Annotated in this window: 49 protein-coding genes (2 of these 49 running past the window's edge); 34 read left to right on the top strand and 15 right to left on the bottom strand. The window is 67.2% G+C overall.

From position 1 onward, the window contains the following. Nucleotides 1-88, top strand: the final stretch of a protein-coding gene (gene mutS / locus V5F78_RS21010) for a DNA mismatch repair protein MutS (RefSeq protein ID WP_394070826.1). 2,702 nt of this gene lie to the left of the window's left edge; 88 of the gene's 2,790 nt are visible here — the last part of the coding sequence; the start codon falls outside the window, past its left edge; it ends in the stop codon at nt 86-88. Between the two features lie 12 nt (nt 89-100). On the opposite strand, the gene V5F78_RS21015 is transcribed toward mutS, so the two are convergent. The 3 genes from V5F78_RS21015 to ppc all read right to left on the bottom strand — a co-directional run bounded on the left by V5F78_RS21015 (nt 101) and on the right by ppc (nt 5,802). Further along, the gene (locus tag V5F78_RS21015) at nt 101-1,492 is read right to left on the bottom strand and encodes a hypothetical protein (protein WP_394070828.1); all 1,392 of its coding nucleotides are present in this window, start codon (nt 1,490-1,492) and stop codon (nt 101-103) included. A 37-nt stretch (nt 1,493-1,529) separates the two neighbouring features. Continuing rightward, nucleotides 1,530-2,822 carry an adenylosuccinate synthase gene (locus tag V5F78_RS21020; protein ID WP_394070830.1) on the bottom strand — a complete coding sequence of 431 codons (1,293 nt, stop codon included), beginning with the start codon at nt 2,820-2,822 and terminating at the stop codon, nt 1,530-1,532. A 187-nt stretch (nt 2,823-3,009) separates the two neighbouring features. Continuing rightward, nucleotides 3,010-5,802, bottom strand: a complete 2,793-nt coding sequence (gene ppc / locus V5F78_RS21025) for a phosphoenolpyruvate carboxylase (RefSeq protein WP_394070831.1) — start codon at nt 5,800-5,802, stop codon at nt 3,010-3,012. A 275-nt stretch (nt 5,803-6,077) separates the two neighbouring features. Between ppc and V5F78_RS21030 the strand changes: the two genes are divergently transcribed. The 6 genes from V5F78_RS21030 (at nt 6,078) to V5F78_RS21055 (ending at nt 13,596) form a co-directional block, all read left to right on the top strand. Further along, nucleotides 6,078-7,847, top strand: coding sequence for a type I secretion system permease/ATPase (locus tag V5F78_RS21030; protein ID WP_394070833.1), 1,770 nt, complete (start codon nt 6,078-6,080; stop codon nt 7,845-7,847). A gap of 11 nt (nt 7,848-7,858) precedes the next feature. Continuing rightward, complete coding sequence (locus tag V5F78_RS21035; protein ID WP_394070835.1) at nt 7,859-9,391, top strand: HlyD family type I secretion periplasmic adaptor subunit; 1,533 nt, start codon at nt 7,859-7,861, stop codon at nt 9,389-9,391. A gap of 175 nt (nt 9,392-9,566) precedes the next feature. Continuing rightward, nucleotides 9,567-10,316, top strand: a complete 750-nt coding sequence (locus V5F78_RS21040; RefSeq protein ID WP_348845798.1) for an electron transfer flavoprotein subunit beta/FixA family protein — start codon at nt 9,567-9,569, stop codon at nt 10,314-10,316. After that, nucleotides 10,316-11,260 carry an electron transfer flavoprotein subunit alpha/FixB family protein gene (locus V5F78_RS21045; RefSeq protein ID WP_394070837.1) on the top strand — a complete coding sequence of 315 codons (945 nt, stop codon included), beginning with the start codon at nt 10,316-10,318 and terminating at the stop codon, nt 11,258-11,260. The genes V5F78_RS21040 and V5F78_RS21045 overlap by 1 nt, the downstream gene beginning before the upstream one ends. A gap of 114 nt (nt 11,261-11,374) precedes the next feature. After that, nucleotides 11,375-12,256, top strand: a complete 882-nt coding sequence (locus tag V5F78_RS21050; protein ID WP_394015468.1) for a 3-hydroxybutyryl-CoA dehydrogenase — start codon at nt 11,375-11,377, stop codon at nt 12,254-12,256. Nucleotides 12,257-12,387: 131 nt separating this feature from the next. Then, nucleotides 12,388-13,596 (top strand): serine hydrolase, encoded by a 1,209-nt coding sequence (locus V5F78_RS21055; RefSeq protein ID WP_394070839.1) that lies wholly within the window; start codon nt 12,388-12,390, stop codon nt 13,594-13,596. Between the two features lie 196 nt (nt 13,597-13,792). On the opposite strand, the gene tlpA is transcribed toward V5F78_RS21055, so the two are convergent. Then, nucleotides 13,793-14,566, bottom strand: a complete 774-nt coding sequence (gene tlpA / locus V5F78_RS21060; RefSeq protein WP_394070841.1) for a thiol:disulfide interchange protein TlpA — start codon at nt 14,564-14,566, stop codon at nt 13,793-13,795. 15 nt (nt 14,567-14,581) lie between these two features. Between tlpA and argH the strand changes: the two genes are divergently transcribed. From argH to V5F78_RS21085, 5 genes are all read left to right on the top strand, one after another. Then, nucleotides 14,582-15,979, top strand: coding sequence for an argininosuccinate lyase (gene argH / locus V5F78_RS21065; protein WP_394070843.1), 1,398 nt, complete (start codon nt 14,582-14,584; stop codon nt 15,977-15,979). An 81-nt stretch (nt 15,980-16,060) separates the two neighbouring features. Continuing rightward, nucleotides 16,061-16,732 carry a 5,6-dimethylbenzimidazole synthase gene (gene bluB, locus V5F78_RS21070; protein WP_394070845.1) on the top strand — a complete coding sequence of 224 codons (672 nt, stop codon included), beginning with the start codon at nt 16,061-16,063 and terminating at the stop codon, nt 16,730-16,732. Nucleotides 16,733-17,033: 301 nt separating this feature from the next. Then, nucleotides 17,034-17,423 carry an LPS translocon maturation chaperone LptM gene (lptM, locus tag V5F78_RS21075; RefSeq protein ID WP_394070847.1) on the top strand — a complete coding sequence of 130 codons (390 nt, stop codon included), beginning with the start codon at nt 17,034-17,036 and terminating at the stop codon, nt 17,421-17,423. 16 nt (nt 17,424-17,439) lie between these two features. Beyond that, a complete protein-coding gene (gene lysA / locus V5F78_RS21080) occupies nt 17,440-18,708 on the top strand; it encodes a diaminopimelate decarboxylase (RefSeq protein WP_394070849.1) in 1,269 nt (422 codons plus the stop codon). A gap of 65 nt (nt 18,709-18,773) precedes the next feature. Then, complete coding sequence (locus tag V5F78_RS21085) at nt 18,774-19,214, top strand: hypothetical protein (protein ID WP_394070851.1); 441 nt, start codon at nt 18,774-18,776, stop codon at nt 19,212-19,214. A gap of 48 nt (nt 19,215-19,262) precedes the next feature. On the opposite strand, the gene V5F78_RS21090 is transcribed toward V5F78_RS21085, so the two are convergent. The 4 genes from V5F78_RS21090 to V5F78_RS21105 all read right to left on the bottom strand — a co-directional run bounded on the left by V5F78_RS21090 (nt 19,263) and on the right by V5F78_RS21105 (nt 24,798). Next, nucleotides 19,263-21,932 carry a bifunctional acetate--CoA ligase family protein/GNAT family N-acetyltransferase gene (locus V5F78_RS21090; RefSeq protein ID WP_394070852.1) on the bottom strand — a complete coding sequence of 890 codons (2,670 nt, stop codon included), beginning with the start codon at nt 21,930-21,932 and terminating at the stop codon, nt 19,263-19,265. A 151-nt stretch (nt 21,933-22,083) separates the two neighbouring features. After that, nucleotides 22,084-22,491, bottom strand: coding sequence for a response regulator transcription factor (locus tag V5F78_RS21095; RefSeq protein WP_394070854.1), 408 nt, complete (start codon nt 22,489-22,491; stop codon nt 22,084-22,086). Between the two features lie 119 nt (nt 22,492-22,610). Beyond that, a complete protein-coding gene (gene fixJ, locus V5F78_RS21100) occupies nt 22,611-23,264 on the bottom strand; it encodes a response regulator FixJ (protein WP_394070856.1) in 654 nt (217 codons plus the stop codon). Next, complete coding sequence (locus V5F78_RS21105; RefSeq protein ID WP_394070858.1) at nt 23,257-24,798, bottom strand: PAS domain S-box protein; 1,542 nt, start codon at nt 24,796-24,798, stop codon at nt 23,257-23,259. Before V5F78_RS21105 ends, fixJ begins: the two co-directional genes overlap by 8 nt. Before the next feature lie 196 nt (nt 24,799-24,994). Between V5F78_RS21105 and V5F78_RS21110 the strand changes: the two genes are divergently transcribed. Continuing rightward, the gene (locus tag V5F78_RS21110; RefSeq protein ID WP_394070859.1) at nt 24,995-25,696 is read left to right on the top strand and encodes a helix-turn-helix domain-containing protein; all 702 of its coding nucleotides are present in this window, start codon (nt 24,995-24,997) and stop codon (nt 25,694-25,696) included. Nucleotides 25,697-26,233: 537 nt separating this feature from the next. Here the strand turns inward: V5F78_RS21110 and hemN are convergent. From hemN to htpX, 5 genes are all read right to left on the bottom strand, one after another. Then, nucleotides 26,234-27,625, bottom strand: a complete 1,392-nt coding sequence (hemN, locus tag V5F78_RS21115; protein WP_394070861.1) for an oxygen-independent coproporphyrinogen III oxidase — start codon at nt 27,623-27,625, stop codon at nt 26,234-26,236. 167 nt (nt 27,626-27,792) lie between these two features. Then, entirely contained in the window at nt 27,793-29,382 is a 1,590-nt protein-coding gene (purH, locus tag V5F78_RS21120; protein ID WP_394070863.1) for a bifunctional phosphoribosylaminoimidazolecarboxamide formyltransferase/IMP cyclohydrolase, read from the bottom strand. A 54-nt stretch (nt 29,383-29,436) separates the two neighbouring features. Further along, a complete protein-coding gene (locus tag V5F78_RS21125; protein WP_394070865.1) occupies nt 29,437-31,188 on the bottom strand; it encodes a heparinase II/III family protein in 1,752 nt (583 codons plus the stop codon). A gap of 9 nt (nt 31,189-31,197) precedes the next feature. After that, nucleotides 31,198-32,577, bottom strand: coding sequence for a 16S rRNA (cytosine(967)-C(5))-methyltransferase RsmB (rsmB, locus tag V5F78_RS21130; RefSeq protein WP_394070867.1), 1,380 nt, complete (start codon nt 32,575-32,577; stop codon nt 31,198-31,200). A 105-nt stretch (nt 32,578-32,682) separates the two neighbouring features. Then, the gene (gene htpX, locus V5F78_RS21135; RefSeq protein ID WP_394070869.1) at nt 32,683-33,642 is read right to left on the bottom strand and encodes a zinc metalloprotease HtpX; all 960 of its coding nucleotides are present in this window, start codon (nt 33,640-33,642) and stop codon (nt 32,683-32,685) included. A gap of 281 nt (nt 33,643-33,923) precedes the next feature. Here htpX and V5F78_RS21140 point away from each other — a divergent pair, with 281 nt between their 5' ends. From V5F78_RS21140 to V5F78_RS21210, 15 genes are all read left to right on the top strand, one after another. After that, a complete protein-coding gene (locus V5F78_RS21140; RefSeq protein WP_394070871.1) occupies nt 33,924-34,484 on the top strand; it encodes a NifU family protein in 561 nt (186 codons plus the stop codon). 109 nt (nt 34,485-34,593) lie between these two features. Further along, nucleotides 34,594-35,277 carry a tRNA (adenosine(37)-N6)-threonylcarbamoyltransferase complex dimerization subunit type 1 TsaB gene (gene tsaB / locus V5F78_RS21145; protein WP_394070873.1) on the top strand — a complete coding sequence of 228 codons (684 nt, stop codon included), beginning with the start codon at nt 34,594-34,596 and terminating at the stop codon, nt 35,275-35,277. Then, nucleotides 35,274-35,750 carry a GNAT family N-acetyltransferase gene (locus V5F78_RS21150; protein WP_394070874.1) on the top strand — a complete coding sequence of 159 codons (477 nt, stop codon included), beginning with the start codon at nt 35,274-35,276 and terminating at the stop codon, nt 35,748-35,750. The genes tsaB and V5F78_RS21150 overlap by 4 nt, the downstream gene beginning before the upstream one ends. Before the next feature lie 127 nt (nt 35,751-35,877). Next, nucleotides 35,878-36,258 carry a Fur family transcriptional regulator gene (locus tag V5F78_RS21155; protein ID WP_394070899.1) on the top strand — a complete coding sequence of 127 codons (381 nt, stop codon included), beginning with the start codon at nt 35,878-35,880 and terminating at the stop codon, nt 36,256-36,258. Then, a complete protein-coding gene (olsA, locus tag V5F78_RS21160) occupies nt 36,255-37,223 on the top strand; it encodes a lyso-ornithine lipid O-acyltransferase (protein WP_394070876.1) in 969 nt (322 codons plus the stop codon). The genes V5F78_RS21155 and olsA overlap by 4 nt, the downstream gene beginning before the upstream one ends. Nucleotides 37,224-37,346: 123 nt before the next feature. Then, nucleotides 37,347-38,732, top strand: coding sequence for a tRNA (N6-isopentenyl adenosine(37)-C2)-methylthiotransferase MiaB (gene miaB / locus V5F78_RS21165; RefSeq protein WP_394070878.1), 1,386 nt, complete (start codon nt 37,347-37,349; stop codon nt 38,730-38,732). Between the two features lie 68 nt (nt 38,733-38,800). Continuing rightward, nucleotides 38,801-39,817, top strand: coding sequence for a PhoH family protein (locus V5F78_RS21170; RefSeq protein ID WP_394070900.1), 1,017 nt, complete (start codon nt 38,801-38,803; stop codon nt 39,815-39,817). Nucleotide 39,818: 1 nt separating this feature from the next. Then, nucleotides 39,819-40,337: an rRNA maturation RNase YbeY gene (gene ybeY, locus V5F78_RS21175; protein WP_394070879.1), complete on the top strand. Its 519-nt coding sequence runs from the start codon at nt 39,819-39,821 to the stop codon at nt 40,335-40,337. A gap of 21 nt (nt 40,338-40,358) precedes the next feature. Beyond that, nucleotides 40,359-41,348: a hemolysin family protein gene (locus V5F78_RS21180; RefSeq protein ID WP_394070880.1), complete on the top strand. Its 990-nt coding sequence runs from the start codon at nt 40,359-40,361 to the stop codon at nt 41,346-41,348. Further along, nucleotides 41,345-43,021 (top strand): apolipoprotein N-acyltransferase, encoded by a 1,677-nt coding sequence (gene lnt, locus V5F78_RS21185; RefSeq protein WP_394070881.1) that lies wholly within the window; start codon nt 41,345-41,347, stop codon nt 43,019-43,021. The genes V5F78_RS21180 and lnt overlap by 4 nt, the downstream gene beginning before the upstream one ends. A 93-nt stretch (nt 43,022-43,114) precedes the next feature. Continuing rightward, the gene (locus V5F78_RS21190; protein ID WP_394070882.1) at nt 43,115-43,537 is read left to right on the top strand and encodes a helix-turn-helix domain-containing protein; all 423 of its coding nucleotides are present in this window, start codon (nt 43,115-43,117) and stop codon (nt 43,535-43,537) included. Nucleotides 43,538-43,624: 87 nt separating this feature from the next. Further along, nucleotides 43,625-44,815, top strand: a complete 1,191-nt coding sequence (metK, locus tag V5F78_RS21195) for a methionine adenosyltransferase (RefSeq protein WP_394070883.1) — start codon at nt 43,625-43,627, stop codon at nt 44,813-44,815. A 195-nt stretch (nt 44,816-45,010) separates the two neighbouring features. Next, entirely contained in the window at nt 45,011-45,706 is a 696-nt protein-coding gene (trmB, locus tag V5F78_RS21200) for a tRNA (guanine(46)-N(7))-methyltransferase TrmB (protein WP_394070884.1), read from the top strand. 319 nt (nt 45,707-46,025) lie between these two features. Continuing rightward, nucleotides 46,026-46,205, top strand: a complete 180-nt coding sequence (locus V5F78_RS21205; protein WP_394070885.1) for a hypothetical protein — start codon at nt 46,026-46,028, stop codon at nt 46,203-46,205. A gap of 243 nt (nt 46,206-46,448) precedes the next feature. Then, nucleotides 46,449-46,784: a hypothetical protein gene (locus V5F78_RS21210; RefSeq protein WP_394070886.1), complete on the top strand. Its 336-nt coding sequence runs from the start codon at nt 46,449-46,451 to the stop codon at nt 46,782-46,784. Nucleotides 46,785-46,938: 154 nt separating this feature from the next. Here V5F78_RS21210 and V5F78_RS21215 read toward each other — a convergent pair whose 3' ends face one another. Both V5F78_RS21215 and V5F78_RS21220 read right to left on the bottom strand, forming a co-directional pair. Continuing rightward, nucleotides 46,939-48,012, bottom strand: a complete 1,074-nt coding sequence (locus tag V5F78_RS21215) for a hypothetical protein (protein ID WP_394070887.1) — start codon at nt 48,010-48,012, stop codon at nt 46,939-46,941. Between the two features lie 27 nt (nt 48,013-48,039). Then, complete coding sequence (locus V5F78_RS21220) at nt 48,040-48,624, bottom strand: hypothetical protein (protein WP_394070888.1); 585 nt, start codon at nt 48,622-48,624, stop codon at nt 48,040-48,042. 485 nt (nt 48,625-49,109) lie between these two features. On the opposite strand from V5F78_RS21220, the gene rimP reads away from it, so the two are divergent. From rimP to truB, 6 genes are all read left to right on the top strand, one after another. Then, nucleotides 49,110-49,898: a ribosome maturation factor RimP gene (gene rimP, locus V5F78_RS21225; RefSeq protein WP_394070889.1), complete on the top strand. Its 789-nt coding sequence runs from the start codon at nt 49,110-49,112 to the stop codon at nt 49,896-49,898. Next, nucleotides 49,898-51,511, top strand: coding sequence for a transcription termination factor NusA (gene nusA / locus V5F78_RS21230; RefSeq protein WP_394015499.1), 1,614 nt, complete (start codon nt 49,898-49,900; stop codon nt 51,509-51,511). Before rimP ends, nusA begins: the two co-directional genes overlap by 1 nt. Nucleotides 51,512-51,586: 75 nt before the next feature. Beyond that, entirely contained in the window at nt 51,587-52,252 is a 666-nt protein-coding gene (locus V5F78_RS21235; protein ID WP_509276822.1) for an RNA-binding protein, read from the top strand. Then, nucleotides 52,249-55,533, top strand: a complete 3,285-nt coding sequence (gene infB, locus V5F78_RS21240) for a translation initiation factor IF-2 (protein WP_509276351.1) — start codon at nt 52,249-52,251, stop codon at nt 55,531-55,533. The genes V5F78_RS21235 and infB overlap by 4 nt, the downstream gene beginning before the upstream one ends. Before the next feature lie 287 nt (nt 55,534-55,820). Next, entirely contained in the window at nt 55,821-56,264 is a 444-nt protein-coding gene (gene rbfA, locus V5F78_RS21245) for a 30S ribosome-binding factor RbfA (protein WP_509276352.1), read from the top strand. A 38-nt stretch (nt 56,265-56,302) separates the two neighbouring features. Beyond that, nucleotides 56,303-57,311 carry the 5' portion of a tRNA pseudouridine(55) synthase TruB gene (truB, locus tag V5F78_RS21250; RefSeq protein ID WP_509276823.1) on the top strand. 104 nt of this gene lie beyond the right edge of the window, so only the first 1,009 of its 1,113 coding nucleotides appear in the window; it begins with the start codon at nt 56,303-56,305; its stop codon lies beyond the right edge, outside the window.

Here is a 57,311-nt window from a genome sequence, read left to right on the forward strand (position 1 = left end):
CGGGGTGGATCCGGACAGCCTCACGCCGCGCGAGGCGCTGGAGATGCTCTACAGGCTGAAGAGCCTGCGCAAGCCGAAGGCAGGCTGAGGGCGCGCGCGATCAGCCCCCGCCCGGCGCGGGCGCTGTCATGGGGGCGGTGCCGGCATCGAGGGGCGGCGGCGGGGCGGGCGCCTGCGGCTGCCATTCCCCCCAGGCGGTGAAGGCATCCTGGAAGGCCTGTTCCCCCGGCGCGCCCTTTTCGAACGCGATAATCGCCCGCTTGTTGTTGGTATAGACCACCGGAATGTCGATCCACGGCCGGCTCTGCAGCAATTGGATATTGCGCTGGCGATCGGCCGGCACGGCAGAGAGGCCCACCAGGAAATAGGTCGGGTTGACCCGCACCGAAAGCCCCACCAGAGGCGCGCCCTGGGCGGCTTCGGTCTGCTTCATGCGGATGCCGGGCACATTGGTGATGCCGCCATAGGGGAAGTCTTGCGGCAGGGTAAAGCCGATCTCGATGGTGTGCGAGGCGGGCAAGGTCTGGTCGGTATTGCGCCTCAGCACGAACGAAAGCGCCATGCGCCGTTCGGGAATCTGCAATTCGGCCCGGATGCCGGTGTCGGGCGGAAGGCCGGGACCGGCATTGAAGGTCTCGGTCTTCCAGGTCACCGTGCCTTCATAACTCTGCAGGCCCTGCGGGCCCGAGGCGCTTTCCTCGAACAGGACGGCGCGCTGGGTGCCGCTGGTCGGACGCTGCGGCATGGGCGGGGGGCGGCGGGCGGCGTCGCCGGAAGCCTGGGCGACGCGGTCCGCGCTCTTGGCCGGCTCGCTCGCGGGCCGTGCGGCGTCGGCGCCCTGCTGGGTCGGAGCCGGCGGAGGGGCCGACCGCGAAAAGACGATCTGCTCCAGCGTATCGTGATTGACCACGGCGAGCGCGATGCCGCCGACGGCCACGATGGCCAAGCCGAAATAGATGAGCGTGCGCCGGCCACGACCGCTGGCCTTGTCTTCGTCGGAAACCGGCATGCGCGGGCGGGCGGTGCGGCTCGCGACCTTGGGCTTGCCGAGGGTCGGCCGCTGGTCCGTGGCCGCGTCGTCCGAGACCGCCTGCGGGGGCGTTTCTTCCGGCGGCGGGGGAAAGGCCGAGCGCGCGGCAGTCTCGCCGAGGCGACGGCGCGGCGGTTCGCTGCCCGACGGCGCGGGCGGCGGCGCGATGGCGGCCGGCTCCGGCGGCGGGGCGGCGGGCTTTTCGGGCGGCGGTGGCTCCACCGGGGCGGGCGGCTCGGCGACCGGGGCGCGCGCCTTCTGTTCCGCCTCGATTCGGCGGATGGCCTCTTCCAGGGACTGGCGCTCGCGGGTGATCTCCCCTTCCGGCAAAGGCGGCTCGACGCCGCGCAATTGCTTCAGAAGGGTGTTCCGCGCGCGGTCGAACATCATCTTCCGCGTCTCGGCCGTATTGGACGGGAGACCGGCGATCGCACGAACCAGGAGCGGGTAATAATCAGCCATCAGCGCTTAAATCTGGAGGAAAGCAGGAAAGCTTTGGTTAAGCTTGAAACGGATTTTGCACCAAAATTGTGTCATCGCGTTCCGGGCTTGTCGAAAGCACGGCCACCGGGCAGCCGATCAGCTCCTCGACCCAGCGCACATATTTCACCGCCTCAGCCGGAAGATCGGCCCAGGAACGTGCGCCGGCGGTGGATTCCTTCCAGCCGGGAATGGTCTCGTAGATGGGGATGGCGCGCGCCTGCTGGCCGCTTTCGGCCGGGAGATAATCAATCTCCTTGCCGTCGAGCATGTAGCCGACGCAGACCTTCAGCTCCTCGAATCCGTCCAGCACGTCGAGCTTGGTCAGCGCGATGCCGTGGATGCCGCAGGTCTTCACGGTCTGGCGCACCAGCACCGCGTCGAACCAGCCGCAGCGGCGCGGGCGGCCGGTGACGACGCCGAACTCGCGGCCTTTGGTGCCGAGCGTCTTGCCCACTTCGTCCGTCAGCTCCGAGGGGAACGGACCTTCGCCGACGCGGGTGGTGTAGGCCTTGGTGATGCCGAGCACATAGTCCAGTGCGCCCGGTCCCACGCCCGATCCGCTCGCCGCGCCGGAGGCGACGGTGTTGGAAGAGGTGACATAGGGATAGGTGCCGTGGTCGATGTCCAGCAGGGCGCCCTGGGCGCCTTCGAACAGGATCTTCTTGCCGTCGCGGCGGGCCTTGTCGAGCAATTCCCACACCCGGTCCATGAAGGGGAGGACCTTGGGGGCGATGGCTTCCAGCTCGGCGATCAGCGCCGCCGCATCCACCTCGTCCAGGCCGAGGCCGCGCCGCAGCGGATTGTGGTGGCTGAGCAGGCGTTCCACTTTGGCCGGCAGGCTCGAGAGGTCGGCGAGGTCCACGAGGCGGATCGCGCGGCGGCCAACCTTGTCCTCGTACGCCGGGCCGATGCCGCGCTTGGTGGTGCCGATGCGGGTGCCGGGATTGGCGCCTTCGCGCAGGGCGTCCAGCTCGCGATGCAGCGGCAGGATCAGCGGGGTGGTCTCGGCGATGCGCAGGCGCTCGGGGCCGACGACGACGCCCTGGGCGGCGAGGCGTGCGAGTTCATCCACCAGCGCCTGGGGATCGAGCACGACGCCATTGCCGATGACCGAGAGCTTGCCGGGCCGTACCACGCCCGAAGGCAGCAGCGAGAGCTTATAGGTGACGCCGTTCACCACCAGGGTATGGCCGGCATTGTGGCCTCCCTGGAAGCGAACCACCACGTCGGCCTGCTCGGAGAGCCAGTCGACGATCTTGCCTTTTCCTTCGTCGCCCCATTGCGAGCCGACAACGACCACGTTGGCCAAGGTGAGCGGTCCTCCGCCGGGGCGCGGCCGAATGCGGCGCGCGCGAACAAAGCAAAGCCCCGGTTGGACCGGGGCCAGATGGGTGCGTCTTACGGGATCGAGGCTTGCGAGGCAAGGCGTTACGCGGCGGCGGGCGGTCCCGCCGCCCGCCCGCGGGCGCACGGGACGGCCCGGACCCAAGCCGTTTTCACCCCGAATTGCGCAATCCGGCGGAGATGCCGTTGATGGTGAGCTGGATGCCGTGCAGCACCTTGTCCCCCACATCCTCCCCGGCCTGGGCGCGGCGATGCAGCTTCAGCATGTGCACCTGAACGTGATTGAGCGGGTCGAGATAGGGGAAGCGGTTGCGGATCGAGCGGTCGAGCAGCGGGTTGCCCTCCAGCAGGCGCTTCTGGCCCATGATGGCCAAAAGCAGCTCGATGGAGGTCTCGTATTCGGCCCGGATGCGCTCGAAGATGCGGGCGCGCAGCAGTTCGTCCGGCACCAGCTCGGCATAGCGCGAGGCCACCGCCAGCGAGCTTTTCGAGAGCACCATGTCCATGTTGGACAGGAGGGTGCGGAAGAACGGCCATTCCTTGTACATGGCCCGGAGGTGCGCCATGCCCTCGTCCGGATGGGCGGCCAGGAAGCCCTTCACCGCCGTGCCGAAGCCGTACCAGGCCGGCAGCATGAGACGGCATTGGGCCCAGGAGAACACCCAGGGAATGGCCCGCAGCGCCTCGATGGAGCGCGTCTTGTTGCGCGAGGCGGGGCGCGAGCCGATGTTCAGCGTGGCGATCTCGCTGATCACGGTCGAGGACCAGAAATAATCCTCGAAGCCGGGGGTTTCGTAGACGAGGCCGCGATAGGCGGCAAAAGCGCGGTCCGACAAATCCTCCATGAAGGCGGAGAATTCCGGCCGCGGATCGGCCTGTTCCGGCTGGAGCAGCGTGGCATCGAGCGTGGCGGAGACCAGGATCTCCAGATTGCGCCGGCCGACGTCGGGATTGGAATATTTGGAGGCGATGATCTCGCCCTGTTCGGTCACGCGGATCTGCCCGTCCACCGCGCCCGCGGGCTGGGCGAGGATCGCGTCATAGCTCGGGCCGCCGCCGCGCCCCACGGAGCCGCCGCGCCCGTGGAACAGGCGCAGCCGCACATTGTGGCGGGCGAACACTTCGATCAACGAAGTCTCGGCCTTGTACAATTCCCAGCCGGAGGTGACGAAGCCGCCGTCCTTGTTGCTGTCGGAATAGCCGAGCATCACTTCCTGCTCGCCGCCGCGGCTGTCCACCAGGCTGCGGTATTGCGGGATCGCCAGCATGCGGTCCATCACCTTGGCGCAGGCCTGCAGATCGCCGATCGTCTCGAACAGCGGAATGATGTTGAGCGCGCTCGTGCCGCTCGCCTGCACCAGCCCCACTTCCTTCAGCAGCAGCGCCACTTCCAGCAGGTCCGAGACGCCCTCGGCCTTGGAGATGATGCAATTGGGAATGACGGCCCCACCCAGCATGCGGTGCGCGTGGGCGGCTTCGCGCAGGATCGCGAGTTCCGACTGGGTCTCTTCCGAATAGGTGAGGAAGGGCGAGGCGAGCGGGCGGGCATTGGTGAGCTCACGCGTGAGCAAAGCGATGCGCGCTTCTTCGTCCATGCCGGCATAATCGGTGCCGGGTGAGACTGCTTCCAGCAATTCGCCGACGGTGCGGGCATGGACGTCGGAATTCTGCCGCAGGTCGAGGCTGGCGAGGTGGAAGCCGAAGCAATCGGCCGCGCGCCGCAGGTTACGCAGCCGGCCCCGCGCCAGCACACGCGAGCCGTTTGCGCACAGCGAGCGGTGGATGACATCGAGATCGGCCTTGAAGGCGGCGGCGCTCTCATAGGGCGGATAGGCCGCGTCTGCGGGGCCGGTGGCGCCCTTCAGCGCCGCCTCGCTCGCGGCGAGGCGGGCAGCGACGGTGGCCAGCGCCCGGCGATAGGGCTCGTCCCGGTGGCGTGCGGAGGTGTCCGGGGAGCGCGCGACCAGTTCGGCCAGCTCCGCCGAGACCGGCACCAGCCGGCTCGCGAGCGAAAGTTCGGCGGCGAGCGCCTCCACTTCCTCGCGGTAGAATTGCATGGCGCGGTCGCGGTGCAGTTCCACGGTGATGCGCAGCACGTCGGCGGTGACGAAGGGATTGCCGTCCCGGTCGCCGCCGATCCAGCTGCCCACCCGCAGGAACGAGGGCACGTCGACCGGCCCGGCCTCGGGGTCGAGTTGCTCGAGATGGTCCTCGACGGCGCAGAACAGGCGCGGCACTTCGTGCAGGAAGGTGTAGTCGTAATAGGAGAGGCCGTTCACCACCTCGTCGAGCACGGTCAGCTTGATGCGGCGCAGGATGGCGGTCTGCCACAAGGTGAGCACGGCGCGGCGCAGGGTCTCGATATCGCGCGCGGCCTCCTCGGGGGTGGCTTCCAGCCGCTGGCGCCGGTCCAGCAGCGCGCCGATCTCCATCTCTCGATTGAGCGTGCTCTTGCGGCGCACCTCGGTGGGATGGGCGGTGAGCACCGGGCTGACCAAAGCGGTGTCGAAGAAGGCCTTGAGCGCGTCCGGGCTTTTGCCTCCGGCGGCGGCGCGGGCGAAGGCATTGGCGAGCGTGCCGACACGCGGCGCGGATCCTGCGATGGCGTGGGCGCGGTTGCGGCGGGTGTGGTGCACATCCTCGGCGATGTTGGCGAGGTGCGAGAAATAGCTGAAAGCGCGGATGATCCGCACGGCGGTGTCCGACTTCAGGCTCTCCAGCAGGCCTTCCAGCTCCTGGCGCGCGCCCTCCTCGGAATCGCGGTGGAAGCGCAGCGAGGTCTGGCGGATGCGCTCCACGAGCGCGAAGATATCGTCGCCTTCCTGCTCGCGCACCGTGTCGCCGAGGATGCGGCCGAGCAGGCGGATATCCTCTCGCAGCGGGCGATCCTTATCGCTGGTTTCATCCGCCGGCTCGTTCAACCCCGCCCAGACCGCACTCGACATGTGTCCGACCCCCGTCGCCGCTTGGCATATTGCTCTTTAGTCTAACGAGCTTTTTTGCATGAGCGAAGCAAATGCTGCACGCCAATGCGGGCGATCCCTCGAAAACGGCCGCGCGTGCGAAACCGCGTGCCGGTCGGCCGCTCCGGCGCTAAAGTGAAGTTGGCACAACACTTTCGCCTCTTGCCAAGGCACAGTTGGATAGCGACAAGAGAAGGCCGGCCGGCGCGCCGGAGAAAGCGTGCGCTCCCGTGTGGGGCGCCGGGTCCGGGGGGTCCATGGTTCAGTCGCTCGCAGCCGCGCGTCCATCGCTTCCACCCGCGCCCACCGCGCTCGACCATGCGTTGCACGCGGCCCGGCCGGCGTTGTGGACCGTGGTGGTGTTCAGCTTCTTCATCAATATTCTCGGGCTGACCGGCTCGCTCTACATGATGCAGGTCTATGACCGCGTCCTGGCGAGCCGCAATCTGCAAACCCTGGTGCTGCTCACCATCATCGTCGCCATCCTCTACATGGTCTCGGCCGCCCTCGAGGCGCTGCGCACCCAATTGCTGGTGCGCGCCGGGGCGAAGTTCGACGAGAGCATCAAGGAAGAGGCGTTCGATGCGGTGCAGCGCGCCTCGCTGCGGCGGCCCTCGCCCGGCCATGTGCAGGCGCTGCGGGACGTGGATACGGTGCGCGAATTCTTCGCCGGCCCGGGCCTGATCTCCTGCTGCGACGTGCCCTGGGTGCCGATCTACATCATCTTCGCCACCTTGCTGCATCCCTGGTACGGCATCCTGGCGGTGGTGAGCTGCCTGATCTCCGGCGTGCTCGCCTTCGCCAACGACAAGGTGACGCGGCCGATCCTCGACCGGGCAACGAAAGCCAATATCAGCGCCAATAACGAGGCCACCACCACGTTCCGCAATGCCGAGGTGCTCCAGGCCATGGGGATGGTGCGGCAATTGCGTGAGCGCTGGATCATCCATCGCGGCGCCGCGCTCGGCTGGCAGGCGCTGGCCTCGGACCGGGCGGCGTTCCTGATGGCCGCCACCAAGTTCAACCGCATGTTCATGCAGAGCCTGATCCTCGGGCTCGGCGCCTATCTCGCCATCAACCGGGAAATCTCGCCGGGCATGATGATCGCCGCCTCGATCATCGTCGGGCGCTGCATCCAGCCCATCGAGATGGCGATCGGCAATTGGAAGGGCATCGTCGCCACCCGCTCCGCGTACCGCCGGGTGCAGGAGCTGCTGCGCATGTCGCCGCCCCCCGCCGCCCGCATGCGCCTGCCCGATCCCACCGGCACGCTTCAGGTGGAAAACCTGGTCGCCCATGCGCCGGGCCGCGAGGTGCCGGTGCTGCGGGGGGTCTCGTTCGCGGTGCCGGCGGGGGCGGTGCTCGGCGTCATCGGCCCGAGCGCGGCGGGAAAATCGAGCCTCGCCCGCGTGCTGGTGGGCGTGTGGCCGGCCAGCGCCGGCGCGGTGCGGCTCGACGGGTCCGACCTTGGCCATTGGGACCCCGAGCAACTCGGCCGCTGCCTCGGCTATCTGCCGCAGGATGTGGAATTGTTCGCCGGCTCGATCGCCGACAATATCGCCCGCTTCACGGCCCGCGACGAGGCGCAGGTGGTGCAGGCCGCGCAGATGGCCGGCGTGCACGAGATGATCCAGCGCCTGCCGCGCGGCTATAATACCGAGATCGGCGAAAGCGGCGCCTCGCTCTCCGGTGGCCAGCGCCAGCGCATCGCGCTCGCCCGCGCCATCTACGGAAGCCCCGCCCTGGTGGTGCTGGACGAGCCCAACGCCAGCCTGGACGCCGCCGGCGAGCAGGCGCTGATGGTGGCGGTGCAGGCGCTGCGCAAGGCCGGGCGCACCGTGGTTCTGGTCACGCACAAGACCAACAGCCTCGGCCTGTGCGACTATATCCTGCTGCTGAACGAAGGCGTGGCGCACGGGTTCGGCCCGCGCGACGAGGTGCTCGCCAAGGTGCTCGGCCCGCGCCTGGTTCAGCCGGCGGAGGCTCCGGCGCCCGCACATATCGGCGGCCAGGCCGCCGGTGCTTGAGGGGGAAGCAGATGTCCATTCGTCCTGACAGCCCCATCCGCTCCGCCAAAGAGGCCGCCCGCGAGCGGCTCGGCGCGGCGCTGCGGGGGATCGGCCAAACGCCCCTCGTCCAAAGCCCGCTCGGCCAAACCGCGCTGGCGCGCCTCGCTGCCGCCAGGGATGCCAGTGTGCGGTTCGTGCGCGATGTGATCGTGCCGCCTCCGGCACCGGAAATCGCCGATGCCGACAACGGCATGAAGGCGCCCGTGGCCTCCAGCGATTTCCGCCGGGTGGCGACCATGGGCTATGGCGTGATCTTCCTCACCTTCGGCGTGTTCGGCGGCTGGGCGGCATTCGCCAATATCGACAGCGCGGTGATCGCCTCCGGCGTGGTGTCGGTGGAGAGCAAGCGCCAGGTGGTGCAGCACCTGGAAGGCGGCATCGTCGCCGAGATCCACGTGAAGGACGGGCAGAGCGTGGAGCGCGGCGCGCTGCTGTTCCGCCTCGATCCCACCAGTTCGCAATCCAATTACGATGCCCTGCGCGGCCAGCTCGACACGCTGCTGGCCACCGATGCCCGGCTCACGGCCGAGCGCGAGCACGCGGGCGCCGTCACCTTCCCGCCCGAGCTCATGGCCCGCGCGCAGGACCCGGCGGTCAAATCCATCCTCACCGACCAAATGATCCAGTTCCGCGACCGCAAGGCCTCGCTGGAGGGGCAGACGGCAATCCTCAACAGCCGCATCGCCCAGGGCCAGACGGAGATCGACGGGCTTGCCCGCGAGCGCGCCTCCGCCGACCAGCAATTGTTCTATATCGACGACGAGCTGGCCGGCGTGCAGCAGCTCAACGACAAGGGCCTGGTCTCCAAGCCCCGCGTCGCCCAGCTCCAGCGCGAGAAGGCGCGGCTTCAGGGCACCGTGGGCCGCAACATCGCGGATGCGGCGAAAGCGGCCAACACCATGAGCGAAATGAAGATGCAGATCCAGCAATTGGATCAGAAGCAGCAGGAAGAGGTGGCCGGGCAGATCGTCGAGACGCGACAGAAGATCGCGGACCTGCGCGAGAAGCTGAACGTGTCCAAGAATGTGCTGAGCCGGATCGACATCCGCGCGCCGCGCTCCGGGATCGTGCAGAACATCAACCAGAAGATCTATACGGTCGGCGCCGTGGTGCGGCCGGGCGATACCATGCTGGAAATCGTGCCGCAGAACGACGACCTGATCGTCGACGCCCAGGTGCCGACCACGGACATCGACCGCCTGCACGGCGGCGTCACCGGCGTGGAGGTGCGCTTTCCCGCCTTCCACTCGCGCACCACGCCGCTCATCCTCGGCGAGCTGCGCACGGTCTCGCCCGACCGGCTGATCGACGAGACCACCCACCAGCCCTATTTCCAGGCGGTGGTGGCGGTGGCGAGCACGGACATTCCCGAGGAGATGAAGGCGCGGCTGCGGCCGGGCATGCCTGCGGAGGTGGTTTTCAATACCGGGGAGCGCAGCGTCATGAGCTATTTGACGCGCCCCCTCACAGATGCCCTGACGCGGTCCTTCCGGGAGAAATGAGGGCGGTTCCCGGAGCGGTACAAACCCGCGCCAGCTTCCGCGTTGACAGGGTTTCGGGCCACTTCTAGGTTGCCCGCCCCAAGGTTTGCTGCGCTGCGTGGTTCGCGGCGCATGGCTCCGGCGCGGGAGGTTTTCCGCAGCCGCACTTAAAGTGGGTCGGGAGGAGCGCTCAACAATGAAGATCCTGGTGCCTGTCAAGCGGGTGGTGGACTACAACGTGAAGGTCCGTGTGAAGGCGGACGGGTCCGGTGTGGAACTGGCCAACGTCAAGATGTCCATGAACCCGTTCGACGAGATCGCGGTGGAAGAAGCCCTGCGCCTCAAGGAAGCGGGCAAGGCGACCGAGGTGGTGGTGGTTTCCATCGGCCCGGCGCAGGCCACCGAGACCCTGCGCACCGCGCTCGCCATGGGGGCCGATCGCGGCATCCTGGTGAAGGTGGACGGCGTGGTGGAGCCGCTCGCCGTGGCCAAGATCCTCAAGGGCGTGGTGGGCGAGGAAGCCCCGCAGCTCGTGATCCTCGGCAAGCAGGCGATCGACGACGATTCCAACCAGACCGGCCAGATGCTGGCGGCGCTGCTCGGCTGGGGCCAGGGCACGTTCGCCTCCAAGGTGGTGCTGGAAGAGGGTGCGGCCCTCGTCACGCGCGAGATCGACGGCGGCCTTCAGACCGTGAAGCTCTCCCTGCCGGCCATCGTCACCACCGACCTGCGGCTGAACGAGCCGCGCTATGCCTCGCTGCCCAACATCATGAAGGCCAAGAAGAAGCCCATCGACGAGAAGACGCCCGACGCCTATGGCGTGGACGTGGCGCCGCGCCTGAAGGTGCTGAACACCGCCGAGCCGGCCGGCCGCAAGGCCGGGGTGAAGGTGGGCTCGGTGGCCGAGCTGGTGACGAAGCTCAAGGATGAGGCGGGGGTGATCTGATGACGACTTTGCTGCTCGCCGAACACGACAATTCGGTTCTCAATGGCGCCACCGCCAAGGCCCTGACCGCCGCCGCCGCTTTGGGCGGCCCGGTGCACATCCTGGTCGCCGGCCAGAACGCCGCCGCGGTGGCGGAAGCCGCCGCCAAGCTCTCGGGCGTGGAGAAGGTGCTGCTCGCCGATGGCGATAGCTATGCGCACCGCCTCGCCGAGCCGCTGGCGGCGCTGATCGTCTCGCTCGCCCCGGCCTATGACGCGATCGTCGGCGCCTCCACCTCGGTGGCCAAGAACGTGCTGCCGCGCGTCGCCGCGCTGCTGGACGTGATGCAGGTGTCGGACATCGTGAAGGTGGTTTCGCCCGACACGTTCGAGCGGCCAATCTATGCCGGCAATGCCATCCAGACCGTGCAGGCGACTGACGCGAAGAAGGTCATCACGGTGCGGACCGCCTCGTTCGGCGCCACGCCCGAGGGCGGCTCGGCCAGCGTCGAGACCATCGGCGCGGCGGAAAATCCGGGCGTGTCTTCGTTCGTGGACGAGGCCATCGCCGCCTCCGACCGTCCGGAACTGACGGCAGCGAAGATCATCGTCTCCGGCGGCCGGGCGGTGGGCTCCAAGGAGAAGTTCGCCGAGGTCATCGAGCCGCTCGCCGACGCGCTGGGCGCGGCGGTGGGCGCCTCGCGCGCCGCGGTGGACGCTGGCTATGCCCCGAACGACTGGCAGGTCGGCCAGACCGGCAAGGTGGTCGCGCCCGAACTTTATGTGGCGGTGGGCATCTCGGGTGCGATTCAGCACTTGGCGGGCATGAAGGATTCCAAGATCATCGTGGCCATCAACAAGGACGAGGAAGCGCCTATTTTCCAGGTTGCGGACTACGGCCTGGTGGGCGATCTGTTCACCATCGTGCCCGAGTTGCAGGCGGCGATCGTCAAGGCGAAGGGCTGAGGGCCCGCCCGGCGCCCATCGAAGCCGGGCGACATCTCCATGCGGCGCCGGTCCACCCGGCTCGGCGCCGACCGGGGCCATCTCGGCCCCCAATATCGGAAAGACGAGAGCACCATGCCGCTCGAGATCAAGAAGGTCGGGATCATCGGCGCCGGCCAGATGGGCAACGGCATCGCCCATGTCTGCGCGCTCGCGGGCTATGACGTGGCGCTGAGCGATGCCGATCCGGACCGCATCCGCTCCGGCCTGGCCACGATCAACGGCAACATGGCCAAGCAGGTCTCCAAGGGTACCGTGACCGAGCAGGCCCGCCAGGATGCGCTCCAGCGCATCGTCGGCGCGCCGACCATGGACGGGCTTGCCGAATGCGACCTGGTGATCGAATCGGCCACCGAGCGCGAGGACGTGAAGCGCAAGATCCTGGCCGATCTCTGCCCGGTGCTGCGGCCGGATGCGCTGATCTCCTCCAACACCTCGTCCATCTCCATCACCCGCCTCGCCGCCTCCACCGACCGGCCGGAGCGCTTCATCGGCATTCATTTCATGAATCCGGTGCCGCTGATGGAGCTGGTGGAACTGGTGCGCGGCATCGCCACCGACGACGACACCTTCGAGAGCGCCAAGCAGTTCGTCACCCGGCTGCACAAGACCTATGCGGTGGCGGAGGATTTCCCCGCCTTCATCGTCAACCGCATCCTGCTGCCCATGATCAACGAAGCCATCTACACCCTCTATGAGGGCGTCGGCTCCGTGGATGCCATCGACCGGGCCATGAAGCTCGGCGCCAACCATCCCATGGGTCCGTTGCAGCTGGCGGATTTCATCGGCCTCGACACCTGCCTCGCCATCATGCAGGTGCTGCACGAGGGGCTTGCCGACAGCAAGTATCGCCCGTGCCCGCTGCTGGTGAAATACGTCGAAGCCGGCTGGCTCGGCCGCAAGACCCAGCGCGGCTTCTACGATTATCGCGGCGAGAAGCCGGTTCCCACCCGCTGAGGCCGACCCCCGCGGCACTGCCGCTGGGGGACCAGATCCCCGCTGTTCCCGATTGCGTGTACAGCCTCCGCCGTCCCTGATCTCGCCGCAAACCGGGCCTTGCCTGGGCGCGAAGGTCGGGGGAGCGGCGAATGCTGACACGGCGCGCGATGGTCCTGGGCGGACTGGCGATGGGTGGGCTCGCATCGCCTTTCGGGGGGCGTGGGGCGCGCGCGCAATCCACCAACACCCCGGCGCCCGTGTGCACGGCCGGTTCCGATGGCACGGACCCTTTTCAAGCTCTGATTGATGCGGAGTGCACCCGGGCGCGGACCCTGCGCGCGACGCGGCTCGCCCTGGTGCTGGGCGTGGTGGGGCCGGATGGAACGGGGCGCCTGCTGTTCGCGGGCGGCGAAGACCTCACCAATCCCCTCGGCCAGCCGCTCGCCCTCGACGCGAAGACCCCGTTTGAAATCGGCTCGATCTCGAAGGTCTTCACCTCCAGCGTGCATTACAAGCGCCATGGCCCGTTTGAGGGCACGCTCGGCACCTGGCTCGGCGGCAGCGCGCGCCTGTCTCCGGCGGTGGAAGGGCTGCGCCTCGTCAATCTCGCCACCTATCGCCCCGGCCTGCCGCAGGACAACCAGGGCGGCGCCTATCCGCCGCGCACCATGGCGGGGTTCCAGACCCTGTTCGACTTCCTGTCCACCTATAATCCGCCCATGGAGCAGGGCGCCTGCTATGCCTATTCGAACCTCGGCTGGGCGCTGCTCGCCATGGCCGGAACGGGGATCGCGGGCGCCGATGCGGACGGCTTCGCCGAGCGCTACGACCGCCGCCTCGGGGACTATTGCGCCAGCTTCGGCGCCGGCGACACGGGCTGGTTCCGGCCCGGCATGAAGGCCCGCTTGCCGCTCGGCTATACCAAGCAATGGCAGGCCCTGCCGCGCGACGCGTCCTATCGGCCGACCCATGCGCTGGCGGTGGGCGCGGGCGGCATCGTCAGCACGGGGGCGGACATGCTGGCCTATCTGCGGCTCAACATGGGCCTCGCGAAGGGCGGGCTCTCAGATCCCGCGCTCGCCTATCAGCAAGGGGCGGATTTCTCCGCCTCCGCCTGCGCCGGGGGACGCGCTTCGCGCACCGCCTATGGCTGGTTCCGCGCCGATGCGACGGCGCCACGCGGGCGCGTCACGGTGCTCACCAAGGACGGCGGGGTGGCCGGCTTCACCGCCTGGATGGGCTTTTCCGCCTGGCAAGGCAGCGGCAAGCCCTCGGGCGAAGGGGTGTTCGTGCTCTGCAACGGCCCGTCCGCGACCCCCGTCGGCGTGCGGGCCATGAAGCTGCTGCTGGGGGTTTGAGAGGGGCGCCGCCGCTTCAGTTGTTCGGTTTCCCCTCAATGACTCTCCCCGATTGCCCCCACCCTAACCCTCCCCCGCAAGCGGGAGAGGGGAGTGCAAGGCTTGAAAAGGAATAGCCCCCCGCAGGCTCCCTCTCCCGCTCGCGGGGGAGGGGTGGGGAGGGGGCCCGCGCGTTTCGCGCGGCCAGCCTGGAATCTCAGCCCTGGCCGCCGCCGACCGCGCTCTTGATGAGATGCTGGGCATCCTCGCTCGCCCATTCGGCCGGGCCGGCGAGATAGCCGAGTTCGCAGCCCTGGGAATCCACCAGCAAGGTGGTGGGCAGGCCGAAGCCGCGCCCGACGGCGCGCAGGGCCTGGAAGGTCTTGGTGCCGGAATCGGCATAGAAGGCCAGGTTGGAGATGCCGATCTCCTTCAGGAACGCCTTCGGCTTCTCGGCGTCGCGGGTGTCGAGATTGATCGCCACCACCTGGAAATTCGCCCCGCCCATGCTCTGCTCCAGCCGGTCGAGGGCGGGCATTTCCTTGCGGCAGGGGACACACCAGGTGGCCCAGAGATTGACCAGCAGGGTCTTGCCCTTGAAATCCGCCAGCGTCTTCGGCGTGCCGGTGCCGTCGGCGAAGGAGAGCGGCGGCAGGCGGCGCGGCTCTGTGGCCAGCGTAAAGGCGGCGATCTCACCCTTGGCCAAGGGTGAAAGACGCTTCGCTGCCTCCACGGCCGGCGCGCAGGCGGGATCGTGGGCCGAGCTGGCACTCTCGGGGGCCGGAGCGGCCTGCGAATTCGGCGGCGATGAAGCGGCCGTGACCGCGGGTGCATTGCCGGGAAGGGCATTCATCCCGTATAGGGCGAGCGCGCCGGCCACGGCGCCAGCAAGTGCCGCTCCTGCCACCACAGCCAGCATGCGCCCTTTGCCGCCACGGGCGGGACCGGCGCGGTGTTCGGCGGGGGAGGGCGGCAAGGTCGGCTCGGTCATCAGCGGAGATCCGTCATGAGCAACAAGATGTGGGGCGGGCGATTCTCCACGGGCCCCGATGCGATCATGGAGGAGATCAACGCCTCCATCGGCTTCGACCAGCGCCTTTTCGCCCAGGATATCGCCGGTTCCAAGGCCCACGCCACCATGCTGGCGACGCAGGGCATCGTCGCGGGGGAGGATGTCGAGAAGATCCAGGGCGGTCTAGACACGATCCTGTCAGAGATCGAGGCGGGCAAATTCACCTTCCGGCGCGATCTGGAAGACATCCATATGAATGTGGAGCAGCGTCTCGCCGACATGATCGGCCCGAGCGCCGGGCGCCTGCATACCGCGCGCTCACGCAACGACCAGGTCGCCACCGACTTCCGCCTCTATGTGCGCGACACGGTGGATGCCCTCGACGCGCAGATGGCGGACCTGCAGCTGGCGCTGTCGGAAAAGGCGCTGGCCCATGCGGCGACCGTCATGCCCGGCTTCACCCATCTGCAGACCGCCCAGCCGGTGACCTATGGCCACCATTTGATGGCCTATGTGGAGATGCTGGCGCGCGATCGCGGCCGGCTGCGCGATGCGCGCGCGCGGCTCAACGAATGCCCGCTCGGCTCGGCGGCGCTCGCCGGCACGTCCTTTCCCATCGACCGGGACATGACGGCCAAGGCGCTCGGCTTCGACCGGCCGACGGCGAATTCGTTGGACGCGGTGTCGGACCGCGATTTCGTGCTGGAGACGCTCTCCGCCGCCGCCATCTGCGCCGTGCATCTCTCGCGCTTCGCGGAAGAAGTGGTGATCTGGACCTCGCCGGCGTTCGCGCTGATCCGGTTGTCGGATAAATTCACCACCGGCTCCTCCATCATGCCGCAGAAGCGCAATCCGGACGCCGCCGAGCTGGTGCGCGCCAAGGCGGGCCGCATCATCGGCGCGCTCACCGGCCTGCTGGTGGTGATGAAGGGCCTGCCGCTCGCTTATGCCAAGGACATGCAGGAAGACAAGGAAGGCGCCTTCGACGCCTTCTCGGCGCTCTCCCTGGTGGTCGCCGCGACCGCCGGCATGGTGCGCGACATCGAGCCCGACGTGGCGCGCATGAAGAGCGCCGCCGGGCAGGGCTATTCCACCGCCACGGATCTTGCCGACTGGCTGGTGCGCGCGGCCGGCCTGCCGTTTCGCGAGGCGCACCACGTCACCGGGCGCATCGTCGCGCTCGCGTCCGATCGCGGCATCGGCCTGCACCGCCTGTCGCTGGAGGACATGCAAAGCGTGGATGGCCGCATCACGCAGGATGTGTTCAGCGTATTGTCGGTCACCCGCTCCGTGCAGAGCCGCGTATCCTACGGCGGCACTGCGCCGAGCCGGGTGCGCGCCCAGGCCAAGCGCTGGCTGAAGCGCCTGCAGGCGGAGGCGGCGAAGGCCTGAGGCACACAAGGCCTGAGGCGACGGACAAGACGATCGCACCGCCGCAAACGGCGGGCGAAGGCGGCAGGGAGGGAGGCACCCATGGTCGCGCACGAGGGAACCAACGGCGGGGCGGAGCCCGCGCCGCATTTCGATGCCGCATTCCGCGCGCGGCTGCATGATCTGCTCGCCTGGCGGCGGGACGTGCGGCACTTCCGCACCGATCCGCTGCCCGACGGCACGATGGCGCGGCTGCTGCAGATGGCCTGCCTCTCGCCCTCCGTCGGCTTGAGCGAGCCCTGGCGCTTCGTGCTGGTGGACGATCCCGCCCGCCGCGCGGCGGTGCGCGCCTGTTTCGAGGCCTGCAACGCCCACGCGCTCGCCAGCCAGTCGGCCGACAAGAGCGCCGCTTATGCTCGCCTGAAACTGGCGGGGCTCGATGATGCGCCGGTGCATTTCGCTTTGTTCGCCGATCGCGAGACCGCCCAGGGCCACGGGCTCGGCCGGCTCACCATGCCGGAAACGCTGGATTATTCGGCGGTGATGGCGGTGCAGACCCTATGGCTCGCGGCGCGCGCGGAGGGCATCGGCCTCGGCTGGGTGTCGATCCTACCGCCCGAGCGCATGGGCGAACTCATGGACGTGCCGGCGCACTGGCGCTTCATCGGTTATTTCTGCCTCGGCTTTCCGCGCGTCGAGAGCGCGGTGCCGGAGCTGGAAACCCGCCATTGGGAACACCGCCACCCGCCGGAAGGGTTCGTTCTGCGGCGCTGAAGGGCGAATGTCTTTCCGTTCTCCTACTCCCCTTCCTCCTGCCCGTACGCGGGAGCGGAGCGCCCGGCGCGTGGGGGAGAAAGTTCCGCCCGGGAGCCGCCTGAGCGGTTAAACCCCCTCTCCCGCGTGCGGGGGAGGGTTGGGGAGGGGGAAGAGCTCGGAAGCGGAAGCTCCACCAAGGTCGCACTCGGGCGCGACAGCGGCGCTGCGGTGCGGTAGAGAGAAGCGCCGCCGTGCGCGGGGCTCGCCTTTGGCGCGGCCCTCGCTATAGTGGCGTCGAATTTTCTTGGATGGCCTCGCCGTGTCGCATCGCTTGCCTGTCTCCCTGGCTTTCCTGTTTGCCTTGGCGCTCGCCGGCTGCGGCGTGAAGGGTCCGCTGGAGCCGCCGGGCACCAAGCCGCCCACCCCGCCCGGCCAGAAGGCCGCCGCCGCCAGCACCACGACGCCCAATGCGGCCGCCAATGGTCCCGTTGCGACCGCGCCCCAGGGCTCGGCCGATAACACCCGGGGCCTCGTGACGACCGACGACATCATGTCCACCAATTCCTCTCAGCCCGGCAGCGCCGATGCCCGCGCCGCGTCCGGCGATGCCTATGTTGCGCCCAACACGCCCGGCGACTCGGTCTCCCGGCCGGTGACGCAGACCCCCAATATCGCCAAACGTCCCTTCATCCTGGACGGGCTGCTCTGACGCGCCCGGAGCCGCCATGCATCATTTCGACTATCGCGACGGCCGCCTCCAGGCGGAAGACGTCGACCTCACCGCGCTCGCCCATAGCGTCGGCACGCCCTTCTATTGCTATTCCACCGCGACGCTGGAGCGGCACTATCGCGTGTTCACGCAGGCCTTCGCCGGCCGCGACATGCTGCTGTGCTATGCCCTGAAGGCCAATTCCAACCAGGCGGTGATTTCCACGCTCGCCCGGCTCGGCGCGGGGGCGGACATCGTCTCCGGCGGGGAATTGAAGCGCGCGCTCGCGGCCGGTGTGCCGGCGGAGCGCATCGTGTTTTCCGGCGTCGGCAAGACGCGCCAGGAAATGGCCGAGGCGCTCGATGCCGGCATCAAATGCTTCAATGTGGAAAGCGAGCCGGAGCTGGAGCAGCTCTCGCAGGTGGCCACCGCGCGCGGTGTCATCGCCCCGGTGTCGCTGCGGGTCAATCCCGACGTGGACGCGAAAACCCACGCCAAGATTTCCACCGGCAAGTCCGAGAACAAGTTCGGCATTCCCATTTCCACCGCCCGCGCGGTGTATGAGGAAGCCGCACGCCTGCCGGGCATTCGCATCGCCGGCGTGGACATGCATATCGGCAGCCAGATCACCGACATGGCGCCGTTCGAGAATGCCATCCTGCTGCTGGCGGAACTGGCGCGCGACCTGATGGCCGCTGGCCATACGCTGCGCCATCTCGATCTCGGCGGCGGGCTCGGCGTGCCCTATGCGGCGAGCGATCCCGTGCCGCCCGCGCCCGATGCCTATGCGGCGGCGGTGAACCGCGCGCTGGGCGGCCTCAATCTGCCGCTGATTTTCGAGATGGGCCGCATGATCGTGGCCAATGCCGGCATCCTGGTGACCCGCGTACTCTATGTGAAGCACGGCGAGGGCAAGACCTTCGTGATCGTGGACGCGGCCATGAACGATCTCATCCGCCCCACCCTCTATGAGGCCCATCACGACATTGTGCCGGTGGTCCGGCCGGCGGCGGGTGCGCCCACCTTGGTCGCCGACGTGGTGGGGCCGGTGTGCGAGACCGGGGATTATCTCGCTCTCAACCGGTCCCTGCCGGAGCTGAAGGCGGGCGACCTTCTGGCGGTGATGACCGCCGGTGCCTATGGGGCGGTGCAGGCGGGCACCTACAACACCCGTCCGCTGATCCCCGAAGTGCTGGTGCGCGGGGCCGACCATGCGGTGGTGCGGCCGCGCGTTCCGGCCGAGGCCCTGATTGCTTTGGATCGCCAGCCGCCCTGGTTTGCCTGAGCGCGCAGGGAAAAGCGGAACAGGCTGGTGCGCACGGTGTTGCTCCTGACGAAAGGAGACGCAACATGCACCCGCCCAGATTTCACGATGATCCCCGTCCAAGACGAAACGAGCCACCGCACGACAGGACGCGCGATCGGGCGGGGGATCATCGCGAGGGGTCAGGGTCCACTCAGCCGCAGGCATCGCCCGCGCGGGCTAGGCTTGCGCTGACGCCGAGCGAGGAACGGGCCCTGCGCTCCTTCACCACCGATCCCTCCTTCGGAGCCGCCGCCGCGCCGCTGGGCACCGACGACGAGGCCGCCGGCGCCACCCCCACCACCGTCCGCCCCTATCCGCCGGTGTTCACCTCCTCCGGACCGGACGCGGGCGACCCGCTGAAGCCTTTCCTCAGCGCGGAAGACCCGCGCGCGGGATCGCGCCTGCATCCCACCTGGACCATGTGGAGCCTGATCGTGCTGGCCATGGCCGTGGGCGCGGCCGTGCTGACCGCCATGGCGGTCTGAGCCGGTGCGGGTGCGGAGCGAGCGGAGTATGCGGGCGGCAATGCCGCCCTACGGCGCCAAAGCCAACTCCACCCGCATCACGGTGTAGTCCTCGCCAGGCTTGGAGACGAAGCCAAGATCCTGCGCCATGTGCATCATGGGCTGGTTTTCCCGCAGCACGTCGCCATAGATCATCTTCAGCCCACGCTGGCGGCCATAGGCGATGATCTCGTTCATCAGCCGGTAGCCCAGCCCTTTGCCCTTCATGTCCGAGCGCACCATGATGGCGTATTCGGCGGTCTCATTGTCTGGATCGGCGATAATGCGCACCACCCCGAGGAAGGCGCCCGCCGCGTCCACCGCCACCAGGGCCATTTCCCGGTCGTAATCAATCTGCGACAGGCGCGCCGCCAGCAGATGGGGAAAATCCTTCAGCGAGCCGAGAAACCGCATGCGCACGTCGCGCGGATCCGAGCGGCGCACGATGTCGACGATGCCCGGCTCGTCCTCGGGGCGGATTGGCCGCAGCTCCAGCACCTGGCCGTCGGGAAGTTCGATCTCGCGCACGAGGCCGGTGGGGAAGGGCTTGATGGCGAAACGCTCCGTGCCGACCCCCTCGGTGGGATGCACCACGATGCGCGCGTCGAGCGCGATCACGCCATGCTCGTCCGCCAGCAAGGGATTGATGTCCAGTTCGGCGATCTGCGGCAGGTCGCCGAGCAGGTCGGAAATCTTCACCAAGGTCGCGGCCACCGCGTCGAGATCCACGGGCGGATGGTCGCGATAGCCGGCGAGCAGCTTGGAGACCCGCGTACGGCCGATCATCTCCAGCGCCAGCACGCCATTGAGCGGCGGCAGGGCGACCGCGCGATCGGCGATCACTTCCACCGCCAGCCCCCCCTGGCCGAACAGCACCACCGGGCCGAAGGTGGGATCGTTCGCGATGCCGGCGATCAGTTCCTGCGCATTGGGCCGGCGGATCATGGGTTGGACCGTGAAGCCTTCCACCCGCGCGCCGGGCAGGCGTGCCTCCAGCGTCGCCAGCATGTCGCGCGCCGCCTCTTCCACCGCCTTCGGCCCGTGCAGGTCGAGGCGCACGCCGCCCACGTCGGATTTGTGCAGCACGTCGTGGGACAGGATCTTCAGCACCAGCACGCCGCCCATCTCGGCGGCGATGCGCCCGGCCTCGGCGGGATCGCGCGCGATGCGGGTTTCGACGATGGGAATGTCGTAGGCCGCGAGCACCGCCTTGGCCTCGAACTCGCTCAGGGTGGAGCGGCCCTCGGCGATCGCGGTGCGGATCACGTCCTGCGCCTTCTCGCGGTCCGGCTCGTCGAACGAGCGGGCCGGCGGGGTCTCCATCAGCAGGGTCTGGTTGCGCTGGTAGGAGACGAGATGCGCGAACGCGCGCACCGCTTCGTCCGGGGTCTCGTAGGTCGGCACGCGCTGCGCGGTGAAGCGGCGGCGGGCATCGGCGACCGCGCTTTCGCCCATCCAGCAGGTCAGCACCGGCGCGCGCGGGCGCAGGGCGAGCGCGGCGATCACCGCATCCGCCGCCTGGCCGCTGTCGGCCACCGCATTGGGGCTGTTGAGCACCAAGGTCGCGTCGGTGCCCTCGTTCTCCATCAGGATGGCGAGCGCGTCGGCATAGCGCTTGCCGTCGGCATCGGCGCCGATGTTCACCGGATTGGCGTGGGACCAGGCGCGCGGCAGGCTGGCGTCGAGCTTGGCCAGGGTCTTTGGGTCGAGCGTGCCCAATTGGCCCGGCATGTCCTCCAGCGTGTCGGTGGCGATGATGCCGGCGCCCGCGCTGTTGGTCAGCACGCCCACCCGCTCGCCCTTGAGGCGGATGCCCGAGGAGAGGGTGGAGACCGCCTCGAACAATTCGCGCAATTCGTGCACCCGCAGCATGCCGGCGCGGCGGAAGGCGGCGTCATAGACCATGTCCGCGCCGGCCAGCACTCCGGTGTGGGAGAGCGCCGCCTGCGCCCCCGCCGCGCTGCGCCCGGCCTTGATGACGATGACCGGCTTGGAGCGCGCGGCGATGCGGCCCGCCGACATGAATTTGCGCGCGTCCGTCAGGCATTCCACATAGAGCAGGATGGCGCGGGTGGAATTGTCCAGCGCCAGATAATCCAGCAGGTCGCCGAAATCCACGTCCGCCTTCTCGCCGAGCGAGATCACGTGGGAAAAGCCGAGCCCGCGCGCATGGGCCCAGTCCAGCACCGCGGTCGCCATGGCGCCGGACTGGCTGACGAAGGCAATATGGCCGCGCGCCGGCATCAGGTGCGCGAAGCTGGCATTGATGCGCGGGCCGGTGGAGATGAAGCCGAGGCTGTTCGGCCCGACGATGCGCAGCAGATGCGGCTTGGCCGCGTCCAGCACCTGCTGGCGCAGCGCGGCGTCATAGACGCCGTCCGCCACATCATAGCCGGCGGTGGCGATGATGGCGGCGCGGCAGCCCTTGGCGCCCAGCTCGGCCACCGCCTGCGGCACCTTGCTCGGCGGCGCGACGATGACGGCAAGGTCCACCGGGATCGGCAGCGCGTCGATGGTGGGATAATTGAGCGAGGAGCGGATCGCCCGCTCGCCGGCCTTCACGGTGAGGATCGGCCCGTTGAAGCCGGCCTCGAACAGATTGCGGGCGATCACCGTGCCGATCGAGCCGGCCCGGCTGCTGGCGCCCACCAGCGCGATGGCGGAGGGCGCGAACAGGGCGTCGAGATTGCGCATCGTCATGGGCGGGACCTTTGGCAGGAACTCGGACAGAGCGATGGTGCTTCGGGCCGATCATGACGCATTCCCGCGACGGCCGGGAGACGGCGCGCGCAGTTTCGGAGCTTGCGGCGGGAAGGGAGGGAGCGGCGGTCTGCGGCTCAGCCGGCGGATGTCAGGAGCTGCGTGCGAGGCTGTCGCGCACCGCATCGCTCAAGGCGTTGCTCAACAGGGGTTTTTCGATGATGGCGACCCCGGCGGAGGAGGCCCGGCGGCGGACGTTGTCGGCGGGGTTGGTGGTGATGAGAATGGCGGGCAGCGCGACATCGCGCGCCTTCAACTGGCCCAGCAACTCCAGACCATCCTGGCCTGGAAGGTAATAGTCCACCACGATGCAGCCGCGCTCGGGCAGATCGGCGGCAAGAATCTCGCCCGGCGCGGCGAAGGTGCGCACGTCGAAGCCTTCCAGCTCGAGCGCGAACTTCAGCGAATTGCGGATCGCCGGATCGTCATCCACCAGCAGAACCACATTGCCGGGCATGACCCGCATGTCCTGGTTGTTCCCGGCCATCAACACCGCCATGCGCCTCTTGCATGAGATTTTGCCGCTGCGACCGGCTCATGACGGGCACGCTGGGCGAGAGGAAGTATCCGCAGAACGCGCCGCACCGGCCTTGAGATAGATCAAGCGCCGCCGCGGCGTCAGTCCGCCGGGCCGCCGACGCCCGCGAGCAGCGCCATGCGCACCAGTTCGGAGAGGCTGGCCGCCTTCATCTTGGTCATCACATTGGCGCGGTAGACTTCGACCGTGCGCGGGCTGATGCCGAGATCATGGGCGATCACCTTGTTGGCATGGCCCACCAGCAGCAATTCCAGAACCTGGCGCTCGCGCTGGGAGAGGGCGGCGATGCGCTCCTCCACGTCGCTGCGCACCGTATCCTGGTGATGATTCAGCGCGGCCCGGGTGAGGCAGGTGCGCACCGCGGCAAGCAAGGCATCGTCGTCGAACGGCTTTTCCAGGAATTCGGCGGCGCCGAGCTTCATCGCCTCCACCGCCAGCGGCACGTCGCCATGGCCGGTGACCACGATGACCGGGATCTTCGAGCCGCGCGTGTTGAGATATTGCAGCAGCTCGACCCCGCTCAGGCCGGGCATGCGCACGTCGGTGATGATGCAGCCGGCGGTGGCGGGCACGCCGCCGTCGATGAAGGCTCCGGCGGAGGTGTGCGCCTGCACCTTGAGGCCGGCGCATTCCAGCAGGAAGCAGAGCGAATCGCGCACCGCGTCGTCATCGTCGATGACATGAATCGGCAAGGTGTCCTTGGGAAAGGTGTCCTGGGGAAAGGTCTCAGGCATTGCCCACGGCCTCCTCTTGCACGGCGCGCAGGGTGAAACGGAAGATGCTGCCGCCCTCGGGGTTCGGTTCGGCCCAGATGCGGCCGCCGTGCGATTCGATGATGGTGCGGGAGATGGAAAGCCCCACCCCCATGCCGTGCTGCTTGGTGGTGATGAAGGGCATGAACAATTGGTCGGCGATCTCCTTGGAGATGCCGTGGCCGGTATCGGACACGGAAATCGCGACCATGTCGTCCTCCTCCGGGCTGGTCTGCACCACGAGGAAGCGCCGCGGCGCTTCCATCATCGCTTCCATGGCGTTGCGGATCAGATTGAGCAAGACCTGCTGCACCTGCACCTTGTCCGCGAGCACGAGGTCGCAGGCGGGATCGAACTTGAAGCGCACCTCGATGCCATATTCCTTGGCGCCCACCAGGGCGAGGGCGCTCGCCTCTTCCACCAGCTTGGAGAGGCTTTCCACTCGGCGCTCGCTCTCCCCGCGCGAGACGAAATCGCGCAGCCGGCGAATGATGTTTCCGGCCCGCAGCGCCTGTTCGGCGGCCCTGTCGAGCGCGCCCTGCAATTGCGGGGTGTTGCGCGATCCCTCCTGTTCCAGCAGGCGGCGGCAGCCCTTGATGTAATTGGCGATGGCGGAAAGCGGCTGGTTGAGTTCATGGGCCAGGGTGGAGGCCATCTCGCCCATGGCGGTGAGGCGCGAGATGTGGACCAGCTCGGCCTGCAATTCCTGCAGCCGGGCTTCGGTCGCCTGGCGCTCGGTGAGATCGCGGATGAAGCCGGTGAAGAAGCGCCCGGAGCCCGAGCGCATCTCGCCCACCGACAATTCCATGGGGAAGGTGGAGCCGTTCTTGCGCTGGCCCACCACCACCCGGCCGATGCCGATGATGCGGCGCTCGCCCGTTTTGTGGTAGCGCGCGAGATAGGCGTCGTGGGCCGCCTTGTGGGGCTGGGGCATCAGGATCGCGACATTCTGGCCGATGGCTTCCGAGGCGGTATAGCCGAACAGGCGCTCGGCGGCGCTGGAAAAGGATTGCATGATGCCGCGCGCGTCGATCACGATCATGGCGTCGGGCACGGTGTCGAGAATGGAGGAGAGGTGCGCCTCGCGCGCCAGCAGGGCCCGGTCGCGGGCGGCGGCGTCCTGCTTGGTGCGGCGCAGCCGTTCTCCGAGCACGCTGGCGGAAAGCCCGAGCACGAGGAACAGCAGGGCCGCCGGGCGCGTGGGGGGCGCGTTGCCTGCTTCGCTCCAGGCCAGGGCGGATTGGGCGCCGAGGGCGATCGCCACCGCCGGCAGGCTGGCGGCAAGGCCCCGCCCGCTGACCAGCACCACCGCGAGGCCGCAGGCGAGCAGGGCCGCGGTGCCGAAGGCGGGCCAGCCGAGCAGGTCGCCGGCGACCACGGCGATCATCACCGCGAAGGCACCGGCGAACAGGCTGGTGAGCACCTCGCCGGTGACGCTCGCCATCTGGCCGGCGCCGACCGGAGGCGGCGCCACTGCCGCGGGGGCGGCGGCCTCGGTCTCGTTCTGGCTGGTCATCCCGCCCGTCCATACCCCATTGCGCGGATGAGACAGGCGCGAGTCGCCTGCCGGCTACCGCCGCGCTTACATGCACTTTGGCCCACTCCGCGCCTCCGGGAAATCCCTTAGGGAGCCCTACTTAAGGGTTCGATCCGAATTTATTGATCGAGAGCAAAGACCTAAGCCTCTAATCGACCTTTTGGAGGCCTGTTCGATGTCCGCTACCGCCGCCGCTATCATCGCGAACCGCGCCTTTCCCGCCCCGCTGCCCGCCGCCATTCGGGAGGAAGAAGACGTGCTCAACCCCGCCGCCGCCGTGGCGCGCATGGGAACCGTCGTCAGTTTTGCCCGCAATGCCGAGATTTTCGGCGAGGATGAACCCGCCGACCATGTCTTCGTGGTGCTCTCGGGCGTTGTGCGCATCTGCAAGCTGCTCGGTGACGGGCGTCGGCAGATCGAGACCTTCTGCCTGAAAGGCGATGCCTTCGGTTGGGAGACCGCCGAGCGCACCCGCTTTTCCGCCGAGGCGGTCAGTGATTGCCGCCTGGCCCGCGTGAAGCGGTCGCTGCTGTTCAGCCGGGCCGCCGACGACAGCGTGCTCGCCCGCGCCATCTGGAACCTCACCTTCACCGAATTGCACCGCGCGCAGGACCATCTTCTTCTGCTGGGCCGCAAGACCGCGCAGGAGCGGGTCGCGACCTTCCTGCTGGATCTCGCGCGTCGCTCCAGCCCGGTCGATGCCAGCGAAGTGCACTTGCCCATGTCGCGCCAGGACATCGCCGATTATCTCGGCCTCACCATCGAGACCGTCTCGCGCACCCTGACCCAGCTCGAGGGCTCCGCGGCGATCGCCCTGCCGTCCTCCCGCTGCATCGTGCTGCGCGACCGCAACGCGTTGCGCCGCCTCGACAGCTGAGGCCCATCGCTTTCCGCGCGCGGGCACTTTCCTCGCGCGGGCCTGTGGGGCGTGGCCGCTCGCCCCGTCTTGTCCCGCCGCGTCGCGGCGGGGATGTTGCCAAGCAAGCATCGCCTTCTTCCCCGGGCGCGTCCCGGCGTCTGAGCCGCCTCGGGCACCCGACCTCGCCGGCCGTGTGCCCGCCAGCGCCGGCCGGATGGCCGGGACACGCACGGGAACGAAGGCGCATCCTTAGGAATCCGCCTTCCTGGAAGGCGCATCCTTAGGAATCCGCCTTCCTGGAAGGCGCATCCCGCAATGGCCCAGGCTGAGCATTCCGCAGCCGCGGGGCCGATCCGCAGTGAGGGGCCGGCCCGCTCCAGCTGAGCCGGTCATGCACGGGCGCGACCCGTGCATTCACGCAACGCCGCTGGCCACCAGCTTTTCAAAGCCCGCGCGGGCGCCCCGGCATGGACGCCGGGAATGCCCGGCCATGGCCCCGAAGGGCGTGCACCTCCGGCGCACCCACACCCCTGAAGGCCGATCCGCGCTTTTCGCTTACACCGCCACCGCATGCCGGCGTGGCGCCGGGGCGGCGTGTTGCGGCGAATCAGGGGCAGAGCCCGTTTGCGGCGCGAGATAGGCATCGAACACCGCGCACACGGTGCGGGTGAAGGCCCGCGCGGATTCCGGCACGCGCACCAAGGCGCCCTCGCGCACCGCCAGTCCATCCGCGATCAATGGCGCGAGCGCGGCCAGCTCCTGGGCGAATACCCCGGAATCGGTTCCGTGGGCGGCGCAGACGGCATCGAGATCAACCGACAGATCGCACATGAGCCGCTCGATCACCGCCCGCCGCAGCCGGTCGTCGGCCGTCAGGGCGCGCCCGCGCGCGATCGGCAGCTCGCCCCGCGCGACCGCCTGGTGCCAGTGCGGGGTTGCCGGCAGGTTCTGCACATAGCCTTGGGGCAGGGCGCCGATGGCGGATGGGCCGAAGCCCAGCAGCACCGGCGCATCGTCGGTCGTATAGCCCTGGAAGTTGCGCTTCAGCGTTCCGGCTTCCGCGCGCTCGGCCATGGCATCGCCGGGACGGGCGAAATGATCCAGGCCGATGGATACATAGCCGGCTTCGTTTAGCAGGCGCGAAATAGTTTCCGCCTGTTCGAGCCGGGCGGCGGCGCCGGGCAGGGCGGCTTCTGAAATCAGCGCCTGGTGCTTTTTCATCCACGGCACATGGGCATAGCCGAACACCGCGATGCGGCTCGGCTCCAGCGCCAGCGCGTCGCGCAGCGTGCGCGTCACCGAGGCAATGGTCTGGTGGGGCAGGCCATAGATCAGGTCCAGATTGATGGCGCCGATCCCGGCCTTGCGCAGGGCGTCGGCGACCGCGGCAGTTTCGGCGAAACTTTGCCGGCGACCGATCGCCTCCTGGACCTTCGGATCGAAATCCTGCACGCCCAGGCTCGCCCGGTTGATGCCGGCGGCGGCCAGCGTCTCCACCTTGGCCTGGTCCATGACGCGAGGGTCGATCTCGATCGCGATCTCGGCGTCCGGGCGGACCGCAAAGCGGGTGCGCAGCATGTCCATGATGCGCAGGAAATCGGGATTGCCCAGCATGGTCGGCGTGCCGCCGCCCCAATGCAGGTGTCCCACCTCCAGCTGGCCGGGCAGGCGCGCGGCGACCAGTTCGATCTCTTCCGCCAACCGCGCCGCATAGGCGATCAGCGGCGTCACCCCGCGCGCCACCGTGGTGTGGCAGCCGCAATAGAGGCACAGCTCCGCGCAGAACGGCACATGCAGGTAGAGCGAGGCGGTGGCATCCGCAGGGACCGCCGCCAGCCATCCGGCATAGGTTGCGCCATCCACCTCGGGGCCGAAATGGGGGGCCGTGGGGTAGGAGGTGTAGCGCGGCACCGGGCGGCCGGCGCGTGCGAGCAGATTTGCATTCATGATGCGCGGATCATCCGCGAAACGCCGGCAAATCGCTTTGATTCACCGCAAGGGCGGCCGGCACGTCGGTCGCGCCGAATGGCGACGGCGAACATGCGCCGAAAAGCGCCGAAATCGCCCCACACAGGGCGGAAAAGGCGCGGAGGAGCGATCCTCCGCGCGGTTCGTCAATGCTTGAAGTGGCGCACGCCGGTGAAGACCATGGCGAGGCCGGCGGCGTCGGCGGCGGCGATCACCTCGGCATCGCGCATCGACCCGCCCGGCTGGATGACCGCCGTCGCACCGGCCTCGACGGCGGCTAACAGCCCGTCCGCAAAGGGGAAAAAGGCATCGGAGGCGACCACGGAGCCCTTGGTCAGCGGCACGGTCAGCCCGGCCGCCTCCGCGGCGTCCTGGGCCTTGCGGGCGGCGATGCGGGCGGAATCCACCCGGCTCATCTGGCCGGCGCCGATGCCCACCGTCGCGAGGTCCTTGGCATAGATAATCGTGTTTGATTTCACATGCTTAGCCACCCGGAAGGCGAACCGCATGTCGGTCAGCTCAGCCTCGGTCGGCTCCCGGCGGGTGACCACCTTGAGGTCCAGATCGTCGATGGAGGCATTGTCCCGGCTCTGCACCAGCAGCCCCCCCGCGACGGTGCGGACATTGAGGCCGGGGCTGCGCGGATCGGGCAGGCCGCCGGTCAGCAGCAGGCGCAGATTCTTCTTTGCGGCTATGAGGTTAATCGCCTCGTCGGTGGCGTCGGGAGCGACGATCACCTCGGTGAAAATCTCCACCATCGCCCGCGCCGCCTCGGCATCCAGGGTCCGGTTGACGGCGATGATGCCGCCGAACGCCGAGACCGGATCGCACGCCAGCGCCTTGGCATAGGCCTGCGCCAGCGAGCTTCCCTCGGCGACCCCGCAGGGATTGGCATGCTTGACGATCACCACCGCGGCGGTACGGGCGGGGTGGAACTCCGCGACACACTCGAAGGCCGCGTCCGTGTCGTTAATATTGTTGAACGACAATTGCTTACCCTGCACCTGCCGGGCCGTGGCGACGCCCGCGCGCTGCTCGGAGGTGGCGTAGAAGGCCGCCGTCTGGTGCGGGTTCTCGCCATAGCGCAGAGCCTCGATCAGCTTGCCGCCGACCGCGCGATAGGTGGGCGCCTCGGCCTTCACCTGGACCGCGAACCAATTGGAAATGGCCGCGTCATAGGCGGCGGTGCGGGCATAAGCGGTCTGCGCCAGCTTGCGCCGCAGGGCGAGGGTGGTGCCGCCATGCAACTCGATTTCCGCCAGCACGGCGGAATAGTCGGAAACATCGACCACCACCGCCACGTCATTGTGGTTCTTGGCCGCGCCACGGATCAGCGCTGGGCCGCCAATGTCAATGTTCTCAATGGTTTCATCGAAGTCGGCGCCGCGCGCCACCGTGGCTTCGAAGGGATAGAGATTGACGACCACCAAGTCGATGGGGGGAATGCCGTGCTCGGCCATGGAGGCCTGATGGCTGGGATCGGTGCGGATCGCCAGGATGCCGCCATGAACGCGCGGATGCAGGGTCTTCACCCGGCCGTCCATCATCTCCGGGTAGCCGGTCAGCTCCGCCACATCCATCACGGCAAGACCCGCGTCTGCCAAGGCCTTGGCGGTGCCGCCGGTGGAAACGAGCTGCACGCCGGTCTTCACCAGCGCGGTGGCGAAGGGGATCAGGCCCGCTTTGTCGGACACCGAGATCAAGGCACGGGTGACGGGGCGCACGTCGGCGGGCATGGGGCAACTCCGGATCTGAATTGCGCTCGCCCTATCACGGAGTGGCGGTCGCCGTCACCGGGTGCGGGCGGAAGAGCTGCCCCCCGCGGGAAGCGGGGGCTGGCGCTCGCGGGTGCGCACCAGGGTCCACAACACGCGTCCGGTCTCCGCCAGCGATCCGGAAATCACCAGCTGGACCGTGCGACGCGGACCGTCCGGGGCCGCGAGATAAATGCTCTCTTCCAGCAGAACGCTTTGATTGGGCGCGAGAAAGGCCCAGGCTTCGCCGCCGGGCAGAGCGAGCAGCACGGTGCTCGGATCGTCGAGCCGCTCCACCGTCACGCTCGGATGTAGATGAAAGCGGATCGCGAAGGCGGTGGCGGGCAAAGTGGCCGGCGCGCCTTCCGCCGGCTTGAACAGATCCTCGCCATCGAGCCGCGCACCTTCGCTCGCGAGGCGGAACGAGCGCTGGTGGATAATCCCAAAGCTCGCGGCATAGCCATCATGGCTTGCCCGCAGCATCAGGGAATCGTCCCTCTTGCCCCGTTGCACCGGCACGGCCGTGGGACCCGAGACGATGGGGAAGCCGACCAGTTTGCCCAGCCACTTCCATTGGAGGAAACGGGCGGAGGAGGTGTCGCCGATCACCGCCGTGCAATGGGCGGCGGTGGCGCGCGCAACTTGCCACCAGGTCTCGCGGTTCATCGCCGTCATGCCGCAATTGACGAAGATGCGATTGCGCCCGCTGGAGAATTCAAACGCGAGGCAGCTTGCGTGCGCCTCCCAGCCGGCGGCCAGCGGCGGGGCGATACCAGTATCGGCAATCAGCACGCTGCCCTTGGCGTCGAGCCGCTGGAAGCCGGAATGGGGCGCATTGGCCACCGGCGCGCCGCGCGCATCGTCATAAGCAAGAATAGTCGCGAGCTGGTCGGCGGCGGTATGGCCCATGCCGTGGAAATGGGCGAACGCCCCGTCTCCATGCCGGAAGAAGCGCAGCATGGGCATCATGCGGTCGATGGCGTTCATCAGCGCCTGAGGCGCGGGCTGGTTGCGCGCGGCGAAGGCATGGCGCAGGGGCAGCAGGTCCAGCAGTAGCGCGATGAGGCTGTCGGGATTACGCGTGATGATGCCGCCGTCCGGCAGGATCTGCCGGTCCAGCTCCTCCTCCAAGCGCCGCTGGGAGACTTTGAGCAGCCGGCTCTGGTCGGACATGCACAGGCCGGCGAACACCAGGGCGATGGTGGAGATGAGGCGGGGATAGCCGTCCGGCGCGCCGATCGCGCTGCGCCGCAGGTGGCGGACCTGCCGGGCGAGGCTGCGCATGAAGCGGCGATAGAATTCGTGGTCCGCATCCTGGAGGATGAACGGCGCCTGGGTGAGCCAGGAGATGATGCGGCGGGCCGTCACTTCTGGCTCGGCCGCGATGGCGCGGGCCTCGCCCGGATTGCGAATCCAGTCGCCGACGATGGCGCGGGCATTGGCGCGGGCGATGGTGGTGCTGGCCGCCCGCAGATGGCGCAGCCAGCCGAAGCCGTGCAGCGTCTGCGCCCATTCGTGCGAGGGCGGCTCCAGCTCGAATGGCGTGCGCCCGTCCAGCAAGGCGATCTTGCCGGCGAAGGCGAATCGGCCGGCATAAATCTCGCTGGCACGCGTGGCGTCGCCCGTGCGCAGGTCTTGCGGCGCTATGAGCAGGCGCTCGGGCACCGGAATGCTGACCCGGCCGATGGACAGCGGCAGGCCGGGCAGGCGCGCAAGGAACATGCGCCAGCCCTGCCCCGCGACGAAGGCCGCGAGGCGCATGCGTTCTGCCAGGGCTCCGCGGGTCATGCCTGGTGACTACCCCCGACGGCGCGTGCCGCCTTTCACTATCCGTGCGGCAAAGAAGCCGTCGAGGCCGGACCGCTCCGGCTCTCCCCGCACCCAATCACTGGGCACAGTGCGCAAATCACCTTGAGGAGTGATGAACGCGGCGACGCCGGGCGCATCTTCTGGTGTCAGCGGGGCTCTTTCCGCTTCGGGGCGGGCGGACAGCAGGCGGGCGATCTGCGCTTCGCCCTCCTCCGGCTCCAGCGAGCAGGTGGAATAGACCAGCACGCCGCCGGGTTTGAGCAGGTCGAGCGCGCGGTCCAGCAGCCGGCCCTGAAGCTCGGCGAGGCCGGCGATATCTCCCGGCCGCTTGTTCCAGGCGATGTCGGGATGGCGGCGCAAGGTGCCGGTGGCGGTGCAGGGCGCATCCAGCAGGATCGCGTCATAAGGGCCGCCGGAAAATTCCGCCGCATCCGCCTCGACGATCTCGGCCGAAAGCTTCAGGCGCGCCAGATTCTCCGAGAGGCGCATCAGGCGTTGGCCGGAGCGGTCGAGCGCGGTCACGCGGGCGCCCGCCGCGACAAGCTGGGCGGTCTTGCCGCCGGGCGCGGCGCAGAGGTCCAGGACGTTCAGGCCTTTCACATCGCCGAGCAGGCGGGCGGGGAGGGCGGCTGCGGCGTCCTGCACCCACCATTCGCCATCCTCATAGCCGGGCAGGGCGCGCACCGGGCCAGCATGGAGGATGCGGACGGAGCCGGTGGGCAGCACCTCGCCGCCGAGTTTCTGCGCCCAGCTTTCGGGATCGGATTTCACCGTCAGATCAAGGGCCGGCTCGTGCGCGTGCATGGCGCAGATCGCGGCGGCGCGTTCGACGCCATAGGTCTTCGTCCAGCGCTGGCGGAGCCAATCGGGCGTGTCGGCCGCGAGGGCGTCAATCGCCGCGAGGCGCTCGGCGCCCTCTCGCGTCAGGCGGCGCAGAACCGCATTGATCAGGCCCGCGAAGCCCGAGGTGGTGCCGTCGCCGCGTGCGATCTCCACCGAGAGGCCGACCGCCGCGTGATCGGGTACGTCCATGAACAGAATCTGCGCCGCGCCCACCAGCAGCACGGTTTCAACCTTGGGCGCAGATTTGGGAAAGCCGCGGTCCAGCATGGGGCCGACCACCGCGCGCAAGGTGCCGAGGCGGCGCAAGGCGGTGGCGACGATGCGAAAGGCCAGTGCCCGGTCGCGCGGTTCGAGCCCGGCGGCATTTTCGAGCGAATCCTCCAGCGCGGTGCCGCCGCGCAGCACGCGGTCCAGGGCATCGGCCGCGACCAGGCGGGCGCGCAGGCCAGCGGCCTCCGGCGGGCGCCGCTCGGGTGAGCGGGTGGCGGTTCGGGTGGCGGATCTCGGGCGGGACGGGGTTTTCATTGCGCGCACCTAGAGCCATGCGGGCCGCTTGGCAACCTCGCCAGTGGTTTCCACGCCTTTCGCGTCCTCAATTCCACCTGAACCGTGTGCTTTCGCCTATCCCCATCAGCCCCAGGGCCCGCGGCGCTGCGGGCCGCCGGTGCCGCCCCAGGGGCCGCGCGGCGTGGTGCCGACGGGCGTCGTCGCTGCGGCGGGAGCGCTCGCAAAGCCGCGCGGGCCCATCTCCTGCGCCAGCTGGCGCAGGGCGGCGATGCGGTTCTCGGTGGCCGGATGGGTGGAGAACAGGTTGTCCATCCGCTCGCCCGACAAGGGATTGATGATGAACATATGGGCGGTGGCAGGATGCCCCTCGGCCTCATAGTTCGGGATCTGGTGCGCAGCTCCGGAGATTTTGGCGAGCGCGGCCGCGAGTGCTATCGGGTGGCCGCAGATCTCCGCGCCGGTGCGGTCCGCCACATATTCGCGCGATCGCGAAATCGCCATCTGCACCACCATGGCGGCGATAGGGGCGAGGATCGCCATGAGAATGGTGCCGACCATGCCGAACGGCGAATTGTTCTCCCGGTTTCCGCCGCCGAAGAACAGGCCGAAGTTCGCCAGCATGGAGATGGCGCCGGCGAAGGTGGCGGTAATCGTCATGGTCAGCGTGTCGTGATGCTTCACGTGCGCCAGTTCGTGCGCCATCACGCCGGCGACCTCCTCGCGGGTCAGCATCTGCAGCAGGCCGGTGGTGGCGGCGACCGCGGCATTCTGCGGATTGCGCCCGGTGGCGAAGGCGTTCGGCTGGGGGTTGTCCATGATATAGACCTTCGGCATGGGCAGTTGTGCCCGCGCCGCCAGCTCACGCACCATGGAGACCAGCTCCGGCGCCGTGCGGTCGTCCACTTCCCGCGCGCCGTACATGCGCAGGACCATCTTGTCCGAATTCCAATAGCTGAACACATTCATGGCGGCGGCCACCAGGAACGCGATGAACATGCCGCTGGTGCCCCCGAGGGCGAAGCCGACGGCCATGAACAGAGCGGTCAGGCCCGCCAGCAGGATCGCCGTCTTCAAATAGTTCATTCTCTCCTCCGCAAGGCGGCCCGGCCGCCCGATATCCTGTCATAGGATGGGAATGCGGCCCATGTCCCGCAAGGTCAGCCGAAAGCGGGAGAACAAAAGGGGTAAGCAGCGCGGGTCGGCGATTCGCCCCTGCTTCGTTCCCGGCGCGTTCGCCCGAGGGCGTGTCCGTCCGTGCCGGCGTGCCGATTTGGCACGGCCCTTTCCGTTTGCCCCCCGGCACCTTATCTTGAACACCACATACGCGGCCAAGGCCGCCACCCTTTCGCGCGAGGATGCGAACCATGTTCATCCAGACGGAGCCGACGCCCAATCCGGCGACGCTGAAGTTCCTGCCCGGCCGCGACGTGCTCGGCGAGGGCACGCTCGATCTGAAGACCGCCGACGAGGCCGGCCGGTCCCCGCTCGCCCAGCGCCTGTTCGACGTGGCAGGCGTGGCCGGCGTGTTCCTCGGCTCGGATTTCATCACCGTGACCAAGACCGGTGGGGATTGGGCGCATCTGAAGCCCGCGATCCTCGGCGCCATCATGGAGCATTTCATGTCGGGCGTGCCGGTGCTCGCCGACGGCGCGGCGGCGGATGGCGATGATGCCGACGAGTTTTTCGCCGAGGCGGATACCGAAACTGTCGCCACCATCAAGGAGCTGATCGAGACGCGAGTGCGTCCGGCGGTGGCCAATGACGGCGGCGACATCACCTTCCGCGGCTTCAAGGAAGGCGTCGTGTTCCTGAACATGAAGGGCTCATGCTCCGGCTGCCCCTCGTCCACCGCGACGTTGAAAAACGGCATCGAAAACCTGTTGCGGCACTTCGTGCCCGAGGTGGTCGAGGTGCGTCCGGTCTGAGCTATGCCCCGCTGATTTGCGGTGGCGCGCGGGGATTTGGCACTATCCCCTTCCGTCAGATGCGTTTTCGATGGATTGTGGGCGCGGGATTCGGGCGTCCACATTCATCATGCTAGTTCTTGCCATAGATACCGCACTGACCGCCTGTTCGGTGGCCGTGCTGGACGCGGAGAGCGACTCCATCGTCGCAGGCGATTCGCTGCTCATGGAGCGCGGACACGCCGAAGCTCTGATTCCCATCATCGAACAGGTGATGGCGGATGCGGATCTTGATTTTCCCGCCCTGGGGCGCATCGCCGTGACGGTCGGTCCGGGCAGCTTTACGGGCTTGCGGGTTGGATTGTCGGCCGCGCGTGGCTTCGGGCTCACGGCGCGCCGCCCGGTGGTGGGGGTGACTACCCTTGCAGCCCTCGCCGCGCCGTTTCTGGCCATGGACGACAGCTTGCCGGTGGTGAGCGCCATCGACGCGCGGCACGGCCATGTGTTCCTGCAGATGTTCGGCGCCGGCGGGCGCACCTTGATCGCGCCGCGCATCATGGCGGCCAAGGACGCGGCGCGCTCGTCCGCCATCGGCGCCATTCGCCTGGTGGGTTCGGGCGCCGCTCTGGTGGCCGAGGCTTGGCCGCCGGGCGAAACAATGCCTTTCAGTGTCGATGTCCAGCCGGCCCCCGACGTGGCGTGGGTGGCGCGCCTCGGCGCCGTGGCGGACCCGGCGCGGGCCGAGCCGCGTCCGCTTTATCTGCGCGCGCCCGACGCCAAGCCCCAGGATGGGGCGCGGATCGCACGGCGGTGAGCCTGCTGGGATTTTTCTCCGCGCGGCCCCGGCCGCCTTATATCCGCGCGGCGGAAGGGCGGGACTGCGAACATCTGGCGCGCATCCATGCCGCCTCCTTCCATCGCGGCTGGGGGATCGACGAGTTCGAGCGCCTGCTGAGCGAGCGCGCGGCCCGCGGACACCTGCTGTGCGCCGCGCCCAAGACGCCGCCGATCGGCTTCGTCCTGTCCCATGTGGTGGTGCCGGAAGCGGAGATCCTCTCGCTGGCCGTGCTGCCGTCCGCGCGCGGCAAGGGATATGGCGCGCTGCTGCTCGATTATCATTTGCGGCGGCTGGTCTGCGAGGGGGTTGCGGTCTCCCATCTGGAGGTGGAGGAAAGCAATCAGCCCGCGTTGCGACTCTATCGTGCCCTCGGCTATGTGGAGAGCGGCCGCCGCAAGGGCTATTATGCGGGCGGTACGGATGCGCTGGTGATGCGCCGGGATCTGTGACCCGAGGTTGCATGCAGCATGCCTTGCGAGGACCGGCGCGGGCGGCGATAAGAGCAGCGATTTGAGTGAGGATTGGCTCTTGAGCGACACCATCAGTGCCATTGAGCACGCCTGCGCCGCCAAGGGCATGCGCATGACCGAGCAGCGCCGGGTGATCGCACGCGTGCTCACGGCTGCCGAGGACCATCCCGACGTCGAGGAATTGTATCGCCGCGCCAGCGCCATTGACGACAATATCTCGATCTCCACCGTCTATCGCACGGTGAAGATGTTCGAGGATGCAGGCATCATCGAGCGCCACGAGTTCGGCGACGGCCGCGCCCGCTACGAGCCGGTACCCGAGGAACATCACGACCATCTCATTGATCTGCGCAGCGGCAAGGTGATCGAGTTCCGCTCCGAGGAGATCGAGCGGCTTCAGGAAGAGATCGCGCGCCGGCTCGGCTATCGCCTCGTGGGGCATCGCCTGGAGCTGCATGTGTTGCCGCTGGACGAGGAGCCGTCGTGAGCGCCCCCCGCGAAGAGGTCAATATTTTCGACGAGCTGGCCGGCGGCCGCACCAAGCGCGTGCGCAAGCATCGCTCGTTCTTCGGCCATTCGGCGGAGCCGATGCAGCGCTCCAGCTTCGACGCCGAGCCCATGCCGGACCTCGGGCCGGACCAGCCCCGGCTCGGCCGCTTTTTCGATACCGTGCGTGTGGGCGTGATCCTGACGCTGGTCGGCCTTGTCACGGCAATCGGCATTCCCTTGCAATGGGTATCGCTGAAGCTCCACCTGCCCAGCCGGCGCACCATCCCGCTGCTTTACCATCGCATCATCCTGTTCCTGATCGGCGTGCGTCGGCATGTGCACGGCGCGCCGGCCGCAGGGCGGCCCTTGCTGCTGCTATCGAACCATGTGTCCTGGCTCGATATCTGCGTTCTGGGATCGCTGACGCCTCTGGTGTTCGTCGCCAAGAGCGAGGTGTCGCGCTGGCCCTTGATCGGCCTTTTGGCAGCTTTCCAGCGCACCATCTTCGTCGATCGCCAGCGCCGCCACGCGACCGGGCAGGTCAATTCCACGATCGCCGCCCGTCTGGCGGAGGGAGACCCGGTGGTGCTGTTCGCGGAAGGCACCTCGAGCGACGGCAACCGCGTCCTGCCCTTCCGCTCGGCCCTGGTGGGCGCGGCGCGCGAGGCCTTCGAGGCCAATGGCAAGGTGTTGGTCCAGCCCCTGTGCGTCGCCTATGTGAAGATCCAGGGCATTCCCATGGGGCGGTCCCATCGCGGCATCGCCGCCTGGTTCGGCGACATGGATCTTGCGCCCCACTTGCTGGAAGTGTTGCGCCAGGGCGCCATCGACGTGGAGGTGACCTTCGGTGAGCCGGAGGCGCTCGACGGCGCGGCGGATCGCAAGCTCGTGACCAAGGCGAGCGAAGAGGCCGTGCGCCGGCTCAGCGAGGCGAGTTTGATGGGCCGTGCCCCTGCGGTCTGAGTTCCCAAAACGCCAATTTGCCGGTAAGACGGACGTTCCAGGTTTTCAATCGGGGGCGGACTGCGCGGGCGTCACGGGAGCGTCGCGCCCATGCGCGATGGTGGAGTTGGCAGAACGCAAAACATGTACGAACCCCGCAAGCTTTATGTGAAGTCCTTCGGCTGCCAGATGAACGTGTACGATTCCAATCGTATGGCCGACACGCTGGCGAACGAGGGCTATGTGGAGACGAGCGATCCGGCCGAGGCCGATCTCGTCATCCTGAACACGTGCCACATCCGTGAGAAGGCGGCCGAGAAGGTCTATTCCGAACTGGGCCGGCTGCGCAAAGCCAAGGCCGAGGACGGGCGCGACACGCTTGTCGCCGTGGCCGGCTGCGTCGCCCAGGCGGAAGGCGCCGAGATCATGCGCCGCTCGCCCGTGGTGGATCTGGTCGTGGGACCGCAGAGCTATCACCGCCTGCCTGAGCTGCTCGCTCAGGTGCGGGCCGGCGTGCGGGCCGTGGACACCGAATTTCCGGTCGAGGACAAGTTCGACCATCTCCCCGCGCCCAGCGATGCCGCCACCCGCAAGCGCGGGCCGACCGCGTTCCTCACCGTTCAGGAAGGCTGCGACAAGTTCTGCACTTTCTGCGTGGTCCCCTATACCCGCGGCGCCGAGGTTTCTCGCCCGGTGGCGAAGATCCTGGCGGAGGCGGAGCGTCTCGCCGACCAGGGTGTGCGCGAATTGACCCTGATCGGTCAGAATGTGAACGCCTTCCACGGCCTCGGCCCGGATGGCGCGGTGTGGACCCTCGCGCGCCTCGTCTATGCGTTGGCCGAGATTCCGGGCATCGCGCGCCTGCGCTACACGACGAGCCACCCTCGCGACATGGGCGAAGATCTCATATCCGCCCATCGCGACCTGCCGGCGTTGATGCCCTATCTGCATCTGCCGGTGCAATCGGGCTCGGATCGGGTGCTGGCGGCCATGAACCGCAAGCACGGCAAGGATGTGTTCCTCGATATCGTCGCCCGCATGCGCGCCGCGCGGCCGGACATGGCGCTCTCGACCGATTTCATCGTCGGCTTCCCTGGCGAAACCGATGCTGAGTTCGAGGAGACCATGGACCTGGTGCGCGAGGTTGGCTTTGCCGGCGCCTATTCCTTCAAATACAGCCCGCGCCCCGGCACGCCTGCCGCCGACTTGGACGCTCAGGTGCCCGAAGAGGTGAAGACCGAGCGCCTCGCGCGTCTCCAGCAGGCGCTGGAAGCTTCCAAGCGCGCCTTCGACCGTTCCTTGCTCGGCCGCACTTTGGACGTGCTGCTGGAGAAGCCGGGCCGGCAGGAGGGCCAGATGATCGGCCGCTCGCCCTATCTCCAGTCGGTGGTGGTGAATAACCCGCCGGCGGGTATCGGTGCGTTCGTCACCGTCACCATCACGGACGTGGGGCCGAACAGCCTCGCGGGCCGTGTCGTTGCTGTTTCCCCGTCCGCGCACGCACCCGCGTTCGCCGCCATGGAGGCTTGAGCTTGCGAAAGTCCGGCGCCGATAAAGACCGTCCTTCTCCTTCGGCGCAGGCCTCCGCGCGGGCGGCCATCAGCGATCCCTGGGCCATCAATGGCGAGGATACTCCGGCCCAGGTGGTTCTCGCCTTCGATGATAACCGCTTGGCGACCCTGTTGTTCGGCCATTACGGGCGCAACCTCGCCCTGATCGAGCGCAAGCTGGGCGTCAAGGCGGATTCGCGCGGCAACCACGTCAGCCTGGAAGGCGGGCGCGAGGGCTGCGAGCAGGCGCGCAAGGTGCTGGAGCATCTCTACGAAAGCCTAAAGCGCGGCCGGGAGATCAGCGTCGGGGACGTTGAAGGCGCAATCCGCGAAGCGGTGGCCCAAGGCTCGCTGTTCGATTTCGACCCCGCCGAGGGCCAGGCCTTTGACGAGATCCAGCTGCGGCGGCGCCCGGTGCGGGCCCGCACGGCGGCGCAGGATGCCTATATCCGCGCCTTGAAGCGCAACACGCTGAACTTCGGCACCGGCCCGGCCGGCACCGGCAAGACCTGGATCGCCGTCGCCTACGCCGTCCACCTGCTGGAGCGTCGCATGGTGGACCGGATCATCCTCTCGCGGCCGGCGGTGGAGGCAGGCGAACGGCTCGGCTTTCTGCCCGGTGACATGAAGGAGAAAGTCGATCCCTATCTGCGCCCGATCTATGACGCGCTGTATGATCTGATGGACCGTGCCTTCGTGGAGCGGGCCTTGCAGACGGGCGAAATCGAAATTGCGCCACTCGCCTTCATGCGCGGGCGCACGCTCTCCAATGCGGCGGTGATACTGGACGAGGCGCAGAACGCCACTTCCATGCAGATGAAGATGTTCCTTACCCGCCTGGGCGAGAATTCCCGCATGATTGTGACCGGCGACGCCAGCCAGACCGATCTGCCCATGGGCCAGACCTCGGGCCTCGCGGAGGCGGTGCGGCTGCTGGAGGGGATCGAGAGCGTCGGCATCACCCAGTTCAAGGCCGCCGACGTGGTGCGTCACGAATTGGTGGGCCGCATCGTCGGCGCCTATGAGGCCCATGAGGCGGCGCGCATTGCCGCGAAGGCGGGCTGAGATGGCGCGCGCCGCAGCCACCGCACCCGCGCCGGACCGGTTCGCCGTCGATATCCTGGTCGAGGACCCGCGTTGGGATGGCGTGCCGGATGCCGCGGCGCTCGCGGAACGGGCCGCCCAGGCGGCGCTTGCCGCTTGTGGAGATGCGTTCGAGCGTGCGGCCGAGATGAGCGTGACCTTGACGGACGACGCGCGCATCCGCGTGCTGAATCGGCAATGGCGCGAAAAGGACAAGGCGACCAACGTTTTGTCCTTCCCCGCCGCCGAAGTGCCGGAAGATGTCACGCCGGAGCCATTGGGCGATGTCATCGTGGCACTGGAGACGGTGCTCGCGGAGGCGCAGGCGGAAGACAAGCGCCCGCAGGATCATCTGGTGCATCTCGTCGTGCACGGCACGTTGCATCTGCTCGGCTTCGACCATGAGGACGACGCCGAGGCGGAAGAGATGGAAGAAATGGAGCGTGGCATCCTGGAGGGGCTCGGCATCTCCGACCCCTATGCGTTGCCCGCGGAAACTTGAGGCCGACCCCAAAGGGAGACCATGTCCAACATCGACCAGTCGAGCGACCCCGCCTCAGCGGAGCCGCAAAGTTTCATCGATCGATTGCGTGCCCTCCTCGGGACGTTCCGACCCCATGGCTCCTTGCGCACCGACCTTGTCGAGGTGCTTGAGGAGGCAGGCGGAAGCTCCGGGGAGGTGAGCGAGTTTTCGCCGTCCGAGCGCAAGATGCTGCGCAACATCCTCCACCTGAAGGAAGTCGGGATCGGCGACATCATGGTCCCGCGCTCGGAGATCGTGGCGATCCAGAAGGATGTGTCGCTCGGCGAACTGATGGTGACTTTCGCCAATGCCGCCCATTCCCGGCTCGTGGTGTTCGATGACGATCTCGACGATCCGGTGGGCATGGTCCACATCCGTGACCTTCTCGCCTTCATGACGGGTCCGCTGCCGGAAGGCGAGGAGGACCATCCCGTCAACAAGGAAATCGACTTGTCGAAGGTCGATCTGCGGCAATCCCTGACCGATGCCGGCCTTGTGCGGCGCCTGCTGTATGTGCCTCCGTCCATGCCGGCGGTGGATCTGCTGGTGTCCATGCAGGCCGCGCGCACCCATCTCGCGCTGGTGATCGACGAATATGGCGGCACCGACGGCCTCGTTTCCATCGAGGACGTGGTGGAGGAGATCGTCGGCGAAATCGAGGATGAGCACGACGACGAGGCGGCGCTGATTCAGCGCCAAGCGGACGGCAGCTTCGTCACCGATGCGCGCACGCCCCTGGAAGACGTCCTAAACGTGCTGGGCGAGGATTTTGCTCCCGCCCATGTGGCGGAGGAGGTCGACACGCTCGGCGGGTTGATCGTGACCATTGCCGCGCGGGTGCCGGCCGTGGGCGAGATCATACCCCTGCCGGGCGGCCATAGCGTCGAGGTGCTCGACGCTGATCCGCGCCGGGTGAAAATGTTGCGGATTCTCCCGCCTGCGCAGGCGGCGAACGACGCGGCAGAGGCTTCGGACGGCGACCAGGCGTGACGCGCCGTGTTCTGACGCGCCTTTTCCCGGCGCGCTTTTTCCTGGCGCGCTTTTTCCTGGCGCTTGGCCTCATGGCCCACAGGGTGAGCGCGCTCGAGGGGTGGCGGCGGCTGGCGGCTGCCTTTGCCGCGGGCGCGTTCTCGGCCCTGTCGACCCCGCCATTCGGCCTTTGGCCGGTGTTGGGGCTGAGCTTTCCCGTCCTGGTGTTGCTGGTGGACGGCACACGGCGCGGCACGCGGCGCCCCTGGCGGGTCGCTGCCGCCATCGGCTGGTGGTTCGGCTTCGGCTATTTCCTCTGCTCCTTGTGGTGGATCGGCGCGGCGTTCCTGGTGGATGCGGATGTCTTCGCCTGGTTGCTGCCGGTGGCGGTGGTTTGCCTGCCGGCGGGGCTCGCCCTGTTTCCCGCCCTCGGCCTGCTGGCTGCCCGCCTGCTGTGGTCGCGCGGCGCGGCGCGGCTGTGTGCGCTCTGCGCCGGCCTTGGGGGCGCCGAATGGCTGCGCGGGCATGTGCTCACAGGCTTCCCCTGGAACACCTTTGGCTACGCGCTCGCGGAGAATCTGGCCCTGGCGCAGAGCACCGCGCTGATCGGCATCGGCGGGCTCACGTTCCTGACGATCCTGCTGCTCTCGGCGCCGGTCCTTTTGGTTTCGGCGGCGGCCCGGCCACGCCATCTGGCCTTTCTCGCGATGGCGATGCTCACCCTCGGCGCGATGTATGCCGGTGGCGCGCTGCGGCTGGCGCGCACGCAGATCGGCTCCGTTCCGGGCGTCAATCTGCGCCTGATGCAACCGGCGCTGCCGCAGGACGAGAAATTCGCCTATGGCCGGCGCGAAGCCATCCTCGACGATTATCTGGCGTTGAGCGCCACACCGAGCGCGCGATATCCCGGCGGCCTCACGGATGTGAGCTTGCTGATCTGGCCGGAATCGGCCTTTCCCTTCCTCTATGAACGCGAGCCCTGGGCGGCGCGACGAATCAGCGAGAGCCTGCCGCGCAACCTGGTCCTGGTCACCGGCGCCGCGCGCTACGGCGCCCCGCCGCCGGGGCAGATCTCGCCTTACTTCAATTCCATCCGGGTGATCGCGGCGGATGGCACGGTGCTCCAGAGCGTGGACAAGGTGCATCTCGTCCCGTTCGGCGAATATCTCCCGTTCCAGGCGTTTCTGGAACGCATCGGCCTGGAGCAGCTGACCCGGGTGAGAGGCGGGTTTTCAGCCGGGGAAGCCTTGCAGGCATTGAACATTCCCGGCGCGCCTTTGGCCGCGCCGCTGATCTGTTACGAGGCGATCTTTTCCGGCGCCGTCATTCCGAAGGGGCCGCGCCCGCGCTTCCTGCTCAACGTCACCAATGATGCTTGGTTCGGCGAGACGCCGGGACCTCACCAGCATTTCCTGCAAGCCCGCATCCGCGCGATTGAGGAAGGGTTGCCGCTGGTCCGGTCGGCAAATACCGGCATTTCGGCGATCGTTGATCCACTGGGACGGATTGTCGCATATTTGGGATTGGACATCCGCGGTGTAGTGGACGGATACCTCCCGCAAGCGTTGGAGACTCCACCGCCCGCGGCGCGCGCCGGTGGTTCCATTGTCCTATCCATATTTCTTCTGGTTCTTATGTCTGCGTGGCTGGGTGCCGGAGGCTTGCGGATCCTGCAAGCTGCACGCAAAAGTTGATCGACGCGCTTCCCATGTATGCGTATCTTCGCGCCGTCAGGGCAGCCTTCGCGATGCGAAGTGTGACACATTTCCGATCCAGCCGGAGAGAACATGGCCAAGAAGGCGCCAAATCCTATTGATAAATACGTAGGTAGCCGTGTGCGTATGCGACGCATGATGGTGGGGATGAGTCAGGAGAAGCTTGGAGAGAGCCTCGGCATCACCTTCCAGCAGATCCAGAAGTACGAAAAAGGCACGAACCGAATCGGTGCCAGCCGGTTGCAGCAGATTTCTCTGGTGCTGAGCGTGCCCGTTGCCTTCTTCTTCGAAGGCGCACCGTCCCTGACCACCGACTCCGAAGGTTTCGGAGAAGCGCACTCTCCCGCCTATGTCTCGGATTTCCTTGCGACATCCGACGGCCTCGTCCTGACCCGCAATTTCATGCGCATCACCGATGCCAAGATCCGCCGACGCATCGTGGAACTGGTGACCGCGATCGCCGGCGAGGAGGAGGCCGCAGACCGCCCGGTCTGATGCCCTTGGGCTGCGAGCCGGTCTTGACCGGCTCGCGGGCCTTTGACACAAGGACCTCGAGCTCCGTCGGTGGGCGAGGGGAAGCAGATGTCGCGTCAATCCTATTTGTTCACCAGTGAGTCCGTGTCCGAAGGTCATCCCGACAAGGTGTGCGACCGCATCTCGGACGAGGTGGTCGATACGTTCTTCCGTGTGTCGGAAGAGCAGGGCTTCGATCCTTCCCAGGTGCGCGTGGCGGCTGAGACGCTCGCGACCACCAATAAGGTCGTGATCGCCGGCGAGACCCGCGGCCCCTCGACCATCACCAAGGACCTGATCGCGCACAAGGCCCGCCTGGCCATCAAGGACATCGGCTACGAGCAGGCCGGCTTCCACTGGGAGAATGCGGATATCGAAGTGGTGCTGCATGCGCAGTCCGCCGACATCGCCCAGGGCGTCGACATCGACGGCAACAAGGACGAGGGCGCGGGCGACCAGGGCATCATGTTCGGCTATGCCGTGCGCGAGACGCCCGAGCTGATGCCGGCCCCCATCTTCTACGCCCATAAGATCCTGAAAACGCTCTCGGAAGCCCGCCGCTCCGGCGAGACCCGCGCCCTCGGCCCGGACGCCAAGAGCCAGGTGACCGTGCAATATGAGAACGGCAAGCCGGTCGGCGTGACGCAGATCGTGCTCTCCACCCAGCATCTGGACGAGCACCTCACCTCCCACGACGTGCGCTCGCTGGTTGAGCCCTACATCACCAAGGCCTTGCCGGAAGGCTGGATTTCCCCCGAGACGGTGTGGCACGTGAACCCCACGGGCAAGTTCGTGATCGGCGGGCCCGATGGCGATTGCGGCCTGACCGGGCGCAAGATCATCGTGGACACCTACGGCGGCGCGGCGCCCCATGGCGGCGGCGCATTCTCCGGCAAGGATCCGACCAAGGTGGACCGCTCCGCCGCCTATGCCGCGCGCTATCTGGCGAAGAATGTGGTTGCTGCCGGCCTTGCCGACCGCGCGACCATCCAGCTCGCCTATGCCATCGGCGTGTCCGACCCGCTGGCGGTCTATGTCGACCTGCACGGCACCGGCCAGGTGGAAGAAGCCAAGCTGGAGAAGATCTTGCGCGAGGTGGTGAACCTGCGCCCGCGCGGCATTCGCGAGCATCTCGGGCTCAACAAGCCGATCTATGCCCGCACCTCCGCCTATGGCCATTTCGGCCGGACGCCGGATGCGGATGGCGGCTTCTCCTGGGAGCGGACGGACCTTGTGGATGCGCTGAAATCCGCGCTCTGAGGTTTCACGTGAAACATTTTCGGTCGGCAGGCGGGGAGCCTTTCCCGCCTGCCGAACGCGTTTTTTCGGCACGTTTCGGCACATCTCCGTAAGGCTTTCGGGGCTTCTCCGCGTCCTTTCGCCGAATGTTTTTTCCCGAACTTCGGCGGGGCGGTAAAATCCTGCTGCGTGCCGCCGGTTTCAGAACGAAGACCCATGATTGCCGATTATGACGAGAAGGGCGCCTTCTACGGGCGGCGGGTGGGCAAGCCGCTGCGGCCCAACCAGGCGGCGGCCCTGCGCGATGTTCTTCCGCGCTATCTGATCGACCTCGACACCATCGCCCCCGATATGTCCCTGCGCGATCTGTTCGCGAGCGCGGTGGATGAGGTGCGCCTGGAGATCGGCTTCGGCGGCGGCGAGCATCTGCTGGCCCGGGCGGCCGAGGCACCGCGCACCGGCTTCATCGGCGTGGAGCCCTTTCTCAACGGCATGGTGAAGGCGGTGACGGCGCTGGAGGCGGTGCCGCGCGAGAATGTGCGCCTGTTCGACCGCGACGCGGCGCTGCTGCTGGCGCGCCTGCCGGAAGGATCGCTCGCCGGCGCGAGCCTGCTCTATCCCGACCCCTGGCCCAAGCGCCGCCACTGGAAGCGCCGCTTCGTGCGCGCCGACAATCTGGACCTGCTGGCCCGCGCCATCGCGCCGGGCGGCACATTCCGCTTCGCCAGCGACGTGCCGGATTATGTGGACTGGACCCTGCGCGAGATCCGCGCCCACGGCGCCTTCACCTGGCCCGCCCGCACGGCGGACGATTGGCGCCTGCCCTATGCCGGCTGGCCCGGCACCCGCTATGAGGCCAAGGCCCTGCGGGAAGGACGGGTGCCGACGTATCTGGCGTTTATGCGGGGGTGAGGGGGCGCTAGGCCGGATCGAGAGTCAGCGGCACGGTGCCGCGTGGAGGCGTCGTCGGGTGCGCGCGATTGTCTTTCCTTCACCGGTCGTCATGGCCGGGCTTGCCCCGGCCATCCACGTCGGGCCGCCCGCGCAGGCCTTGAAGAGCCGGTGCCAGCGGTGCCGCGTGGATGCACGGGACAAGCCCGTGCATGACGATCTCTCCTGAACAGCGTCCAGCCATGATCGATCGGCGCCGAGGGCGCATTGATCTTCGCCTTAGGTGATCTAAGCTGCACCAGGGCGCGCGGGAGTGTCGTGCACCCTCCGAGCGTCGCCCATGACCGAGCAAGACCTCGAAGACTTCCTCGCCGCCGTTGCGCGGGTGCGGGCCGAGCATGCCGCAACCCCGGAAAAAGCGCGCGCGTTCCTCATGAAGGAAGGCGTCGTGGATAAGGACGGGGAGCTGACCGGCCATTATGCGCGGAAGAACCGGTTCCGTCGCAAGAGCGCCGCCTGAGTGCATCGGCTGAATACCTCTTTTGTACTTGGGTATCACGGCTGTGAACAGGCCGTCGCGGACCGGCTTCTAGCGGGTAATCCCTTTACACCCAGCAACTAATGCTTATGATTGGTTCGGCCATGGCATTTATTTCTGGGAATCCAATCCCCAGCGCGGGTTGGAATTCGCCAGCGAGCGTCCGGGCCGCGCCTCCGCCGCAAGCGCACCGACCGTCGTTGGTGCTGTAATCGACCTCGGCTATTGCCTGGATCTGCAATCCTCGACCGGAATCGCGGCCGTCTCCGCTGCTACGCCGATTATCTGGACTATTCGGAGCGCTCGGGCAGCAAGGTGCCGCAGAACAGAGACGGCGAGGATTCGCTGCTGCGGGACCTGGATTGCGCGGTTCTCAACCATCTTCATGCGGTGCGCGCGGCAGGCAAGCTTGAGCCCTTCGATACGGTGCGGGCGGTGTTTCTGGAGGGCAGACCGCTCTATCCCAAATCCGGCTTTCGCGAGAAAGCCCACATCCAGCTTTGCGTGAGGAATTCGGGCAGCATCAAAGGGGCGTTTCGGGCGGGGGCGGAGCAAGGCTGAACCCTGCGCGAAATCCGCGCCCACGGCGCCCTCAGCTGGACGGCGCAAATGGCGGACGATTTGCTCACCCCTATGAAGGCTAGCCCGGCAACTGCTATGAGCGCCAAGGCGCTCAAAGAAGAGCGCGGGGAGCGCGCATTAAAGGTCGGCGGGCTTATGAGCGTGGTAAGATTTTATGTATTAGATCAACTAAAGTAACGGTAGCATTCCTGATAGCAATATTTCGGATCGCACCTTGAGTCGTGTTGTCCAAGAGACCCTTTCCGGAGCAGCGATCCGAGATCCCTCGTATACAAATCGCATGCATTCCATCAGCGTTAACCAAAGAAATAGATTTCAAAAATCCATAACTTTCCATGTCAACGGCCGCTATATCGCTTTTATACCATTTTGTTCTTGCCGTGTCGGGGCCCCCTTTGCGGATATACCAGTCCTTTTCGGGAAATTCATTGCGGTCATTGAAAAAATCAACATACTCTTGAGAATCTATTACCCAGTCACTACCCAAAAGCGCCCCGATGTGAATTCGCGGCTTATCATTAATCAGATCTGAGGGAACTCCAATTAGATCTTCTGTTACCTTTGCAAAACCCGCAAATGACGGATTCTGATCGGCCAAATATCGCTGAATTAATCTCCCTGATTTCTCTATTGTTACAAAATCCCTCTTTATTCGCAACCAGCTGTTTTGAGCTATGCTTTTTGATCGGGAAATTATGTGTTTAACTTTCGCCGGTTTCGCAAAGGTTGACGAATCACTTGGGTCAGCATTTGGCGCTCCGTCAAATGCCTCCGAAGTTGATGAATCACTTGGGTCAGGATTTGTCGACCCTTCAAACTCCTCCTCCGAAGAAGAAAGCTCTTTGATTTTATCAAACGTAAAATATTTAACCGCGGATGAAATTACTACGTCGCCAAGCCGAAATTTATTCGGTTGTAATGTACCCGATAGCCCCAGTAAAAAAACGCTTTTGTAATTTCGGTCAGCCCTTAAATTTTCACCAACCGCAGTCGCTGAACAAATATTTCCCATTCCACTAAGTATTACGAAATCTATGTCGGCACATGGAGCCAATGCATTTCGATCCGACTTAATTAAATACTGATGAGAGGAGCGTGATCGAAATGGCAGATCCGCATACTGAAAATCGCACCCCACTAATACATTATGTATATATTCCATTTCTTCCGGCAGGGCTACGAAGCAAAGATAGTGGGTAGTCAGCATGTCAGTACTTTACCCAAAAAATTCCAATTAGAGATGATCTATTACCATTTCCTGGATGACATTAAACCTTTTTTTTGCTTCTTCCCAACTCTCAGATTGAAGACGATAAAATACCGCCTTATGAGAGTCACCAAAGTATTCGGCCAAAAGCAATGGAACCCTTACGGAAAGTCCAATAGTGACGCACCCAAAATCAATATAAGATATAAGATTATCTAATTTAAGTACTCCATCGATAGCTCTTCTGAAGTTGACTAGGCTCATTACTTCGTCTTCAATCAGAATGTCATCCTTAATTGCCAAATCAATGTCTAATAAGTATTTAATGCGTACTACTTCTCCCGGAAAACTAAAAAAACATGTTTTACGCATGGAGTTATCAAAATATATTCTACCGTACCTCGCAAAATCAGGAGACTTCTTGTATAGAACCCAGAGTCTTTGTAGCGAAATATACGTTTCCTCGAATGAATCCCATGCCCCGACTAGCGCGTCCGTTGCGCATAGTGCCTCGGATTCGATGCGTGGGATTGCCCATTCCGACTGGTCGGCTGTGTATTTCCTGACCCAATCTATAGTGGCATCGTCAATATAAGAGGCGATATTGGGCATATCATCCCCAGGCTCCGAAAAAAGATTCCGAATCATAGTGAGTCGACATCGATACGTCTAGAGTCAAGATGCGACATAGTTTATTTGAGGCCCTCATACAAAATTGTGTACAAATCCTTCTGGAAGCCCCACCTCACCCCCGCCCTTGCATCCCCCGCCGTTCCGTCTATATTAGCGCTGTCCCCCAGTGGGGATACCTCAGAGCCATCGTCGTCGAAGGTGATGAGAGTGGGCCCCCGCCGGGACCCGCTCGATTTTCGTTTACGCGATCGTCCGCGGGGCGCACAAGGCGCCGCACGGTTGCGGTTTCGAAACCCTTCGATCCCGTCCGCGTCGCCGCCGCCTTAAGGTCGGCCGGTGCGGGGTGAAGGCGGCGAAAAGGCCAAGGTTCGGCGCTCACGCGCCGCACGATAGGAAGGCGCAGACGCGCCGGTAAAAATTCGGCGCATCCGCGCCACAGGAAAAGAAAGACGTCCCGGAGGGACATGACCGATACGCAAGCGACCCACGGTGTGGACACCGCAGACCTGAACGAGCCCCGCCTCATCATCGAGACGGGTGTGGCCGCGCGCGTCGCCGGCATCGTCGGTCCCGTGCTCACCGGCCTCGGCATGCGGCTGGTGCGCGTCAAGCACACGGCCCGCGACGGCGGCACGCTGCAAATCATGGCCGAGCGGCCCGACGGCTCCATGACCATCGACGATTGCGAGCTGGTCTCCCGCGCCATCTCCCCCGTGCTCGACGTGGAAGACCCCATCGCTTCCGCCTATCGCCTGGAAATCTCCTCCCCCGGCATCGACCGGCCTTTGGTGCGCCTCACCGATTTCGATCGCTGGTCGGGCCATGAGGTGAAGGTGGAAATGGCCGTGCCGCTGGATGGCCGCAAGCGCTTTCGCGGCATCCTTCTCGGCACCGAGGGCGGCCTTGCTTTGGTGCGGCGCCCCGATGCGCCGGCCGGCGAAGATCCGGTCTCGCGCCTGCCGGTCGCCGATATCGGCGATGCCCGTCTGATCCTCACCGACGACCTCATCACTGAGGCGCTGCGCCGGGCGAAAGCCGCCGGCCGCGCGATGGAGGATGCGGACGAGGAACTGGCCGACAGCGCGCTCGACGATCTCGCCGACGAAGCCACGGAGGCGCCCGCCGCCCCCGTCAAGCCGGCGAAACCCTTGCAGCCGCGCAAGCTCGCGAAGCCCAAGGCCGACAAGTCCCAATCGAAGCCGTCCGCCCGCAAGGCGAAGGGCGGCAATGCCAAAGCGAAGGAGACGCACTGATGGTCGCCGTCAGCGCAAACCGGCTCGAGCTGCTGCAGATCGCCGAAGCGGTCGCCCGCGAGAAGACGATCGATCGCAGCATCGTCATCGCCGCCATGGAAGATGCCATCGCCAAGGCCGCGCGCTCGCGCTACGGCCAGGAGACGGACATCCACGCCGACATCAATCCCAAGACCGGCGAATTGCGGCTCGCCCGCCATCTGCTGGTGGTGGACGAGGTGGAGAATTTCGCCACCGAGATCACGCTCGATGGCGCGCGCCGGCACAATCCCGCCGCCCAGGTCGGCGACACCATCGCCGATACCCTGCCGCCGTTCGATTTCGGCCGCATCGCCGCGCAGAGCGCCAAGCAGGTGATCGTGCAGAAGGTGCGCGAGGCCGAGCGCGATCGCCAGTATGACGAATATAAGGACCGCATCGGCGAGGTTTCCAACGGCCTCGTGAAGCGGGTGGAATACGGCAATGTGGTGGTCGATCTCGGCCGCGGCGAAGCCATCCTGCGCCGCGACGAATTGCTGCCGCGCGAAGTGGTGAAGACCGGCGACCGCGTGCGCGCCTATATCTATGACGTGCGGCGCGAGCCGCGCGGGCCGCAGATCTTCCTCTCGCGCACCCATCCCCAGTTCATGGCGAAGCTGTTCGCCCAGGAAGTGCCGGAAATCTACGACGGCATCGTCGAGATCAAGGCGGTCGCCCGCGACCCCGGCTCGCGCGCCAAGATCGCCGTGATCTCGCGCGACCAGTCGGTGGACCCGGTCGGCGCCTGCGTCGGCATGCGCGGCTCGCGCGTGCAGGCGGTGGTGAACGAGCTGCAGGGCGAGAAGATCGACATCATCCCCTGGAACCCGGACATCGCCACCTTCATCGTCAATGCGCTCGCCCCCGCCGAAGTGGTGAAGGTCGTGCTGGACGAGGAGCGCGAGCGCATCGAAGTGGTGGTGCCCGACGCCCAGCTCTCGCTCGCCATCGGCCGGCGCGGACAGAATGTGCGCCTCGCCTCCCAGCTCACCGGCTGGGACATCGACATCATGACCGAGGCGGAAGAGAGCGAGCGGCGCCAGAAGGAATTCGCCGAGCGCACCACCATGTTCGCCGAGGCCCTCGATCTCGACGAGATGATGGGCCAGCTTCTGGCCTCCGAAGGCTTCGCGAGCGTCGAGGAAATCGCCTATGTGCCGATTTCCGAGCTCGCCTCCATCGAGGGCTTCGACGAGGAGACCGCCGGCGAATTGCAGGCGCGTGCCCTCAAGCATCTCGCGGACGTGGAAGAGGCGCTCGACAATGAGCGCAAGGAACTGGGCGTGGAAGACGCGCTCGCGACCGTGCCCGGCGTCACCTCCAAGATGCTGGTGGCGTTCGGCAAGCACGACATCAAGACCGTGGAAGACCTGGCCGGCTGCGCCACCGACGATCTGACCGGCTGGTCCGAGCGCAAGGACGGCGAGACCACCCGCTTCCCCGGCGCGCTCGACGGCTTCGAAGTGAGCCGCGAGGACGCGGAACACATCATCATGCAGGCCCGCGTCGTGGCCGGCTGGATTTCGCAGGACGATCTCGACACCCCCGCCGATGGCGCGGATGACGAGGACCCGTCCGACGAAGCCCAGACCTGAGAGAAGTGGAGATGACCCGGCGTGCTGGCAGCGAGCTTGATCGAGGAAGAGACCGATGGGGGGCCGCGCGGGCTTGTGTCCGCGCGTGCGCCGCTGGCGCGTCTGTGCCTCGCGACGCGCGCCGTCACGCCGGTTGCGCAGATGATCCGCTTCGTGGTGGGGCCGGACGGCACCGTCGTCCCGGATCTCGCCGCTAAGCTTCCCGGCCGGGGCGCCTGGGTCACCGCGACCCGCGCCGCGCTCGCCGAGGCATTGAAGCGCAAGGCGTTCGGCCGCGCATTCAAGGGCAAGGGCACCATCGCCCCAGATTTGCCCGACCTCATCGAATCCCTGATGCTGACCGAAGTCCGCAGCGCCCTGTCCATGGCGAACAAAGCGGGCCGCGTCATCACCGGCACCACCAAGGTGGATGCCGCCCTCCATGCGGACCCGGTGAGCGTGCTGCTGCATGCCGCCGACGGCCGTCCGGACGGGAAACGCAAACTCGACGGCATCGCCCGTCAGAGAGAAGCTGCCGGCATGAGCCCGGTGGCCATCGTCGACTGTTTATCGGGCCTCGAATTGGACTTGGCGCTCGGGCGGTCAAATGTGGTACACGCTGCGCTGCTCGCGCATCCGACGACCGCGGGATTTCTCGCGCGCTGCCGAAAGCTCGAGCGCTGGCGGATGGGAACATCCGCCCGCGCACCGGACGGGCATGGCCTGACGCTCGACCGGATGCCAGGAACGGATACGGAATGAACGACACTAAGACACCCGGCGACAAGACGCTCCACCCTGCCACCGGCAAGACGCTGACCCTCAAGCGACCCGTGGAGCAGGGCACCGTGCGCCAGAGCTTCAGCCATGGCCGCTCCAAGGCGGTCGTGGTGGAGAAGGTGAAGCGCCGCGTCTTCGGTCCGGGCGACGCCGCGCCGGCGAGCGCGACCGCGGCTGCGCCGGCGGCCCCCGCGCCGCGCCCGGCCGCGCCTGCCGCGCCGACCGCCGCTGCCGGAACCGCTCCGGCGGCGCCGCGTCCGGCTGCGTCCACGCCGCCCGCCGCCCCGGCCCGCGCCGAAGCCTCCGCCGCCCCGGTGCAAGCCAAGGCGCCGGAAGCCGCGCCAGCGACTGCGCCCGCCAAGGCGCCTGCGGCAAAGCCGCCGGTGGCTGAGGCTCCCGCCGCTCCGGTGGAAGCCAAGGCGCCCGCGCCCGCCGCGCCTGTTTCCGCTCCGGCCGCCCCCTCGCCCGCCGCTCCGGCGGCCGAGGCGAAGGCGCCGGCTGAACCCGCCCCCGCCCCCAAGGCGCCCTCCGAACCCGTCTCGCAAGCAAAGCCGATGGACGCAAAGTCAACCGAGGCAAAAGCCCCAGAGCCCCGCGCGGCCGAACCGCGTGCGGCCGAGACGCGCCCCGCCGCCCCTGTGCGGACCGGCGAAGGCCGCACCGGCGCTGCCGGCTCCTCTTCGCGCCCGGCCGGCGCGAGTGGCAATCGCAGCGGCTCCGGCGCTCCCCAGCGCGGCGGCCAATCCGGCTCCGGCGCGTCCGCTTCCAGCCAGGGCCAGCGCCCCGGCCAGGGCGGACCCCAGCGCGGCGGTGCCGCACCGAGCGGCGAGCGCCGCCCCGGTGCCGGCGGCGCCCCGGCCGGGCGTCCCGGCTCCAACCGTCCCGGCGGATCGGGCGTGGTGCTGCGCACCCTGACCGATGAAGAGCGCAACATGCGCGCCAGCGCCCTCGCCGACGCCCGCGTCCGCGAAGTCGAAGAGCGGCGCATGGCGGAAGAGCGTCGCATCGCCGAGGAAGAGGCCCGTCGCCGCGCCGAGCGCGAGCGCATCGAGCGCGCCGAGCGCGAGGCCGCCGAAGCGCGCAAGCGCGAGGAAGAAAGCCGCCGCGCCAACGAAGACGAAAGCAAGCGCCGCGCCGAGCAGGAAGCGCGCAAGCGCTTCGGCGGCGAGGACCAGACCGGCGCCGCGGCCCGCTCGGGCACCGCCGCTCCGGCGGGCACCACGGCCCGTCCCCTCACCGCGCGTCCCGCCGGCACCACCGCCACGGAGACGAGCGAAGAGGAAGAGCGCAAGGGCGCCGCGGTCCGCCGCGGTCCCGCCGCGCCGCGTCCCGCGCCCCCGGCCAAGCTGCCCAAGGGCCCCGGTGCCGAGAAGAGCCGCGGCCGCCTGACCCTCGTGACCGCCCTGTCGGGCGACGAGGAACGCCAGCGCTCGCTCGCTTCGTTCCGCCGTCGCACCCAGCGCATGACCGGCCACCGGGTGCAGGAGAGCAAGGAAAAGATCAGCCGCGAGGTGATCCTGCCCGAGACCATCACCATCCAGGAACTCGCCAACCGCATGTCCGAGCGTGCGGTGGACGTGATCCGCATGCTGATGAAGCAGGGCCAGATGGTGAAGATCACGGACGTGGTCGACGCCGACACCGCCCAGCTGATCGCCGAGGATCTCGGCCACACCGTGCGCCGCGTGTCGGAATCGGACGTGGAAGAAGGCCTGTTCGACACCGTCGACGCGCCCGAATCCCTGCAGCCGCGCCCGGCCGTCGTGACCATCATGGGCCATGTCGACCACGGCAAGACCTCGCTGCTGGACGCGATCCGCAAGACCGCCGTGGTCTCCGGCGAGGCCGGCGGCATCACCCAGCATATCGGCGCCTATCAGGTGACTTCGCCCTCGGGCAGCAAGATCACCTTCATCGACACCCCCGGCCACGCCGCCTTCACCGCCATGCGCGCCCGCGGCGCCAAGGTGACGGACATCGTGGTGCTGGTGGTGGCGGCCGACGACGGCGTGATGCCCCAGACGGCGGAAGCGATCGCCCACGCCAAGGCGGCGGGCGTGCCGATCATCGTCGCCATCAATAAGATCGACAAGCCGGACGCCAAGCCCGAGCGCGTGCGCTCGGAACTGCTCCAGCACGAGATCCAGGTGGAAAGCCTCGGCGGCGAAACCCTCGAAGTCGAGGTGTCCGCCACCAAGAAGCTCAATCTCGACAAGCTGCTGGAGCTGATCGCGCTGCAAAGCGAGCTGCTCGACCTCACCGCCGATCCCACCCGCCCCGCGGAAGGAACGGTGGTCGAGGCCAAGCTGGATCGTGGTCGCGGCCCGGTGGCCACCGTGCTGGTTCAGCGCGGCACGCTGCACATCGGCGAGATCGTGGTCGCAGGTGCCGAATGGGGCCGCGTGCGCGCCCTCATCAACGACACCGGCGCCAATGTGGACGAAGCCGGCCCCTCGGTGCCGGTGGAAGTGCTCGGCTTCAACGGCACCCCGGAGGCGGGCGACCGCCTCGCGGTGGTGGAAAACGAAGCCCGCGCCCGCGAGATCACCGATTACCGTCAGCGCCAGAAGCGCGAGAAGGCGGCGGCCCGCTCCGCCACCATGCGCGGCTCGCTCGAACAGATGATGAGCCAGGTCAAGTCGACCGGCCGGAAGGAATTCCCGCTCATCATCAAGGGCGACGTGTCGGGCTCGGTGGAAGCCATCATCGGCGCGCTGGAAAAGGTGGGCAACGACGAGGTGCAGGCCCGCGTGATCCACGCCGGCGCCGGCGGCATCAACGAGAGCGACGTGACGCTGGCGGAAACCTCCGGCGCCGCGATCATCGCTTTCAACGTGCGCGCCAATAAGGAAGCCCGTGATGCCGCCGCACAGGCCGGCATCGAGATCCGCTATTACAACATCATCTACGACCTGGTGGACGACGTGAAGAAGGCCATGAGCGGCCTGCTCGCCCCCATCAATCGCGAGACGATGCTGGGCAATGCCCTCATCCTGGAGATCTTCGCGGTCTCCAAGGTGGGCAAGGTCGCGGGCTGCCGCGTCACCGACGGCAATGTGGAGCGGGGCCAGCATGTGCGCCTGATCCGCGACAATGTGGTGATCCACGAAGGCAAGCTTGCCACCCTGAACCGCTTCAAGGACGCCGTGAACACGGTGGTCGCGGGCCAGGAATGCGGCATGTCGTTCGAGAATTACCAGGACATGCGCGCCGGCGACGTGATCGAATGCTACCGCGTCGAGGTCATCCAGCGCTCGCTGTAACGGCGGGCTGAGGCGTCTCCCTGCCGAGGACCTCCCTCCCCCCGTGTGGGGGAGGGTTGCGGAGGGAGTATCTCGCGACCGCGCGGAAATCGTTCGCGCGGAGAGATACCCCCCTCCCGAGCCCTCCCCCGCAAGGGGAGAGGGACCTTAGGGACGTCAACGCCATGCGTTCGCCGGGTTTGCCGGTATGATTGCCATCGAGGCCGGACGGTCCAAGCCCGCCGGCCTCATGTTTTCCATTGGCGCCGAAGATCCGCGCAAAGCGGCGCGCCGAGAAGGTTTCGACAATGAAGACTCAAACTCGTTCTGGACCGGGCACGGGCCCGAGCCAGCGCATGCTGCGCGTCGGCGAACTCGTGCGCCACGCGCTGGCCGACGTGCTCGCGCGCGGTGACGCGGTGGTGGACCCGGTGCTCTCCGGCCGCATCATCACGGTGCCGGAAGTGCGCATGTCGCCGGATCTCAAGATCGCCACTTGCTATGTCATGCCGCTCGGCGGCGCCGACATCCAGCCGGTGCTGAAGGCCCTGGCGGCGCACCAGAAGGTGCTGCGCACCGAGGTCGGCCGCCGCGTGGAGCTGAAATCGGTCCCCTCCCTGCGCTTCATGAAGGACACCTCGTTCGAGGAAGGCGCGCGCATCGACGCGCTGCTGCGCAAGCCGGAAGTGCTGCGCGATCTCGAGCACGAGCCTTTCACCCTCGACGACAAGACCAAGACGGAAGACGAATGATGCGGACCGAGGATGAAGCCGGCGCGGCGACCCTGGACATGAGCCCTGGCCTGAATCAGGACCCGGTCGCCGCCCCGGTGGTGAGCGAGGCGGATGCCCGCCAGAACGAATTCGGCGGCCGCGCCCCGCGCGAGGGCGAGCGCCCCCGCTACAAGAGCGCCGATCCGCGCCCCCGCACGCCGCGCGCGCCGGAAGATCCCCAGCGCCCGCGCCTGCCCAAGCGGGACATCGACGGCTGGGTGCTGCTGGACAAGCCGGTGGGCATGACCTCCACCCAGGCGGTTTCGGTGGTCAAGCGCCTGTTCAACGCCAAGAAGGCGGGCCATGCCGGCACGCTCGATCCGCTGGCGTCCGGTTGCCTGCCGATCGCCTTCGGCGAGGCCACCAAGACCGTGCCCTATGTGATGGACGGGCAGAAGACCTATCGCTTCACCGTGCGCTTCGGCACCGAGATGGACACCGACGATGCCGAGGGCACGCCGGTGGCCACCAGCGACGTGCGCCCGAGCGACGACGACATTCTCGACGCGCTGGAGCAGTTCCGGGGCGAGGTGATGCAGGTGCCGCCGGCCTATTCCGCCCTGAAGATCGGCGGCGAGCGCGCCTATGATCTCGCCCGCGAGGGCGAGCAGGTGGTGCTCGAGGCCCGCCCGGTGGTGATCCACCGGCTCGATCTGGTGGATCGGCCCGACGCCGACCATGCGGTGCTGGAAGCGGAATGCGGCAAGGGCACCTATGTGCGTGCCATCGCCCGCGATCTTGGCCGCATGCTCGGCACCTGCGGGCACGTTTCCATGCTGCGCCGCGCGGCGGTGGGGGCGTTCCTGGAAGAGCAGTTGGTGACGCTCGACGATCTGCGCGCCCGCGCCGAAGCCGGCGAGGGGCCGCTGTTCGAGGCGCTCGATCCGCTCGATTGCGCGCTGGAGGAGTTGCCGCAGCTCTCGCTTTCGCCGCAGGACGCCCATCGCCTGCGCTGCGGGCAGAATGTGTTTCTGCGCGGCCGCGATGCGCCGATCTTCGACGGCCATGTGGCGGTGAGCTGCCAGG

The sequence above is a fragment of the Roseixanthobacter glucoisosaccharinicivorans genome (assembly GCF_043195095.2).
Taxonomy (GTDB): Bacteria; Pseudomonadota; Alphaproteobacteria; order Rhizobiales; family Xanthobacteraceae; genus NCEH01.

Excerpts from the sequence above, each read along its gene's own strand:
- V5F78_RS21015 (WP_394070828.1), bottom strand. The coding sequence starts at position 1,492 with ATGGCTGATTATTACCCGCTCCTGGTTCGTGCGATCGCCGGTCTCCCG.
- ppc (WP_394070831.1), bottom strand. The coding sequence starts at position 5,802 with ATGTCGAGTGCGGTCTGGGCGGGGTTGAACGAGCCGGCGGATGAAACC.
- V5F78_RS21030 (WP_394070833.1), top strand. The coding sequence starts at position 6,078 with ATGGTTCAGTCGCTCGCAGCCGCGCGTCCATCGCTTCCACCCGCGCCC.
- V5F78_RS21035 (WP_394070835.1), top strand. The coding sequence starts at position 7,859 with ATGTCCATTCGTCCTGACAGCCCCATCCGCTCCGCCAAAGAGGCCGCC.
- V5F78_RS21040 (WP_348845798.1), top strand. The coding sequence starts at position 9,567 with ATGAAGATCCTGGTGCCTGTCAAGCGGGTGGTGGACTACAACGTGAAG.
- V5F78_RS21045 (WP_394070837.1), top strand. The coding sequence starts at position 10,316 with ATGACGACTTTGCTGCTCGCCGAACACGACAATTCGGTTCTCAATGGC.
- V5F78_RS21050 (WP_394015468.1), top strand. The coding sequence starts at position 11,375 with ATGCCGCTCGAGATCAAGAAGGTCGGGATCATCGGCGCCGGCCAGATG.
- V5F78_RS21055 (WP_394070839.1), top strand. The coding sequence starts at position 12,388 with ATGCTGACACGGCGCGCGATGGTCCTGGGCGGACTGGCGATGGGTGGG.
- tlpA (WP_394070841.1), bottom strand. The coding sequence starts at position 14,566 with ATGACCGAGCCGACCTTGCCGCCCTCCCCCGCCGAACACCGCGCCGGT.
- argH (WP_394070843.1), top strand. The coding sequence starts at position 14,582 with ATGAGCAACAAGATGTGGGGCGGGCGATTCTCCACGGGCCCCGATGCG.
- bluB (WP_394070845.1), top strand. The coding sequence starts at position 16,061 with ATGGTCGCGCACGAGGGAACCAACGGCGGGGCGGAGCCCGCGCCGCAT.
- lysA (WP_394070849.1), top strand. The coding sequence starts at position 17,440 with ATGCATCATTTCGACTATCGCGACGGCCGCCTCCAGGCGGAAGACGTC.
- V5F78_RS21085 (WP_394070851.1), top strand. The coding sequence starts at position 18,774 with ATGCACCCGCCCAGATTTCACGATGATCCCCGTCCAAGACGAAACGAG.
- V5F78_RS21090 (WP_394070852.1), bottom strand. The coding sequence starts at position 21,932 with ATGACGATGCGCAATCTCGACGCCCTGTTCGCGCCCTCCGCCATCGCG.
- V5F78_RS21095 (WP_394070854.1), bottom strand. The coding sequence starts at position 22,491 with ATGGCGGTGTTGATGGCCGGGAACAACCAGGACATGCGGGTCATGCCC.
- fixJ (WP_394070856.1), bottom strand. The coding sequence starts at position 23,264 with ATGCCTGAGACCTTTCCCCAGGACACCTTTCCCAAGGACACCTTGCCG.
- V5F78_RS21105 (WP_394070858.1), bottom strand. The coding sequence starts at position 24,798 with ATGACCAGCCAGAACGAGACCGAGGCCGCCGCCCCCGCGGCAGTGGCG.
- V5F78_RS21110 (WP_394070859.1), top strand. The coding sequence starts at position 24,995 with ATGTCCGCTACCGCCGCCGCTATCATCGCGAACCGCGCCTTTCCCGCC.
- hemN (WP_394070861.1), bottom strand. The coding sequence starts at position 27,625 with ATGAATGCAAATCTGCTCGCACGCGCCGGCCGCCCGGTGCCGCGCTAC.
- purH (WP_394070863.1), bottom strand. The coding sequence starts at position 29,382 with ATGCCCGCCGACGTGCGCCCCGTCACCCGTGCCTTGATCTCGGTGTCC.
- V5F78_RS21125 (WP_394070865.1), bottom strand. The coding sequence starts at position 31,188 with ATGACCCGCGGAGCCCTGGCAGAACGCATGCGCCTCGCGGCCTTCGTC.
- rsmB (WP_394070867.1), bottom strand. The coding sequence starts at position 32,577 with ATGAAAACCCCGTCCCGCCCGAGATCCGCCACCCGAACCGCCACCCGC.
- htpX (WP_394070869.1), bottom strand. The coding sequence starts at position 33,642 with ATGAACTATTTGAAGACGGCGATCCTGCTGGCGGGCCTGACCGCTCTG.
- V5F78_RS21140 (WP_394070871.1), top strand. The coding sequence starts at position 33,924 with ATGTTCATCCAGACGGAGCCGACGCCCAATCCGGCGACGCTGAAGTTC.
- tsaB (WP_394070873.1), top strand. The coding sequence starts at position 34,594 with ATGCTAGTTCTTGCCATAGATACCGCACTGACCGCCTGTTCGGTGGCC.
- V5F78_RS21155 (WP_394070899.1), top strand. The coding sequence starts at position 35,878 with ATGCGCATGACCGAGCAGCGCCGGGTGATCGCACGCGTGCTCACGGCT.
- miaB (WP_394070878.1), top strand. The coding sequence starts at position 37,347 with ATGTACGAACCCCGCAAGCTTTATGTGAAGTCCTTCGGCTGCCAGATG.
- ybeY (WP_394070879.1), top strand. The coding sequence starts at position 39,819 with ATGGCGCGCGCCGCAGCCACCGCACCCGCGCCGGACCGGTTCGCCGTC.
- V5F78_RS21180 (WP_394070880.1), top strand. The coding sequence starts at position 40,359 with ATGTCCAACATCGACCAGTCGAGCGACCCCGCCTCAGCGGAGCCGCAA.
- V5F78_RS21190 (WP_394070882.1), top strand. The coding sequence starts at position 43,115 with ATGGCCAAGAAGGCGCCAAATCCTATTGATAAATACGTAGGTAGCCGT.
- metK (WP_394070883.1), top strand. The coding sequence starts at position 43,625 with ATGTCGCGTCAATCCTATTTGTTCACCAGTGAGTCCGTGTCCGAAGGT.
- trmB (WP_394070884.1), top strand. The coding sequence starts at position 45,011 with ATGATTGCCGATTATGACGAGAAGGGCGCCTTCTACGGGCGGCGGGTG.
- V5F78_RS21205 (WP_394070885.1), top strand. The coding sequence starts at position 46,026 with ATGACCGAGCAAGACCTCGAAGACTTCCTCGCCGCCGTTGCGCGGGTG.
- V5F78_RS21215 (WP_394070887.1), bottom strand. The coding sequence starts at position 48,012 with ATGCTGACTACCCACTATCTTTGCTTCGTAGCCCTGCCGGAAGAAATG.
- V5F78_RS21220 (WP_394070888.1), bottom strand. The coding sequence starts at position 48,624 with ATGCCCAATATCGCCTCTTATATTGACGATGCCACTATAGATTGGGTC.
- rimP (WP_394070889.1), top strand. The coding sequence starts at position 49,110 with ATGACCGATACGCAAGCGACCCACGGTGTGGACACCGCAGACCTGAAC.
- nusA (WP_394015499.1), top strand. The coding sequence starts at position 49,898 with ATGGTCGCCGTCAGCGCAAACCGGCTCGAGCTGCTGCAGATCGCCGAA.
- infB (WP_509276351.1), top strand. The coding sequence starts at position 52,249 with ATGAACGACACTAAGACACCCGGCGACAAGACGCTCCACCCTGCCACC.
- rbfA (WP_509276352.1), top strand. The coding sequence starts at position 55,821 with ATGAAGACTCAAACTCGTTCTGGACCGGGCACGGGCCCGAGCCAGCGC.